We start from the raw sequence: 56,926 nt of genomic DNA on the forward strand, positions 1-56,926 counted from the left end.
GGTCAGCAAAGCGTCGATGCGGCGCTCGATGGCGCACAGAAGCAGGCCGAACAGATCATGACGCAGGCCGGTTACATCAAGTAATCCGGTTACCATCAGTCTGCCGCCGTACGTTCGCTTCTAAGCATTTCCGGCAAAGTCGCTTCGCACTCTTGCTGGAAATGCTTGAAGGGACCGGGCGGCAGGCTCGATTTTCGCGCGATCCGCTGCACCCTTAAAAGGCGCAGCGGATGTCAAAGCGGGAAGGGGAGGAACGTCAGACATGCCAGCAAACCCGGCCTTGGCCACAGGCACCAAATCGCGCTTTGCCGCAAAATCGCGCCGCAGCGTCCGCACCGGACCTCTGCTTGCACCCGCCGTCATCCTGCTGTTGCTATGGATGATCGTCCCACTGGCGATGACGCTCTGGTTCTCGTTTCAGTATTACAATCTCATCAATCCCTTCGTGACCGGTTTTGCCGGTTTCTCGAACTACAAGTTCCTGCTGTCCGATCCGGGGCTCTGGTCGGCCATCATGAAGACGCTCATTCTGCTGGGCTCGGTTCTGGCCATTTCGGTGGTGTTCGGCGTTCTGTTCGCCGTGATTTTCGATCAGGATTTCTGGGGCAAGAACATTGCGCGGCTTCTGGTCATTGCGCCGTTCTTCGTCATGCCGACAGTGTCGGCGCTGATCTGGAAAAACCTTTTGATGCACCCGGTCAACGGGCTGTTCGCCTTTATCTCGCGCAGTCTCGGACTGCCGGTCATAGACTGGTTCGGACAGTTTCCGATGGCGTCGATCATCATGATCGTGTCCTGGCAGTGGGTGCCTTTCGCGACGCTGATCCTGATGACCGCTATGCAGTCGCTCGACCGCGAGCAGATGGAAGCAGCGCGGCTTGACGGTGCCAAAGGGCCGGTGATGTTCTTTTATATCGTCCTGCCGCATCTGTTGCGCCCGATCTCGGTCGTCATCATGATCGAGACGATTTTCCTTCTGTCGGTCTTCGCGGAAATTCTCGTCACCACGTCCGGTGGGCCGGGTATCGCCACCACGACGCTGACCTATTTCATCTATCTGAAGGCGCTCCTTCAGTGGGATATCGGCGGCGCTTCGGCCGCCGGTGTCATCGCCATCATCCTCGCCAATATCGTTGCCGCGTTCCTCATCCGAACCGTGGCGCGCAATCTGGATAATTAGGGGAGACGAACGATGGCTGCAAAACGCAAGTTCGACAAAGCTGCATTCTCCGCCGGAATTATCGGCTGGATCGTGGCGCTCTTGATGTTCTTCCCGATCCTCTGGATGCTGCTTGCGGCATTCAAGACGGAGATCGACGCGGTCGCTCCGCCCAAGCTGTTCTTTCAGCCGACGCTGGAAAACTTCGCGGCGGTCAATCAGCGCGCCGACTATTTCCGCTACGCCATGAACAGCGTGATCGAGAGCCTTGGCGCTACGATTCTGTCTCTGCTGATCGCCGTTCCGGCGGCTTATGCGGCGGCATTCTTTCCGGGCAAGCGCACCAAGGATCTGCTGTTGTGGATGCTCTCCACCAAGATGCTGCCTGCGGTGGGTGTTCTGGTGCCGATCTATCTTCTGGCGCGCGACAGCGGGCTTCTCGATACGCGCACCGGGCTGATTATCATCTTCACCCTCTCCAATCTGCCGATTGTGGTCTGGATGCTCTATTCCTTTTTCAAGGAAGTGCCGCATGAAATCCTTGAGGCGAGCCGTATGGATGGGGCGAAGGTCGGCCAGCAGATACGCTATCTGCTCTTGCCGCTAAGCCTGCCCGGCATTGCATCGACGGCGCTTCTTTCCATCATCCTGTGCTGGAACGAAGCTTTCTGGAGTCTCAATCTCACGGCCTCGCAGGCCGGGCCACTCACCGCATTCATCGCGTCCTTCTCGTCACCGGAAGGGCTTTTCTGGGCAAAACTCTCGGCAGCGTCCACGCTTGCCATCGCGCCGATCCTCGTCTTCGGTTGGGTTACGCAGCGCCAGCTGGTGCGCGGTCTCACCTTCGGCGCCGTGAAATAAAGGGAACCCCATGGCTACGCTTTCTTTTCATAACGCCACCAAGTCCTTCGGCAATATCGACGTCATCAAGGGTGTGGACCTTAATATCGAAGACCGCGAATTCGTGGTCTTCGTCGGGCCGTCCGGTTCGGGCAAATCCACGCTTCTGCGAATGATTGCCGGGCTGGAGGAAATCACCAGCGGTGATCTGCTGATTGACGGGCAGCAATGCAATGATACGCCGCCGGATGAGCGCGGGCTTGCGATGGTGTTCCAGACCTATGCGCTCTATCCGCATATGAATGTGCGCGACAATATGGGTTTCGCGCTCAAGCTCGCAGGGATTGCCAAAGCTGAGCGCGACCGCAAGGTGGAAGATGTCGCGAAGACATTGCAGCTCGACAAATTGCTGGATCGCAAGCCGAAACAGCTTTCGGGCGGTCAGCGCCAGCGTGTCGCCATCGGGCGCGCCATGGTTCGCGAGCCGAAGATTTTCCTGTTCGACGAGCCGCTTTCCAATCTCGATGCGGCGCTGCGCGTGCAGATGCGTATCGAGTTGGCGCGCCTGCATGACCGGCTCAATGCGACGATGATCTATGTCACGCATGATCAGGTTGAAGCCATGACGCTGGCCGACAAGATTGTCGTGCTGCGCGATGGCAAGCTGGAACAGGTCGGTTCGCCGCTTGAGCTTTATCACCACCCGGTCAATCGGTTCGTGGCGGGTTTCATCGGATCGCCGACCATGAATTTCATCGAGGTCAAGGCGAGCGCAGTCGATAGTGACGGCGTGACGGTGCAGCTTGCTAATGGGCGTTCGGTCAAGGTGCCGGTCGCAGTAGACGGTGTCAGTGCCGGTGCGCCGCTGGTTCTCGGTGTTCGCCCGGAGCATTTGCATCCGGCGGATGACGGCCTTCTCGAAGGCGAGATCATGGTGGTCGAGCGTCTTGGCGGCGAGACTTATCTTTATGTGCAAAACGATGCTGCTTCCGGTCTGATCGTGGCGGAAGCTGGCGGCAACAGCACGGCGCGCGTGCATGAGGCGGCCAGGCTTGGTTTCGATGCCGCTGACGCTCATCTCTTCACGCCCGATGGCCTGGCGCTTCAGCGTCGTGACCGCCACCCGATGATCCTGTCTGAAAAGAAAACGCACCTTTAGGGAAGCATTTCCAGCAAAAGTGCGAAGCGGTTTTGCGTCGGATAATGCGTAAAGAAATTACATCACTGGAGAAAGTCCATGAGACTGAAAGACAAGGTTGCCCTCATCACCGGCGCTGCGCGCGGCATCGGGCTTGGCTTTGCGGCTGCCTATGCGCAAGAGGGTGCAAAGGTCATCATCGCCGATATCAATATCGAGCGGGCGGAAGAAGCAGCACGCGGTATCGGCCCGTCTGTGAAGGCGGTGAAGCTGGATGTGACGGATCTGGGCGCAATCGACAAGGTGGTGGCCGCCATCGATGCCGAATATGGCGGCATCGATATTCTGGTCAATAATGCCGCGATCTTCGACATGGCGCCGATCAACGAGCTGACCGAAGAGAGCTATGAGCGCGTGCTCGGCATCAATCTCAAGGGCCCACTCTTCATGATGAAGGCGGTGTCGAATGTGATGATCAAGCGCGGGCGCGGCGGCAAGATCATCAATATGGCGAGCCAGGCTGGTCGTCGCGGCGAGGCGCTGGTAACACTCTATTGCGCATCCAAGGCGGCGATCATTTCCGCTACACAGTCGGCGGCTCTGGCTCTGGTCAAGCATGGCATCAACGTGAACGCGATTGCGCCGGGCGTGGTCGATGGCGAACATTGGGACGTGGTGGATGCGAATTTCGCCAAATGGGAAGGCTTGAAGCCGGGCGAGAAAAAAGCCGCCGTGGCAAAGTCCGTGCCGATCGGTCGCTTCGCGACGCCGGAAGATATTACCGGCATGGCGGTGTTCCTCGCTTCGTCGGACAGCGACTATATCCTCGCCCAGACCTTCGGTGTCGACGGCGGCAACTGGATGGCGTGAGACGAGGCCGGGACAGACAATGAAAGCGATTTATTTTACCGGCCATGGCGAAGCAGGCATGGCCGATCTGCCGGAACCGGCATTGCAACCGGGACACGCGCTGATCGACGTCAAGGCGTCGGGTCTTTGTCACACCGATATCGATGTGCTGCATGGCCGCTATGGGTCCAGTGCTTTTCCGCTGGTGCCGGGGCATGAATATGCGGGCACTGTCGTGGCGGTGGCCGAAGACGTGACCAATGTGAAGGTCGGCGACCGCGTTGCAGTCGACCCCAATATTCCCTGCGGTCATTGCCGCGCCTGCCTCAAGGGGTTGACCAATCTCTGCTCCGATCTGAAAGCCTATGGCGTGACCCATAATGGCGGCTTTGCGGGCATGAGCCTCGTCAATGCCAGCCACCTCCATTCCATTGGCGATTTGCCTTATGATGTTGCCGCCCTTGCCGAACCGTTGGCCTGCGTCCTGAACGGGCTTGGCGCGGCGGAATTGAAGACCGGCCCGCATGGTACGGAAAACGCGCTGGTTTTCGGGGCAGGCCCCATCGGTCTGTTGCTGGCTTTGTCATTGAAGGCGCAGGGCGTGCCGCAGGTCGCCGTCGCCGATATCAACGAGCACCGACTGGCCTTTGTTGAAAGCCTCGGGCTTGAGCCGGTCGTGTCCGGCTCGCAAGCGCTGGACAAGCGCCAGCGCAGCTTCGATTTCGTCGCCGACGCCACCGGCATAGCCAAGGTGGCGGAAAGCATGGTCGGTTTCACCGCCGATGGCGGAACCGTTCTTGTGTTCGGCGTCTGCGCACCCGACGCACGGATTGCGGTCGCGCCGTTCGAGATTTTCCGCCGCCAGATCAGGATTGCCGGTTCGCATTCGCTGAACCGTAATATTCCGCAGGCATTGGATATATTGAAACAGGACTTTTCCGGCGCAAATGGCGGCTCAATGGCGCGGCTCGTTTCCCATCGGCTGCCGCTGGAGGAAATGCTGCCATTCTTCACCAAGCATGGTGGCGACCCCGCGACCATGAAAGTCCAGTTTGTACCCGCTTGAATAAAGGATACCGTCATGACCAAGCTATCGCGCGCAACGCTTCAAAGCTTCGATAAGGTGCATAAGCCCGGCTACGATCCAGCCGGGCTGAAGCCGGGTATCGTGCATTTTGGCGTCGGCAATTTTCACCGCGCGCATCAGGCTGTCTATCTGGACGATCTGTTTGCGACCGGCGAGGGGCATGACTGGGCGCTGGTGGGTGCAGGCGTGCGCGCGAGCGACGATGCCATGCGCGATACGCTCAAGGCACAGAACTGGCTGACGACCGTTGTCGAACAGGAAGCCGATCATGCGGGCGCGCGCATCACCGCATCGATGGTCGATTATGTCACCATTTCGACCGAGGAAGGGCGCAAGGCCCTGATGGCCTATCTGACGTCAGCAGACACACGTATCGTCGCGATGACCATCACCGAGGGCGGCTATTATATCGATCCGGCCAGCCAGACTTTCGATCCCGCCCATCCGGATATCGTGGCGGATGCGGCGCATCCTGATCACCCGAAAACCGTGTTCGGCCTGATCGTTCAGGCGCTGAAACTGCGAAAGGCGGCGGGTGTCCAGCCTTTCACGGTCATGTCCTGTGATAACATTCCGGGCAACGGCCATGTGACGGAAGATGCAGTCACGGGGCTCGCCAAGCTGAGCGACCCGACCTTCGCCGACTGGATTTCCGCCAATGTCGCTTTCCCGAATTCGATGGTGGATCGCATCACGCCAGCCACCGGCGCGCGCGAACGCGAGATTGCCGCGAAGGATTTCGGCGTCGATGACGGCTGGCCAGTGTTCTGCGAAGTTTTCAAGCAATGGGTGATGGAGGATAATTTCCCGACTGGACGCCCGGCTCTGGAAAAAGTCGGTGTTACCTTCACCGATCAGGTCGCCGCTTATGAATTGATGAAAATCCGCATTCTGAATGGCGGCCACGCGGCCATCGCCTATCCGGGCGGCTTGCTCGACATTCATTTCGTGCATGAGGCCATGGAGCATCCGCTGATCCGGCGCTATCTGGAAAAGCTGACGAAGGATGAGATCATCCCGGAAATACCACCGGTACCGGACACCGATCTGGAAGCCTATCGCGTTCTGATCGACAAGCGCTTCGCCAATCCAAGCATTGGCGACACCATCCGTCGCCTGTGTCTGGATGGCTCCAACCGCCAGCCGAAATTCATCTTGCCTACAGCTGCCGACCGCGTGGCGAAGGGACATTCGGTGACCGGGCTTGCGCTGGTCTCGGCTTTCTGGTGCCGCTATTGCTATGGCACAACGGACAGCGGTGCAGTGATCGAGCCGAATGATCCGTCATGGGATCGCCTGACCAAGCAGGCAGCGCTCGCCAAGGCTGACCCGGCCGCGTGGCTTTCCATGGATGATATTTTCGGGGCGCTTGCCGCCAATCCCGCCTATGTCGCTGCGTTCACTTCAGCGCTGAAAGCAATCTGGCAGGATGGCACGGTCAAGACACTGGAACGCTACCTTGCTGGTCAGCCGCTCTGACTAGAGAGGAGCGGCAATCAGATGCCCGGTTGCGGCGTGGCGCATGACTTCCATCGGCACGCCGTAAATCTCTTGCAGCCGCTTGGGCTCCATCACGCCTTCAGGTGTCGACTGCGCGATCAGGCGGCCGCTGTGCAGTGCGAAAATGGAATCGCAAAAGCGCGCGGCCATGTTCACATCGTGCAGCACGATGAAAACGCTCAATTCCTTTTCCTGTGACAGCTTGCGCACCAGCGACAGCACTTCCAGTTGATGGGCAATATCGAGCGCCGATGTCGGCTCATCGAGAAGCAGGCACTGCGCATCCTGTGCCACGAGCATGGCCAGCCAGACGCGCTGGCGTTCGCCACCGGAAAGCGTATCGACAAGCCGGTCGGCAAAAGGTGCTATGCCGGTCAACTCGATGGCTTCTTCCACCTTGGCCCGGTCGGTCTCGCCAAAGCGGCCCAATGCGCCGTGCCACGGATAGCGACCCAGCGCGACCAGTTCCTTGACCAGCATTCCCGAAGCGGATGCCGTCTGTTGCGGCAGATAGGCAAGCTTGCGCGCAAACTCGCGATCGCCCCATTGGTCGAGGCGCTTGCCGGCAAAATGGATTGTGCCGCCCGAAGCGGGTTGCTGCCGGGCCAGGATTTTGAGCAGCGTCGACTTGCCGGAACCGTTATGTCCGATCAAAGCTGTCACGCTTCCTGCCGGTATCGACATGGTCAAAGGCTGCAACAAGGTGCGCCCGGCAACCGAAAAGCTGACATTCTCAAGTTCGAACAAGTTGGAAGTCATCAATCTCTGTCCTTTTGGCAGATGGAAGCCATGCAATAACGCGGCTTTTCGAAAGTTGCCACAAAAACATGAGTGCGTTATACATATTTTGAGCATGCCAGAACGCAAAGCCCTCTCGCATTTGCAGGAAATGCTCGCAATCGTGGCCTTGGGAAAGATCAGTTGGGTTTCCATCCGCATATGAAAAGCCGGATCGAAGACGTCACTTTACTTGACGATCTTCATTATCGCGTCTGGAACGGCGCGATTGCCGACGTGTGGTCTGTCGAATGCGGTCCCGGCGCGCGCGGCGAATATGTTTCGCAAGCGCCGCGCCTGTTTCTCGTCTGCGAAAGTCAGGGCGCACTGGATATCCGTCCCGGCAGCAAAGGGCGTGTGGTCGCGCAAGGCGCGAACCCGTCGCGCCTCTGTTATATTCCGGCGGGCATGACGATCTGGAGCGAGAGTGCGAGACCGGGCAAGCTCAAGCATCTCGATCTGCATCTGGACACCAACACGCTTCAGCAGCGCTTTGGCGGCGCGCTCGACAGAGCTGCGATTGAGCGTCCGCGCCTGTTGTTTTCCAATACCAAAATCGAACAGATCGGCGGGCTTCTGGCGGAAGAGTGCCTGTCCAATGCGCCGTTGCACGATCTCTATGGCGAAGGCCTGATCAACGCGCTGGTCGCGGAACTGTTCGGGGCGGAAGCGCAGCCACGAGCGGGCGCCAGCAAGCTTTCGCCATGGCGTCTGCGGCGCGTGACCGATTTCATTGAGGATAATTACGCGCGCATCATCCGCTTGCAGGAACTGGCCGATCTGGCGGGCCTGTCGGAAACCTATTTCTGTAGCGCCTTCAAGGCATCGACGGGCGTGTCGCCGCATAGCTGGCAGATGGAGCGGCGCATTGCGCGGGCGCAAGTGTTGCTGCTTCAGGCACACACGCCACTGCCGCATATTGCGGCGCTGGTCGGGTTCTCCGATCAGGCCCATTTCACTCGTGTTTTCAAAAAGCAGACTGGCACCACACCGGCAGCATGGCTGAAGCAGCAATTGTAATATCGCAACAGTCCGGATGGCTTTTTTAACGCGCGCTGAGATGAACTGAAAATCGTTCAATTTGGCGGAAGATTGAACAATCCTGCCGTATAATCTTGATATAAGCACTCATATTAACGAGCCCGTCTGCGGGGTCGCGGGAGCCTGTGAAGGTTCGCGTTTTTATCCTTTGAGGGGTCACATCATATGCCGTCGATGAAGCACAATCTTCTCGTCCTGCTGGCAAGCGGTACCGCGCTTGCCGCCATTCCTGCATTTGCGCAGGAAGCCGCCAAACCCCTCGAGCTGAACACGGTTGTCATCCAGTCGGATGGCAATGGCGGCACCACGCGCGCCGAAGGTCTTGGACCGGTCAAGGGCTTTGTCCCGCGCGCCACGACCACTGGTTCGAAAGACAGTGTTGCAATCGACAAGATCCCGCAATCCGTATCGGTTGTCGGACGCGATCAGATGGATGCGCTCGGCGCGCAGAAGATCGACGAAGCCTTGCGCTATACGCCCGGTGTACTGGCCCAGCCTTTCGGCGTCGATAATGATACGAACTGGCTCTATATTCGCGGCTTCGACGCGACGGCCAACGGCACCTATCTCGATGGGTTGCAGAATTTCAGCTACGGCTTCGGCGGTTACTTCATTGACAGTTTCGGGATCGAGCGTATCGACGTTCTGCGCGGCCCGGCATCCGCCCTTTATGGTGGCGCCAATCCCGGCGGTATCGTGAACTATATCAGCAAGCGCCCGACGGGTGAGCGGCTGCGTTATCTCGAAGCGGGTATCAACAGCTATGGCAATGGCTATCTGGGCTTCGACATTGGCGACAAGGCAACGGAGACGGTCAATTACCGCGTCAACGGCAAGATTCAGGGCGGCAATAACTACACGGATTTCTCCAAGGAGTTTCGTGGCGTCATCTCGCCGAGCATCGAATACAAGCCGGATGAATCGACAAGCCTGACCATTCTGGCCAATTATACCCATCTCGACCTGACGCATGATGGCGGCTTTCTGCCTTACTATGGCACGGTGGTGCCGACCGAGTTTGGCAAGATTTCGCGCAAGGCCAATTTCACCGATCCGGATGTCGATTCCTATGATCGCGAACAGGTTTCGCTCGGCTATGAGTTCGAACACACATTCGACAATGACTGGACAATCCGTCAGAACGTCCGCTACGGCTTTGCGCACGTGAAGGAGCATAGCCTCTATCCCTATGGCTATGACGGGTATCTGGCTCAGCCGACGGCGGGCAATCCTTATCTGTCTCGCATCAACTTCAAACACGATACGACGGTGAACACCTTCCAGGCCGATAATCAGCTTGAAGGCAAGGTGACGACCGGTGCCATCGACCACAATCTGCTATTTGGCGCGGAGTACCGCTATTTCCGCATCGACCAGATGCAGCAGACCGGCGGCGCGACGATCATTGACGCCTATAACCCGGTTTATGGTGAGGCTCAGGGCCCGATGTGGGATCCCTATATCGATCAGGATCTGCGTCGCAATCAGCTCGGCGTTTATGCGCAGGACCGCATGGAGTTCGGCGATGGATGGATACTGACGCTGAATGGTCGCTATGATCACGTCTGGACCGAAGCTTCGGGCCTGCCGAGCTTCGAATATGACACGGGCCGCTTTTCGGGTCGTGCGGGTCTTGGCTACGAATTTGAAAACGGCATTACGCCTTATGTCAGCGCCGCGACCTTTTTCAATCCGATCATCGAGACCCTGTATGACGGCAGCTATGCCAAGCCGGAAACCGGCGTTCAGTACGAAGCGGGCGTCAAATATCGTCCGGAATTCTTTGATGGTCTGATCACCGCATCCTTCTTCGATCTGACCAAGGAAAACCCGCTGACCGGCTCGAGCTTCGCCCGCGAACAGCTTGGCAAGGTTAATTCGCGCGGCTTCGAACTCGAAATGCAAGCCAATATTGCCGACGACTGGAAGGTCACGGCGAGCGTGACCGCCTATGATCTGAAGGTCAAGGAAAACGCCTCGGACGAGTCGCTGGTCGGCAAGCGTCCTTATCTTCTGCCGGAACAGCAGGCTTCGCTTTTCGTCGAATACAAGGTGCCGGAAGGCGCGCTCAAGGGCGTGATGCTCGGCGGCGGCGTGCGTTATGTCGGTTCGTCCTATGCCGACGAGCAGAACACGCTCAAGGTGCCTGCCGTTGCGCTTGCCGATTTGAAACTCGGCTACGAAAAGGATAATTGGGGCATTGATCTCAACGTGACCAATCTGTTCGACAAGAATTATGTCGCTGGATGTCAGGGCGTCTATGTCTGCGGTTATGGCGAAGGCAGGAAGGCTTTGCTCAAGGTGCACACCAAGTGGTGATGCGCCGGTTCTGGCCGCGCGTTCCGTCATGACAGTTACCCGTCGCACGGTTCTCGGATTTGCAGGCGCCCTTTTCGTGGCGCCTGCACTGCGTTCGGCCCATGCCGCATCGACGCGTTTTGCCGTGATCGACTGGGCCATGCTGGAGACCGCACTGGCCATCGGCGCTGTGCCAGCGGCAGCGTCAGAACTGCGACAGTATCGGCAGATGCAGCTTGAACCGGCGGTGCCGGAGAGCGTCGCCGATCTCGGTCTGCGCGGTGCGCCCAATCTTGAGCTGCTGCGCATGATCGAGCCGGATTTGATCGTCGCCTCCAACTTCTATGAATATCAGCGTGCAGCCCTGGAACGCATTGCACCGGTCTTTGCGCCGACTGTCTACAGTGCCGGTCAGCCGCCCTACGCGATGCTGGAAGAGGCGACCTTCAGCCTTGGCGAAAAGCTCGGTCTGGCTGCGGAAGCCCGCGCCTATGTTGCGACGGTCGCGCGCGAGATTGCCGAGGCGCGCCAGCATTTCGCAGCGGCTTCCGGGCATAAGGTCTTCATTATCAGTCTGGGCGATGCCCGCCATTTTCGCGCATTCGGTCGCGATAGTCTGTTTGGCGATGTGCTGGTTCGGCTTGGTTTCGAGAATGCATGGACGCAGGACACAAGCTATTCAGCCACAGCGCCGGTGGGACTGGAACAGTTGGCTGAAGCGCCGGACGCATCCATCGTGGTCATCGGCCCGACCGATCCGGAAACCCTTTATCGCCTGCCGCAGAATTCCCTGTGGAATGCGCTGCCTGCCAACCGTGAAAAACGCGTTCTGTTCTTGCCGCCGCTTGACCATTTCGGCGGATTGCCAGCGGCGCGCCGCTTTGCCTGGCTTCTTCTCCAGACTTGGGGAGAGAACGGGGAGGCTCGCCTTTGACACAAGCAATCGAGGCACGATTTGCGGGTATAAGGCCGCTCCTGTTCTGGGGCCTGCTCGCACTTGTCGCGGCTCTTATGGCCGCCTTCGAGTTCACGCGTGCGTTGAATGCCCCTGCCAGTTCGCCTGAATTGCTGGCACTGCATCGCGTGATTGCATTCGATACCGTTCTGCCGCGCAATGCCATGGCGCTGATCTGCGGGGCAGGTCTTGGGCTTTCGGGTTTGCTGTTGCAGCAGGTCTTGCGCAATCCTCTTGCCGAACCCTCGACGTTGGGCATTGCCGCCGGGGCGCAGCTCGCTATGACAGCGGGCATGCTCTATCTGCCCGCAGCGCTCATCTTCCGCGAATGGCTGGCTCTGGCGGGCGGTCTCGCGGCGGTCAGTCTCGTGCTGGCGCTCAACTGGAAACGCTCGCTGGAACCGGCTTCTGTCATTCTCTGCGGCATGATCGTGTCGCTAACCGCAACGGCGGCAAGCACGGCGCTCATTCTGGCGAATGGCGAATATGTCTTCTCGCTGTTCGTCTGGGGTGGCGGCTCGCTGGAACAGCAGAGCTGGGGCCCGGGCATTTCTCTTGGCTTCCGGGTTTTGATCGGCGGCGGGATTGCCTTCTTCCTGCTACGACCGCTGACCCTGCTGGCGCTCGACAATGCCAATGCGCGCAGTCTTGGCCTGTCGCTGGCGGCAAGCCGTCTTCTGGTGATTGCCATTGCCGTCTGGCTGGCGGCCAGCATTACCGCCGAAGTCGGCATATTGGGCTTTGTCGGTCTGGTCGCCCCCACGCTGGCGCAGCTGTCCGGCGCGCGGCGTCTCAAGACGAAATTGATCGTTGCGCCCGCTATTGGGGCGGTTTTGCTCTGGTTGACTGATGGCTGCGTCAGCCTGTTGCAGACTGTCACTGGCGACCGCCTGCCGGTGGGCGCTGCGACCGCACTTCTCGGTGGTCCCTTGCTGCTGCGGATGCTGCCGCGTCTGCGCATGTTTGAATGGCCGTCGGGCAAGAGCGAGGAAAGCGCGGTTCGCTTGAAGCGCACGGGGCTTTTCTTCGCCGTTCTGCTTTTGCTTGTTCTGCTTGCTGCTGCCATCACGCTCAGTCTTGGCCGGGGGCAGGATGGTTTTGTTCTCGCTCGTGGTGAACTGTTCGACGCACTTCTTGACTGGCGCTTGCAAAGGCTTGCTCTCGCGGGGTTGTCGGGCGGCATGCTCGCTCTGGCCGGGGCCATTCTCCAGCGCATGACCGGTAATCCGCTCGCCAGTCCCGAAATTCTGGGCGTCGGCCTTGGTGCGGGTGGCGGTCTGGCGGTGGTTCTGCTGCTGCCGGTTGCGGGCCTGTCCATGCAATGGCTCGGCGCTACCATCGGCTCGGTTCTGGCACTGATCTTCATTCTGGCCGTTGCGGCACGCAGCGGCTTCGGTGCGGAAAAGCTGCTTCTGGCCGGTGTCGGCCTTGGTGCGATGGTCAGCTCCATTCTGACTGCCATCATCGCAACCGGTTCCCCGCAGGCCTTTGTTCTACTTGGCTGGTTGAGCGGCACTGGCGCACAGGCAACGCCGATGCAACTTTGGCTGGCGGCAATCGCATTGGCGGCGGGATTTACCCTTCTGCTCGCCCTGTCGCGCTGGCTCGATATTCTGCCGCTCGGTTCGGTGACAATGCGGAGTCTTGGTCTTTCGCTGATCCTGCCGCGTCTTGTGATCGTGCTGATTGCAGCGCTTCTGACGGCCATCGCTTCCATGATGGTTGGGCCGCTCTCGTTTGTCGGACTGATTGCTCCTCATCTGGCGCGCAATTTCGGCCTGCATACACCGAAGCGTTTCCTGGCGGCCTCCATGCTGATCGGTGCTTTGATGATGGTCAGCGCAGACTGGCTCGCGCGGATGGTGGCCTTCCCCTATAACCTGCCGCTCGGTCTGTTCGCCTCGCTTTTGGGTGGAGCCTGCTTTATCGCGCTTCTGTCGCGCCGTAGCTCCCTATAAAATGTGATATTTTTGATACATGCGCTTTGGAAAGCTTGGCTGTTCAGCCCCTGTTCGCCGCCTGATGGAGCGCTGGCTTATCAGTGGAAGCCTATGTTTTGTTTGTAAAAACATGACTATTTAACACATGATTTTGTCACGCCGACTGGAATTCTTCTAAATCACTGTGATTGCATGAGATTTTCCGAAACGCTATTGCCGATGCAGAGCAATATGTCTGCGGGGATCGCGGTAGAATGACCTCACGGCTGTGGGATCTGACTGAACTTTACGAGAGCGAGCAGGTTGGTCTGCGCGCTTTCGTGCGGCGTATCGTCGGCAATACGGCGACCGCAGAAGATGTCGTTCAGCAGGCCTTTCTCAACATGCTGTCGCGGCCAGACAATGGCTCTCCCGATGCCGTGCCGGGCGCGGCCTATGTCAAACGCGCCGCGCGCAATCTGGCGCTCAATCACCTGCGCGATGCGCGCCGCCGCTCAGATGTGGAGATTGAGGACGACGCGCCGGAGCGTTATGCCGACAGCATGCCTTCGCCGGAAATGACAGCGCTTTATCGCAGCGAGCTGCGCCGTCTTTTGCAGGCCATCGCAGACTTGCCGCCACGCCGTCGTGAGGCATTTGTCCTCAACAGGATCGAAGGCCTGACTTACGATGAAGTGGCCGAGCGTATGGGAATTTCGCGCAATACGGTTATAACCCAGATTTTGGCGGCTCTGGCCGAACTCGACAAAAGGCTCTCCGCATAGGAAGAGCCAAGGCAGTTGTGGGCAGGCATGAAGGATTTCGAGACCGACCCGGTTTTCATGAAGGCGCTGGAATGGTTCGTGCTTTTGCAGGATACCGCCGTCAGCGCCGATGACCGGCGTGCGTTTTCGGCCTGGATGGCATCCGATCCGGCGCACCGTGTTGCTTATGAGCGTGCGCAAGCCCTGTGGCAGCGCTTCGATGCCGTGAAACCCGAATATGACAGGTACAAGGGCTCGAACCGCGTCAGCAGGCGTGGGGTCGTTCTGGGCGGGCTTGCGGCGCTGGTGCTGGCGCCGGGCGCCTATATGTTGTTGCGCCCAGGCCTGTTTGCAACCTACAAGACTGATGTTGGCGAGCGCCGCAGCTTTACCCTTGCCGATGGCAGCACGGTGGAGCTTGGCAGCTATTCCGCCTTGTCGGTTGATTTTTCGGACAAGCGCCGTGATCTGGTGCTGCATCAGGGGCAGGGCTTTTTTCAGGTTGCTGCCGATGCGGCGCGTCCTTTTGTGGTTTCCGCCAAAGGCGGCACCATCACCGCGCTGGGCACAGCCTTCGATGTCAAGCTGGATGAGGATGCGGTTACGGTTTCCGTGGTTGAACATGCCGTGTCGGTGGCCTTTGGCGATGCCACGCCGGTGCGGCTCGACGAAGGCTGGCAACTGACTTTCGGTGGTGATGCGATTGCCGCACCGCATCGCTCCGACAGTCAGATCGTCGAAGCATGGCGCAATGACCGCGTGATCTTCGAAGATGTGCCGCTGCGCCGTGTGCTGACGGAACTCGAGCGTTATCGTCGGGGCAGGATTTTCCTGACCGACGCTGAAATAGGCAATATGCCGGTGACGGCAATCTTCGACACGCGCGATGCAGAAGCGGCGCTAGCCACCATTGCGGAAACTCTTCCCGTTAAGGTTATGAACGCTTCCGGCTGGGTAACAGTCGTCACGCGACGGTAACTTGACAAAAATTATCAAAAATATTTTCCAGACCGATCATTAGTTCGCGCTTCCGAGGTGTCTAACCATCTGAGGGGCTGCTTGGCGGCCGCCATGAAACAGAGTTTCCCGCCCGTCGGCGGGGGTGTCAGACATTGGGGATTGCAGCATGCGCGTGGATAAGACGAGCGGAATTCAGACAGGGATTGGCCAGGGACGCGCAGCTCTTCTTCTCAAATCGAAGCTCTCCTTGCATCTTCTGGCAGCAAGCGCGCTGGTTGCCGTCGCTTCGTTTGCGACAAGCCCGGTCTGGGCGCAGGCGGCAGGTGCCGGGCAGCAGGTGCAGCGCATTTCCTTCAATATTGCCGCACAGCCTTTGTCCAAGGCTCTGGTGCAATATTCCAACAATACCGGCGTCCAGCTTTTCTATGATGCCAACATCGTGCGCGGCAAGAATTCCTCTGGTGCGAAAGGCTCGCTCACCCGTTCGGAAGCGTTGAACAGTATTCTGTCCGGCTCGGGCCTCTCCTACCGCATTCGCGGTAACACCGTGACCATTTCCGCCCAGCAGGCAGGCGACGCGGGAGCTGTGGCTGCGGACGGTTCGCTGCTTCTCGACACGATCACCCTGCAAGGCGCAGTCGCGGGCGACACGTCTGGCAGCGTTGTGGTCGAAAATTCCAGAGGCGCAACCAAGACCGATACGCCGTTGATTGAAGTGCCACAGTCGGTTTCGGTGGTCAGCCGCAAGCAGATCGAAACCCAGAATGCGCAGAGCGTGACGGAAATCCTGCGCTATGTGCCGGGTGTGACGATTGAAACCTATGGACCGGACCCGAAAGGGTATGACTGGATCCTGATGCGCGGTTTCAACGCTCAGTCCACCAGTTCCTATCAGGATGGTCTGCGCCAGCTTTCCAACAGCTACACCTTTTTCCGCACCGACCCCTATGAGCTAGATTCGTTGGAAGTGTTGCGCGGGCCGGTATCGTCGCTCTATGGTCAGAGCGATGCGGGTGGCCTGGTCAATCGCGTCACCAAGAAGCCGCAGGCCGAAGCCTTTCACGAAGCTTCGGTGGAATATGGCAGCTATAACCGCAAGCAGTTCGGCGTCGATCTGACGGGTCCGGTCAATGAAGACAAGACGCTGCTTTATCGCATGATCGGCGTGGTGCGCAAAAGCGATACGCAGTTCGAATATTCCAATGGCGACGAGGTCAAGGACGACCGCTACATGTTCGCGCCGTCGCTCACCTGGGCGCCGGATGCCGACACGTCGCTGACTGTTTCCGGCCAGCTGTTGCGTGATGACAGCGGCGGCAGTGTTCTGCCTGCCACGATCAGCAATCTTTATCCGAACTCCCCGAATATTTTGGTCGGCGATCCCGACTTCAACAGAAGCGTGCAGAAGCAGGGCAGCATCGGCTATGAGTTCGAACATCATCTGAACGATACCTGGACCCTAAAGCAGAACCTGCGTTACGGTCAGGTCAGCTTCCTTCTCGACAATGTACTGGCGCTTGGTCTTGGACCGACGGGGATTACCCGTCAGGCGCGTCGTTTTGACGAGAATATGAGCGGCTTTGTCGTAGACAATCAGGCAGTTGCCGAATTTGAAACCGGCAATATCGCGCATGAAGCGCTGCTCGGTCTCGACTATTCCTATTCCGACTCCGACGTCTCGCAATATCGCGATCCGGCGCCAAGCCTCAATCCGTTCAACCCGTCTTACGGTATTCCCATCGCCGTGCCGACGACACTGACGCAGAGCTATCGCCAGAAATATAACCAGACCGGCATTTATGCGCAGGATCAGATCAAGTTCAACGATAGCTGGATCGTGACACTCGGTGGTCGCTATGACTGGCTGAATCTCGACAACCATAACCGTCTCGATGACAGCGATACGGATCAGAATATCGGCAAGTTCAGCGGTCGCGCCGGCGTCACCTATGTCACGCCTTGGGGCATTGCGCCCTATGTCAGCTATTCGGAATCCTTCGTTCCCAATCTCGGTATGGACAATAGCGGCAACACCTTCGATCCGTCGGAAGGGCGTCAGTGGGAAGCTGGTGTGAAATACCAGCCGAAGGAATTCGATGGTCTGTTCACGATGGCATGGTTCGACATCGTGAAGTCCAATGTGGTTTCCTACAGCTATCTTGATGGTCCGCAGGCAACCGGCGAAGTCCATTCGCGCGGTCTGGAGCTGGAAGGCAAGGTCAACCTTTCCTATGGTTGGGACTTCATTGGCTCCTATACCTACACCCATACTGAAATCACTGAAGACGCTGCCGCCTATATCGGCAAGCAGTCCACAATGGTGCCTGAACATCAGGCCTCGGCATGGCTCAACTACACATTCAACAGCGGCGTTTTGGAAGGGCTGAGCCTTGGTAGCGGCGTACGTTATGTCGGCTCCAGCTATGGTGACAAGGCCAATACCGTCAAGGTTGATGGCCGCACATTGGTCGATGCGGGTGTGAGCTACAAATACAAGGACATGACCTTCCAGCTCAATGCGACGAACCTCTTCGACAAGAAGTATTTCACGACCTGCGAAGATACCGTGAGCTGCTATGAAGGTGATCGTCGCTCGGTCATTGGCCGGGTGAAGGTCAGTTTCTAAGGCGAGTGCTTTGCTGACCCGTCGCCAGATATTACTCGGCTTGTTGTCGGGATCGGGCCTCGCGCTTTGCGCGGGGCCTTCCGGCTTTCTGCATCAGGCACGGGCAGCGGATGCGCCGCGCATTGTGTCGATAGACTGGGCGGCGGCAGAAGCTATGCTTTCTTTGGGCATCGTGCCGGTGGGGCTTTCCGATACGAGTTTCTACCGTCAGCGCATGGCGTTGCCGGTTCTGCCTGACACCGTTGCCGATGTCGGGCCGTTCTGGGAAATCAATCTTGAAGCGCTGGCGGAATTGCGGCCCGATTTTATCATCGCCACCGACTATAATATGGTCATGACGCCGCGCATTGCAGATGTGGCACGGGTGGAGCTGGTGCCAAGTATCACCACACCCAATGTTGAGCGCTATCAGCTTGCCGTCGATATTCTCAACCGCGTGGCCGAACTGTGCGGCGTGCCGCGTTCCGCCACAGATGCGATTGCGCAAATGGCCGAGGACCGCTTTGCCGAGGCGCGGGCCAAGCTTGCCGGGCATCACCATCCTGTCGGGATCATGCTGCCCGATATTGGCGGGCGTGAGATGACCATGTATGGCGCGGGTACGCTGCCGGATGCCGTGCTGCGCAAGCTCGGCCTTGCCAATATCTGGACGGGGCCGGTCAACGGAACCGGCATGGCGCGCGCCGGTCTCGACCGGCTGAAGGACAACCCCGATGCCGCATTTCTGGTGGTTGATATTCCATCGCAACGGCTTCAGACGGAGCGTTCGCTGCAACAAAACGCCATGTGGAAATTGCTCGCCCCTGTGCGCAACAAACGCGTTGCCTGGCTGAACCAGTTTCACCCCTTTGGCGGCATGGCGTCTGCGGTGCATCTGTCGGGGCTGATCGCATCTGCCCTGACGCAGATGCCGGAAAAGGCGTGAGGTTGCGGTGATGAGTATCGGTTCTGTTTCGTCCGGTCAGGAACATGCGCAACGGCATTTTTCGCTTCGCTGGCCCGTGCTGATCATTGCCTTCGTTCTGGTTCTGCTGCTTGTCGTTCAGGGCTTTCTCAGCATTGCAAAGCCTGCTGAATGGTTGCGCATTATCATGGCCCCCGATCTTGACGATCCGCGCCATGTAATCGGCTTTTACAGTTTTCTGCCACGCCTTGCCGTGGGGCTTCTGGTGGGTGGGGTGTTGGGGTTGGGCGGTGCCGTCTTCCAGACCGTGCTGCGCAATCCACTGGCAGAGCCGGGCTTGCTTGGCGTTGCATCTGGCGCGCAGATCGCCCTTGCTCTCGCGCTTGTTTTTGCACCCGGCCTGTGGACCTTCGGCAGCGAACCCATCGCGCTTGCAGGCGCTGCCGTGGCGCTCGGCATTTCCCTGCTGGTCGCTTCGGCAGGGCGGTTCTCATCCACGACCGTCGTGCTGGCTGGGTTGATGGTGGGGCTTTACTGCAACGCTGTTTTCAGCCTGCTTGTCCTGTTCAACCATGATTATCTGATCAATCTTCTGACCTGGCAGGCAGGTTCCCTGCAACAGGGCGGATGGGAGGTCTTCCTCTATCTTCTGCCGCGTCTGCTGCCATTGACTGTGCTGATTTTGCTGTTGCAGCGACCGCTTAACCTTCTATCGCTGGGCGATGGTCAGGCCAAGGGGCTCGGTGTCTCTCCGGCCTTCATGCGGCTGGTACTGTTGGCAGCGGCTGCGGCGATGGCTGCGATCGTCACCAGCAGCCTCGGGCTAATCGGGATGGTGGGGCTTGCTGCTCCCAATCTGGCACGCTCCTTTGCGCCGGGCTATGACGGGCGGCGTCTGGCATGGTCGGCCATTCTGGGGGCGCTTTTGCTCGTGGGCGTTGATCAGCTTTTGCGGGCAATTACGCCCTTTGTCGGCAATATTCCGGCTGGCGCTGCAGCGGGTCTCTTCACCGGACCCGTCTTGGTGATCCTCGCAACGCGCGTGCGGCTTGGCAGTGCGCCGCAAATAGGGGAAGCGGCATCGGAAACCAACGCTCTCAAGCATCCGGGGAGAGCGCTGCTCTTGCTTTGTGGCCTATGTGTCTTGAGCGCGGCTTTGTCATTTCTGGTGGCGAAGAACGCGCAAGGTTGGGCTTTCAGCCTGCCAGATGTGACGGATATGGCGGCGAGTTTCTGGCGCGTCCCGCGCATCTTTGCGGCGGCTGGCGCTGGCGTGTGTCTGGCCATTGCAGGCGTGATCTTGCAGGGCACATTGAGAAACCCGATGGCGAGCCCCGATCTGTTGGGGATCGGTTATGGTGCTGGGGTCGGTCTGGCTGTCGCGGTGCTGTTTCTGCCCAATGCCGGTGGTATGTCCAAACTGGCGGTTGCCACCATTGGCGCTTTTGTCGTTCTGGCAGCGATTGCGCTGATCGGTAAACGCATGGCGTTTCAGCCGGAGCGGGTTCTGCTGGTGGGCGTCGGTCTTGGCAGTGCCTTTCACGCCCTGATGATCCTGCTTCTCGCCAGCGGCAACCCGCGTGTGGCAGGGCTTTTGAACTGGTATTCCGGGTCCATGGGCAATGTCGGCAGCAGCGATGCCGTTCTGGTTTGTGTCTGTGCGCTGGTCGTTTTCCTCGCGGCGATGCTTTTGAAACGCCCGCTTGAAATATTCCCGCTTGGCGATACCACCACCCGCGCTATCGGATTGAAGGTGCCGCAAAGCCGTGGGGTTTTGCTGCTGATCGCAGGCGTGGCGACAACTGCTGCAACACTGACTGTCGGCCCCATCAGCTTCATAGGGCTGATGGTTCCGCATTTCGTGTCGCTGCTTGGCTTTCGCACCATAGGGGTTCGTTTATCGGCAGCGGCGCTGGTCGGTGCGTTGATGTTGATCTTCGCCGACTGGTTGGGGCGCAATATCGCCTATCCATGGCCAATGTCGCCGGGTCTCATCGCTTCGCTGGTGGGCGGTATCTGGTTCCTTTGGCTGCTCTATCGCAGGAAAGGGATCGTCAGCTAGACGCCCGTCTTGGGGGTGACTCGAAGCACGCGCCAACCGAGCAGCGTGAAGCCGATAGATAGCAGCAGGTTGATGATGTTGAAGAAGCAAAAGGCGGCATAGGCAGTGGTGCTGACCCCAAGTGCCGCCGCCATGTAAGCACCACAGCTGTTCCATGGTATCAGAGGCGAGGTCACGGTTGCGCTGTCGCCGATCACGCGGGACAGGAGGGCTGGCGCGAGGCCCCGGCTGGCAAAGGCCTGTTTGAACATGCGTCCCGGCAGGGCAATTGAAATATACTGATCGGACGTGACCACATTTGTCAGCACGGCGGTCCCGGCAACGGTGGTGACCAGACCGGCATCGGATTTGGTACGGCGGATCATCGGGCCGATCAGGCGATTGAGAATGCCTGCATGTTCGATCACCGCGCCAAAGGCGAGCGCGGTGATGATAAGCCAGATGGTCGTCATCATGCTGGCCATACCGCCACGGCTGAGAATGATATCGATGTCGTGGTCACCAACGGAACTCGTATAGCCGGTGGCCAGCGCCAGCCATGCGCCTTTCAAAAGCGCAAGCGCGCTGGGCAGCGCGGCATCATTGGCAAAAGTGATCACGCGCTGCGGGTCCATAATGACGCCCTGGATCGCTCCGGCCAGAGCGCCGCTGAATATCGCCACGACGGGTGAAACCCGTGCGACCGACAGCATGAAGACCAGCAGCAACGGCAGGAAAGCCCAGAGCGAAACCTGAATCTGGCTGTCGATCTTCGTCAGAAGAGAACTGGCGTCAAAATCGTTCTGCTCACCCAGAAGGCCAAAAAGTACAATCGCCAGAAGCAAAGCCGGGATCGATACCCAGAGAGATTCTCTGATGTGGTCGAATATTTCCGAACCGGCGGACGCTGCCGCCAGATTGACCGTATCGGATAGCGGCGATGCCTTGTCGCCGAAATAGGCGCCGGAAATGACGGCCCCCGCCGTAATGGCGGGCGACAGATTCATATGGGCTGCCACGCCCATCAGCCCGATGCCGATGGTGCCCGCGACAGTCCAGGAACTGCCGATGCTGAATGCGACAGCAGCGCAAACAATGGCAGTCGTGGCATAGAAATAATCGGGGTTAAGCAGTTTCAGCCCATAATAGACCATGGATATGATCGTGCCGCTGAGCGCCCATGTGCCGATCAGTGCGCCCACCGCCATCAGGATGAGAATGGCGGGCAAGCCAGCGGCGATACCGTCGACGACGGATGCGCGGACAGCGGACCATGTCGATCCGTTCTTGTAGGCCACACCTGCGGCGATCATACCGCAGACTGCAAGGGCGATCTGATTGGGGCCGGACGAAGCCTCGTCACCGAACAGATAATAGGAAAGGGCAAGAAAGACGATCAGTGCGATACAAGGCACCAGGGCATCCAGCATGGATGGAGGGCGGACGCCGCTTGTTGAACCCTGTTCGCTTTCGCTCACTCTATGGTCTCCCCGGTAGTGAATTGAGTGTAGGCGTAAGTTTAAACAAAGAAAACTCCGATCTTTCACCAAAGACCGGAGTTTTAATACTTAATTCAGTGCCAGGTTAGTTTCGGAAAGCCCGTGCTGACGATCGTGCCCTTCTTGCCATCGACAATAGCGGGAATGTCAGCCAGTGCGCCGATGGCGGCGGAGTTTCCCGTCGCCTTGGCGAAGTTACAGGCGGCATCCACCTTTGGTCCCATGGAGCCTGCCGGAAACTGGTATTGAGAGAGTGCTTCCGGCGTCGCTTCGTGGATGCCCTTTTGCGTCGGCTTGCCCCAGTCGGTGAAGACCGCCTCGGCATCCGTCGCCATGATGAAGAGGTCGGCATTGAGTTCACGCGCCAGAAGTTCGCTGGCCAGATCCTTGTCGATGACAGCCTCGACACCGCCAAGCGACCGCTCCTTGCCCTTTTCATACATGGTGGGAATGCCGCCGCCGCCCGCGCAGATGAGAATGGTGTCCTTTTCAAGCAGCCATTTCAGCGGGCGTATTTCGAATATCCGCTTTGGCAACGGCGATGGCACAACCCTTCGCCACTTGTCGCCATCCTGCTTGAAGACCCAACCTTTTTCGCCACGGATGCGGTCGGCATCGTCTTTCGAATAGACCGGGCCGACGAACTTGGTCGGGTTCTGGAAACCGGGATCGTCACCATCCACCTCAACCATGGTGAGGACGGTGGCGATGGGAATATCGAACGGCAGAACATTGCCAAGTTCCTGTTCGAGCATATAGCCGATCATGCCTTCCGTCTGTGCGCCAAGCACGTCCAGCGGATAGGCTTCGTCGGGCTTGTAAGCTGCGCCCTGCAAGGCAAGCAGCCCCACCTGCGGGCCGTTGCCATGGGTGATGATGACCTGATGGTCCTTGGTGATCGGCGCGATGGCCTCGACAGCAGTGCGGATATTCTTGCGTTGCACCTCGGCTGTCATTGGCTCGCCGCGCCGCAAAAGGGCGTTGCCGCCCAATGCGATGACGATGCGCATCCTCAATCTCCAATCGTTGCCACAAGCAGAGCCTTGATGGTGTGCAGGCGGTTTTCCGCCTGTTCGAAAGCGATATTGGCGTGGGATTCGAACACTTCGTCCGTCACTTCGAGACCATCCGAAATGCCGAACTGATCGGCGATCTGCTTGCCCACCACGGTTTCCGTGTCATGGAAGGCAGGCAAGCAGTGCATGAACTTCACCTGCGCGTTGCCCGCGGCTTTCATCAGCGCTGCGTTGACCTGATAGGGCTTCAGGAGCTTGATGCGTTCGGCCCAGACTTCCTTCGGCTCGCCCATCGACACCCAGACGTCGGTATGGATGAAATCCACATCCTTGACCGCAGCCTTGACATCATCGGTGATGGTCAGCTTTGCGCCCGATGCTGCTGCGAGTTCCTCGGCGATCTTCCGATACTCTTCGGCAGGCCACAGGTCCTTCGGTCCACAGATGCGCACATCCATGCCCATCAGGCAGCCGACGATCATCAGCGAATGGCCCATATTGGACCGCGTGTCGCCGACATAGGCATATTTGATTTGGGGGATCGGCTTGTCGCTGTGTTCCCACATTGTCAGCACGTCGGCCAGCATCTGGGTCGGATGGTATTCATCGGTCAGGCCGTTATAGACCGGTACGCCCGCATATTTGGCCAGCGTTTCCACGCCGGTCTGGGATGAGCCGCGATATTCGATGGCGTCATACATGCGGCCCAGAACACGCGCGGTATCCTTGAAGGATTCCTTGTGGCCGATCTGCGAACCGGCCGGATCGAGATAGGTGACATTGGCGCCCTGATCGGAACAGGCGACTTCGAAGGCGCAGCGCGTGCGTGTGGAGGTTTTTTCGAAAATGAGGCAGATTTCCTTGCCCGACAGGTGCTTTTGTTCAGTGCGGGCATATTTGGCGCGCTTCAGATCGCGTGCCAGATCCAGCAGGAAGCGAAACTCGCGCGGCGTGTAATCCTGCACCGTGAGAAGCGAACGATTGCGCAGATTAAAGCTCATGATACGTCTCCAAAACTAAATAACGTTGCGATGAGTGTCCGGTGATCAAACCGGATCGCGCCAGATGGGGCAGGTCATGCAATGCCCGCCGCCTCGACCACGGCCAAGCTCCGAGCCGCGAATGGTGATGACTTCAACGCCGGCCTTGCGCAGCAGCGTGTTGGTGTAGGTGTTGCGGTCGTAGGAGACCACCACGCCGGGTTCCAGCGCTACGACATTGTTGCCGTCGTCCCACTGCTCGCGCTCGGCTTCATAGGCGTTGCCGCCTGTTGCGACCGAGCGCAATTTCTTCAGCTCAAGCGCTTCGGCGACCACTTCCAGAAGATGCTTGGTTTCCGGTCGGACGGTGATTTTGCCATCGTCGCCGGGGTAGATGCTGAAACAGCGGATCTGGTCCACCACTTCGCCAAAAATGGTCACGAGGTCGCGGTCGCAAAAGCTGAATACTGTATCGAGATGCATGGCCGCGCGACTCTTCGGCATCACGCAGGCGATGACGCGGGTCGCGGCGTTTGCGGCAAACAGCGCTTCGGCTACCTGGCCGACGGCTTGATAGGTCGTGCGTTCGCCCATGCCGATCAGCACGGTGCCATTGCCGATCGGCATGACGTCGCCGCCTTCCATCGTGGCATTGCCGTGATCGGCGTCGAAGTCACCCCACCAGATCTTGAAATCACCATCCTTGAATTCCGGGTGGTATTTATAGATGGCGCGCTGGATCAGCGTTTCCGGCTGACGTGCTGGCCAGAACATCGGGTTGACCGTCACACCGCCATAAATCCAGCAGGACGAGTCGCGTTGGAAAAGCGTGTTGGGGATTGGCGGAATGATGAATTCCGTACCGCCCAGCACGTCGAGCATCAGTTCCTTGCCCCATATATCGGGAAGGTCGGAAACGGCCACGCCGCCAATGAGAAACTCGGCAAGGTTTTTCGACGGCAGTTCGTCCAGCCATGGGCGCATGGAGTCGGCAACATTGCGTCCCACCTGATTGGCGAGAATGCGCCGGTCGAGCACGAACTGCCGCGCTTCCTTGTCGTTCAGCGTTTCAGCGAGCAGGTCCTGCATTTCCAGAACTTCCACGCCGCGTTCGCGCATTTTGAGCACGAAGTCGAAATGGTCCTTCTGGGCTTCGTGGACCCAGATAACGTCATCGAACAGAAGGTCATGGCAATTGGCTGGGGTCAGTCGTTGATGGGCCAGCGAAGGGCTGCAAACCATCACCGTGCGCAGCTTGCCGACTTCCGAATGCACTCCAAATTGTCTCATCTCGATGCTCCTGTTTGAAACCAGTGGTCTGGGTGGGATGGCTGTGCCGGTCCGGTTGCGTCATCTTGAAAGCCGGCAAAGGACCGTTCCCACGGATGAACATGTCAGAATGGTGTGATGACCCCCGTCCACATCAGATAGATGGCGACCAGAGCCAGCAGGGTAATGCCTGCTGCGATCCACACCTCGTATCCTTCGAAGATTGGCTCGCCATGTTCCTTGCGGGCCTTCGCGTAAACCAGAATGCCGGGTGCAAAGAGCACCGTGCACATCAGCAGGAAGCTTAATCCCGCTGCATAGACGAGCCAGACGCCATAGAGGGTTGCGATCAGGCTCACCCACAGGTCGCGATGCCGCGCCTTGCTGTTGGCGCTGTAGGTTTCGCCGCTGAGCACAAGTTTCAGAGCGAAAGCGCCTGAGAACACATAGGGCGGCAGAATGGCGACCGACGCGATGAAGTAGAAGAACTGGTAGGCGCTTTCGGAAAAATAGGTGAGCAGCATGAAGAACTGGATCGCGAGGTTCGTCGCCCATAATGCGTGGGCGGGCGAGCCGTTCTTGTTCTCGACCGCAAACCATTTCGGGAATGTGCCGTCGCGACCGCAGGAAAACGGGATTTCCGCGCAAAGCAGGGTCCACGACAAAAAGGCACCGCCAACCGAAATCAGAAGGCCGACATTGATGAGCAGTGCGCCCCAATGGCCGACAAGCGGTTCGAAGACACCAGCCATGGACGGCACCTTCAGTCCGGCCAGTTCCGGCTGGCTCATCAGGCCGGTCGACAGCAGCGACACCAGCACATAGATGCCGAGCGCGCCAAGGAAACCGATGACGGTTGCGCGCCCCACATCCTTGCGGTTGGCCGCGCGGGCTGAATAAACACTGGCACCTTCGATGCCGATGAACACCCACAAGGTCACCAGCATGGTGCTCTTGATCTGATGCGTGATGCTGCCAAGGGTCGCTTCTTCACCTCGACCCCAGAAATTGAAGGTGAACTTGTCCCAGTGGAAGGCAATGATGGCGATCAGGATGAACAGCATCAGCGGCACAAGTTTCGCAATCGTGGTGACGATATTGACGAATGACGCCTGTTTGATGCCGTAAAGGACGAGCGTGTGGATCAGCCAAAGGCAGATGGATGCGCCGATGATCGACGGCAGGTTGGAGCCGTCGCCAAAGACCGGGAAGAAGAAGGAGAGCGCCGAGAAAATCGCCACTGCATAGGCCACATTGCCGAGAAAGGCACTGAGCCAATATCCCCAGGCGCTGTTGAATCCAATGAACGACCCGAAACCGGCCTTGGCATAGGCATAAGGTCCGGCATCGAGATCGGGGCGGCGATTGGCCAGCGATTGATAGACCTTCGCCAGCATCAACATGCCGATGCCGGTGATGATCCAGCCGATAATCACCGCGCCAGGCGATGCTGCCCGGGACATGTCCGATGGTAGATTGAAGACGCCCCCGCCAATCATCGACCCAAGAACGAGCGCAATCAAAGGAAACAATGTTAGTTTGTGCGGTTCTTTTTCCACCGCAACCTGTCCGCTGTGCGTATCGGCCATGCAATTCTCCAATCGTGCGCGATTATGAGCATGAAACGAAATTTCACAGACAATGATATGAGAGCTAATCTCGCGTCATTGATCTCGATCAACGGTATAATTATTATTTATCAACGGCACTTTTGCTGGATTTCGTAAGTGAAATTAGTGCAAATTAAATAAAGTCAAGAAATTTTAACAACTTAATTCCGACAAGATATTCCTATGTCAAATTTATTTCTGTTATTTGACTTTTAACCAGCTAAATAATGCAAAAAATAATTTTGATTTTATGTATATCTGTCAAACAATATTTATTTTAGTCGAAAATACTCTGAACGTCAGTGGCGGTCACGCCACGTACGCTGGTTTTTCCGTTTCATCCTCAATGCCATTCATTTTTTCACGCGATACGCAATTAAAACTGCCTGCGACCAAACCCGTGGTTAGCTACAGGCAGGGCAATAAATCAGTAAATTCTAATTGAGAGCTATGGCAGCGATGGAGTTTATCAATATGGTTTTCTTAAAAAAATTCGTGTGGTCCGGTTTTTCCAGATCGCGCGCGTTTAACCTGCGCAAGTGCGCTAAACTGAATTAGCGCCCTTGCCGCAGGTTATGATGTTGCGAAGAGTTTTCCGGTGACCCGACTTCGTAATGCGCGCTTTCGATCTCAGCGGTTACGAAACTGCGGCGGGCGCTTTTCGGCGAAAGCGTTCATGCCCTCACGGCGGTCATCCAGCGCAAAGGTTGAGTAGAGCAGGCGACGTTCGACATAAATGCCTTCCTGCAGGAGGGTCTCATAAGCTTTGTTGACCGCTTCCTTGGCCAATTGAACAACGTGTTGGGAATAGGCTGCAACCTTGGCGGCAAGCTTCACCGCCTCCACCACTTGTGTGCCTGCTGGTACGACGCGGCTCACCAATCCCATGCTTTGTGCTTCCGCGGCCGAAAGCGCGCGGCCGCTCAGAATCATGTCCATCGCCACGGCTTTGCCGACGATCCGGGTCAGGCGCTGTGTGCCGCCAGCGCCGGGAATAATGCCGATGGAGGTTTCCGGCAGCGCAAAGCGCGCGGTTTCGGACGCGATGATCATGTCGCACATCATGGCGATCTCGCAGCCGCCGCCAATTGCATGGCCGGAAACGGCGGCAATCGTCGGCTTTCGTACCCGCGCCAGCCCTTCCCAAGTCGAGGTGATAAGCTGCTCCTCATAGACTTCGGCGAATGTCTTGTCCTTGATTTCCTTGATGTCTGCTCCGGCGGCAAAGGCCCTGTCCGAGCCGGTGATGACGATGGCACCGATGGCCGGATCGGCATCGAAGGCGGCTGCGGCTTCTGAAAGCTCGGCGGTCAGTTGCCGGTTCAGCGCATTCAGCGCTTCCGGGCGGTTCAATGTGATGATGCCGACCTGTCCTTCGACGGTGACAAGGATATTTTCATAAGACATGAGAACCTCTCGGCAAGTTCAGGCGATGCGAACCAGAATTTTGCCCATGCGGGCCGGATCTTCGAGTTGGGCAAAGGCAGCAGGTACATTCTCCAGCGTGACGGCGCTGTGGATCAGCGGTTTAAAGCCGCCCGTCTCCCAGGCGCGGATCAGGCGGATAAACTCCTCCATGCTGCCCATGGTTGAGCCGTGAATGGAAATCTGGCGCACGAACAGGCGTTGAATGTCGGCGGAAGGGTGAGCGCCTGTCGTCGCGCCACAGGTGACGAGGTGGCCGCCGCGCGCAGCACTGCGCAGGCTTGCGCCCCATGTCCGTTCGCCGACATTGTCAATGACGAGATCGGCGCCTTCGCCGCCGGTCAGGCGCAGAACAGTCTTCGGTACATCCTCGTTACGATAGTCGATGACCTCGACGCCGAGATTGCGGAAATGATTGAGCTTGTCATCGCCGGATGTGGTGACGATAACGCGCGCGCCAGCCATGCGGGCAAGCTGCATGGCCGCATAGGCAACGCCGCCGCCCGCACCCTGGATCAACACCACGCTGCCGGGGCCGGTTGGTGCTTTGCCGAACACCATGCGCCATGCTGTCAGATAGGCGACGCCGAGGACGGCGGCCTGATTGTTATCCGCCTTGTTGCTGATCTTGACCAGAGATCGCGCCGGCAGAACCACTTCTTCAGCAAAAGTTCCATGGCGATGCTCGCCGAGAATGCGCGCCGAATGGCAAAGCGGCTGGTCTCCGGCAAGGCAGGGACGGCAGGTGGCACAAAATTCGTAAGGATAGAGTATGACGCGGTCGCCTGCGGTCAAGCTGCTGTCCTGCGGGGCTTCAAGCACTTCGCCCGCACCATCGACGCCCATGATCAGTGGGAGGTCATGGGTAATGCCCGCGCCATTGTCCCGCATATAAAGATCAACGCGATTGATCGAGGCGGCAAGCATCCGCACCCGCGCAAAGCCCGGCGGGCAAGCTGGGCCCGGCATATCCATATAGGCAACGCCAGCTGCGCCGCGCTCTTTCAAAACAATGGCTTTCATGATCGATCTTCCCGCCAAAGAAGGTAAATATATTTACTCAATTTATCAAGCTTCTTTCACCGCATCGTCTAAATATCGGCTTTAAAAGCCTGTTGCCTCAAATGGCATATGGGTATAAATGACAATATATTGCCATACATGGGAGGATATCATGGCTATGGATTCCGATACGCTGGCGCAATTTCTGGATACGCTGCGCCGTTTCGTTGATGACAGGCTGATCCCGGCGGAGGCTGAAGTAGCCGAAACCGACGCCATCCCGGCGGATGTTCTAAGCGAGATGCGGGAGATGGGCCTGTTTGGCCTGACCGCGCCGGAGGAGTTCGGCGGCCTGGGGCTGACGATGGAGGAGGAGGTCCTGGTTATGTTCGAGCTGGGGCGTGCTGCGCCTGCGTTCCGCTCGATCTTCGCCACTAATGTCGGCATCGGAATGCAGGGCATCGCCATTGATGGTACCGATGAGCAGAAGGCAAAATACCTGCCGCTTCTCGCCTCCGGCGAGTTGACCGGTTCCTTTGCGCTGACCGAGCCGGATGTCGGTTCGGACGCGGCTGCGGTCAAGACGACTGCGCGCAGGGATGGGGATTTCTATGTGCTGAACGGCACCAAGCGCTTCATTACCAATGCGCCGCATGCGGGTCTGTTCACGGTGATGGCGCGGACCGATCCGACCCAGAAAGGTGCGGCGGGCGTGTCGGCCTTTGCTGTTGAGCGCGGTACGCCCGGCCTCTCTACTGGCAAGCCGGAAAAGAAAATGGGCCAGCAAGGCGCGCATGTCTGTGATGTGATTTTCGAGGATTGCCGGGTTCCCGCTTCTACTCTGATCGGAGGCATCGAGGGGCAGGGCTTCAAAACGGCCATGAAGGTGCTCGACAAAGGGCGTCTGCATATCGCTGCTGCCTGCGTTGGTCTGTCGGACCGGATCATCGACGACATGCTGGATTATGCGGTTAACCGCCGCCAGTTTGGCAAGCCTCTGTCGGACTTCCAGCTTTTGCAGGCGATGTTCGCGGATTCAAAGGCGGATGCCTATGCGGCGCGCTGCATGGTGCTGGATGCAGCGCGCAAGCGCGACGCCAGGCAGAATGTCAGTGTCGAGGCGTCCTGCGCAAAGATGTTTGCCTCGGAAGCTGTGGGGCGCATTGCTGACCGCAATGTGCAGGTGCATGGCGGCAACGGCTATATTCGTGAATATCGCGCCGAGCAGCTTTATCGCGATGCGCGTCTGTTCCGCATCTATGAAGGCACGACGCAAATCCAGCAGATCGTCATTGCCAAGGCGCTTGTTGCAGACGCGAAAGAGCGGGCCGGTCTGTAACCCCGATGCAGAAGGCGGCGGATTGATCTGCCGCCTTTATTCTATTCGGCAGCGTCTTCGGTTGAGGTCGCTTCGGGGTCAATGGCTTTGAAATTGTGCAGCATCTTGTCGAGGTAATGCAGCATGTGGATCTTGTCCTCGGTCGAGAATCCGTCCAGCGCTTCCTCGTAATAGCCGGTGATGACGGGGCGCATATTTTCGTCCCAGAGGCTAAGGCCCTTTTCAGTCAGCCGGATGAGGCGGGAGCGATTATCGGTTTCCGATACGGCGCGCTCGATATAGCCGAGACTTTCCAGTCGTGACAGGACGCCCGCCAGATTTTGACGGCTGACTAGCAGGAAGGTGGCGAGATCGCCCACCGCGACGCCATTTTCAAAATTCGTACGCGTCAGCGCTCCGAGCACGGCCCATTGCTGGGTGGTGATTCCATATTCTTCGAGCGCGCGCGTGCCCGTTTTATGCAGCATGTTGGCGCATTGATACATCCGGAAGAACAGCCGGTTGCTGAGACCCAGGGACAGGTCGGTAAATTTTGCGCGCTCTTTTGTGGTCTTTGTCATGTTTTCCGCTTCGGTTGTCGGCGACAGAGTGTACGTCCTTCGACTTTAGGTCAAGAGAGTGTGGCATATAAAATAACGTAAATATATTGACATAAATTTCTGCTGGCTGTAACCATTTCAAATGGGAGTTTGATCCGAGGTTCGGAGCTGGCTAAGGCGATAAATGCACTTATAATCGTGGTTATAAGGCGTTGCACCTTTAGTCTGCCATTGGGAAGGAGGGCACCATGCGCGGCCTAAAAGGTAAAGTAGTTGTCGTAACTGGCGGCGGCGGCGGGATTGGCTCAGCCACTTGCCTACGTTTCGCCGAAGAAGGTGCACGTGTTGTCGTTGCCGACATCAGCGCGGATGCCGCCGCAAAGGTCGTGGATGTGATCAAGGCCAAGGGCGGCGACGCCACGGCGATGATCGTGGACCTGACGAATTTCGATGCGACGGGTGCGGCAGTAGCCAAGCTTGAGGCCGAATATGGCCCGGTCGATGTGCTGGTCAACAATGCCGGTTGGGATCTGTTTGTGCCTTTTCTCAAGTCCGAGCCGGACTATTGGGCGAAGATCATCGACATCAATCTGCGTGCCGTCCTGAACATCACCAAGCCGGTTCTGGCCTCGATGGTGGCGCGTGGCAATGGCGGTCGTGTCGTGTCGATCGGCTCAGATGCGGGTCGCGGCGGCTCGTCGGGTGAGTCAGTTTATTCGGCCTGCAAAGCCGGTGTGATCGCCTTCATGAAAACGCTGGCGCGCGAACATTCGCGCAACAACATCACCTTCAACACGGTCTGCCCCGGTGTGACCGAAACGGCCATGCTGGAAAACTTCATGGAAGCGGCGGGCGACAAGGAAAAGCTACGCACTGCCTTTGCCAAGGCTGTTCCGCTCGGTCGTCTTGGCCGTCCGGACGATCTGCCCGGCGCGATTGTATTCCTGTCGAGTGACGATGCGGCCTTCATCACCGGACAGACGATCAGCGTCTCCGGCGGTCTGACGATGCACGGCTAAGCATTTGCAGCCGGGCGGTAGCGCCCGGCGTCGCAAAATGCCTCAGAACAAGAAGTTTGAGCAGGTTTCCCGATTTGATCGGGATGCTGTTTGCAGGAGGAAGCCATGACTGAATATACCGATATTCTCTATGAGGTTCGCGGTGGTGCGGCATGGATCACCATCAACCGTCCCGACAAGTACAATGCCTTTCGCGGTCATACGATTGACGAGCTGATCCATGCTTTCCAGAAGGCAGGCTGGGACAAGTCCATTGGCGCCATTGTGCTGACGGGCGCTGGCGACAAGGCGTTTTGCACCGGCGGCGATCAGTCGGCCCATGACGGGCAATATGACGGTCGCGGCGTGATCGGCCTGCCGGTCGACGAGCTGCAATGCCTGATCCGCGATGTGCCGAAGCCGGTGATCGCCCGCGTGAACGGTTTTGCCATTGGCGGCGGCAATGTTCTCGCCACGGTTTGTGATCTGACCATCGCGTCCGACAAGGCGCAGTTCGGACAGGTTGGTCCCAAGGTAGGTTCCGTCGATCCGGGGTTCGGGACCGCTTATCTCGCCCGCGTCATCGGTGAAAAGCGCGCCCGCGAAATCTGGTATCTGAACAAACGCTATACCGCGCAGCAGGCACTGGAATGGGGCCTTGCCAATGCGGTTGTCCCGCATGAGGAGCTGGATGCGGAAGTGGATCGCTGGGTGGCCGAGCTGATGGAACGCTCGCCGACCGCTCTGGCGCTCGCCAAGCTTTCGTTCAATGCCGACAGCGAAAACATCCGGGGCATCGGTGCTCTCGGTATGCGCGCTCTGTCGCTCTACTACGATACCGAAGAAAGCAAGGAAGGCGGCGTCGCCTTCCGCGAAAAGCGCAAGCCTGATTTCCGCAAATTTGCGAAATAAGTCCGCCCAGCTAGGACCGGTCGGCGCGCCTGTTGCAAGGCGCGCCGCATATCCGGCCAAGACAACAAACATATGCAGACGTCTATCTGGGAGGAGGGCCAATGCTGTGCATTTCAATGCCCCATAAGCGCCTTTGCGCCTCCTCGTTGACGTCCGGGTCAGTGAGGTAGCCATGTATCCGACCATTTTCGATACCGATGAGATCAACGCACTGCGCGACCTCGCCCGCAAGTTCGCAAGGGACCGTCTCACGCCGGGTTATCAGGCCCGGGAAAAGTCGGGCAACTTCGGCCCTGAGCTGGTGCGCGAAATGGGTAGCCTCGGCCTCATCGCCCCTGAACTGCCGGAAGAATTCGGCGGGCTCGGTTCCGGCGCGCTCTATTCAGGCGTCATTATCGAGGAAATCGCCCGTGGCGATTTCAACATGGGCTATATCAATGTGCTCGCCTCGCTGAACGGGCAGATATTGGCGAAATTCGCCAATCCCGAGATCAAGCGCGAATGGCTGCCGAAGCTCATCGCAGGCGAATTGATGCTTGCCATCGCACTGACCGAACCGCGTGGCGGATCGGATGCCGCCAATCTTGGCCTCAAGATGGAGCGCGACGGCGACCACTACGTCATCAACGGTGAAAAGACGTCGATCTCCGCGGCAGATCAGGCCAAGGGCGCGGTGGTGTTTGCCCGCACCGGCAAGCCGGAAGACAAGGCGCGGGGCATCTCGGCCATTTTCGTGCCGATGGACCTGCCCGGCATTTCCACCACACGTTTTGTCGATGTCGGTCAGCATGCGATCGGGCGCGGCTCGATCTTCTTCGACAATGTGCGGGTGCCGGTGGATCATCTGCTCGGCGAAGAGGGCAAGGGCTTCGTGCAGGTCATGCAGGGCTTCGATTTCTCGCGCTCGCTGATTGGCCTGCAATGTCTTGGCGCTGCCCGCCAGTCGCTGGATGAAGCGTGGGATTACATCAAGGAACGCAAGGCCTTCGACAAGCCGTTGGCGGCATTTCAGGGCATCACGCATCAGCTTGCCGATTTCGATACCAAGGTGGAGGCAGCGCGGCTTCTGTCGCTCAATGCGCTGTGGCTCAAGGATCAGGGTATGCCGCATGTGGCCGAGGCTGCCATGGCCAAGTGGTGGCCGCCGCTTCTGGCCTATGAGGCGATCCATGCCTGCCTGCTGATCCACGGCCATGCAGCCTATTCCAACGAACTGCCGTTCGAGCAGCGCCTGCGCGATGTGCTCGGCCTGCAGATCGGCGACGGCACCGCACATATTATGAAAAACATCATCGCACGCGAACGTGCGGGAAGGGCCGCGGTCAGCGGCTGACAATGCGCCGACAATGATTGGGAGGAAGAAACCATGAAATTCGACGCTGTGCTGATCGAGCCCCGCCGTGCGAAGATGGAGGCCGAAGGCTTCTGGCCAGGCAAGACATTGCTGGACTATTTCGAAGAGTGCCTTGAAGCCAAGCCCGATGCGCTGGCGATGACCAGCATTGCCGTATCTTCGGGCGCACGACGCGACCTGACCTGGAAACAGATGGAGGATCTGTCCTGGCGCGCAGCGGAGGGGCTGCGGCGTCTTGGATTGGGCAAGGACGATGTTCTGGCCTGCCAGTTGCCCAATTCATGGGAGTTTGTCGTTCTCTATATCGCCTGCCGACGCCTCGGCATCGTCTTCAATCCGGTCATGCCGATCTTCCGCGAGCACGAGCTGCGGTTCATGCTGAAGCATGGCGAGGTGAAGGCCTTTGTCGTGCCGAAGGTGTTCCGCGATTTCGACCATGAAGCCATGGCCGCAGGTTTGCGCCCCGATCTGCCGGATTTGCAGCATGTGATCGTGGCGGGCGGAGCAGGCGACAATAGTTTCGATGCGCTACTGATGGACCCTGCATTCGATAATGCGCCGGGTCTGCGTGATTACTCCCTGACGGTGCGTGGCGACGCCAATGATGTCTGCCAGCTGATCTACACATCCGGCACGACCGGCGAGCCGAAAGGCGTGATGCACACCGCCAATACGATGTATTCCAATCTGGTTGCCTATGCCGCCCGTCTTGGGCTTGGCACGGACGATATCGTCCTGATGGCTTCGCCGATGGCGCACCAGACCGGCTTCATGTACGGTTTCCTGATGCCGTTCATGCTGCAAGCGCGCATGGTCCTGCTCGATCTCTGGGACAAGGCGCTGGCCGCAAGGGTGATTGCGGAAGAGCGCGTGACCTTCACCATGGCCTCCACACCGTTCCTGATGGATTTGTCCACGGCGGTTGAGGACGGAGGCACGGATGCGTCTTCCCTGCGTATTTTCCTCTGCGCAGGAACAGCCATTCCGGGTCCGCTTGTCGAACGTGGCAATCGCATTCTGGGCGCGAAGGTGATTTCCGCCTGGGGCATGACGGAAAACGGCGCAGTGTCCGTCGTGCCGCCGGAAGACCCGGATGACCGTTCAGTGAACACCGACGGTCCAGCCTTGCCCGGCATGGAATTGCAAGTGCGCGGGTCCGATGGCAAGCCTGCTCCGGCGGGACATGAGGGCGAGCTTTTCGTGCGCGGCTGCTCGAATTTCGTCGGCTATCTGAAGCGCCCGCAATGGAACAATACCGATGCCGATGGCTGGTTTGATACGGGCGACATCGCGCGCATGGATGCGCAAGGCTATATCCGTATCTGCGGTCGTTCGAAGGATGTGATCATTCGCGGCGCGGAAAACATCCCCGTCGTTGAGGTGGAAGCGCTTCTCTACAAGCACCCCGCCGTGCAGCAGGTGGCCATTGTCGCCTATCCCGACGAGCGTCTGGGTGAACGCGCCTGCGCTTTCATCGTCGCGCGGTCTGGCCAGACGGTTGATTTCGACAGTATGATTTCGTTCCTTGGTGCGCAGCATTTGGCGCGCCAGTATTTCCCCGAGCGTCTGGAACTGCGTGACCGTCTGCCTGCGACGGCATCCGGCAAGATCCAGAAATTCGCGCTGCGCAACGAGTTGCGTGAAGAATATGAGAGGAACCGCAAGTGACTATCAACAGTGCCAACCGCATCGCCGGACCGCGTGTCGTCGTAACAGGTGCTGGAGGCCCGATGGGCCGCGCCATCATTCGACGGCTCGTTGCGGACGGCGCACGGCAACTGGCACTGACCGATATTTCCGGCACAAGGCTTGGTGAAACAGCCGCCCTGTTGTCGGAGGGATTTCCGGAACTGAATATCGTTACCCTGCGCGGCGACGTGACCGTGACGGCGGAAGCGGAGGCTTTCGCCGCGGAGACGCTCAAAGCCTTTGGCGGTATCGATGTGCTGGTGAACACAGTTGGCGGCATTCGCTCTTCCCAGCTTTACACGCCCTTTCTGGAAATGGACGAGGCGCGGTTTCGCGCCACGCTCGACCTCAATCTGATGGGCAGTTTCCACCTGATCCGCGCCTTTGCGCCGGGCATGCTGGAGCGCGGGGTTGGACGGATCGTCAACTTCGCATCGGTGGTGTTCGGCGGTGAGGGTGGGCAGGCGGATTATGCGGCGGGCAAGGCGGCGATCGCCTCGCTCACACGCAGTCTGGCGGAAGAATTTGCGCCCGCGATTACCGTCAATGCCGTCGCGCCGGGGCTGACACGCACATCTGTCACCCAGACCATGCCCGCCGAAAACGCCGCGCGGCTGGTGTCGAGAGCCTATAACCGGCGCATGGCCGAGCCGGAGGAAATTGCCGAGGCGGTCGCTTATTTCGCTTCGGAACCGGCCCGTTTTGTTACGGGCGAGATCATGGCCGTTTCCGGCGGCTTCCACCCTCATTTGTAAAGAGCGTGTCCCATGTCCGTGTCTATGTCCGATCCGGTCCACCTGTCTATCGATGACGGCATTGCGCTGATCACCATCGATAATCCGCCCGTCAACGTCACATCGCGTGCGGTGCGTGAAGGGCTGATGGCGGCGCTGAACGGGGCACAGGCGGCAGGTGTCGGACGGGTCGTTCTGACTGGGGCGGGCAGGACTTTTGTGGCCGGGGTCGATGCGAAGGAATTTTCTGCGCCGCCGCAACCGCCGCATCTGCCGGATATTGTCAGCCGTATCGAGACCTTTCCGGTGCCGGTTGTTGCCGCCATCAACGGTGCGGCGCTCGGTGGCGGGTTGGAGCTGGCGCTGGCTTGCGCTGTGCGTATTGCAGCGCTGAACGCAACGGTTGGCTTGCCGGAAGTGACGCTCGGCGTGGTGCCGGGCGCTGGCGGCACACAACGTCTGCCGCGACTGGTCGGGCTGGAGAATGCGCTGTCGCTGATCTCCGAAGGAAAGGTGATCGGTGCCGCCGAGGCGGAAAAGATCGGCCTTCTCGATGCTCTGGCCGACAATCCGGTGGAAGCCGCGCGGCGCTATTCCTGGCTGGAGCGCCCGGCGACCGGCGCATTGCGCGGCCCCGTGCTCGACAACACGGCGGTTGAGGCGGCCCGCAAGCAGGTGGCAAAACGCAGCCCGAACCAGATTGCGCCGCAAAAGGCCATCGATCTGATCGAGGCGTCATGCACGCTGCCTTTGAATGACGGGTTGGCACAAGAGCGCGCCGTCTTTCTGGAGCTGAAGTCTAGTGATCAGGCGGCCGCTTTGCGCCATGTCTTTTTCGCCGAGCGCGCGGTAATGGGACAGGGCAAGACTGGTGGCGCGGATATCGCCTCCGCAGTAGTGGTTGGCGGCGGCACGATGGGCGCAGGCATAGCCTATGCGCTGGCCGGGCTTGGCATCGATGTAGCGTTGGTCGAGACCGATGAAGCAGGCGCGACGCGTGCTCGCACCAATATCGCCAAGCTCTACGGCGAGGCGGTCGTGCGCGGAAAATCCACACCGGAAAAAGCCGAAGCGGATCAGGCGGCGCGGTTCAGTTTCCATGTCGGCTATGATGCATTGCCCGCAGCCGATATTGCGATTGAGGCGGTGTTTGAGGATATCGATGTCAAACGCGCAGTCTTTACGGCGCTCGATGCCGCATTGCCGGAAACGACCATTCTCGCGACCAACACATCTTATCTCGACGTCAATCACATTGCCGAAGTGGTGCGCAATCCCGCCCGCTTTCTGGGGCTGCATTTCTTCAGCCCCGCCCATGTGATGAAGCTACTCGAAGTGATCCGCGCCCACGACACCAGCCCTGAAACACTCGCGACGGCCTTGCGCCTTGCCGGGCGGATGAAGAAAATCCCCGTATTGGCCGGTGTTTGCGACGGTTTCATCGGCAATCGCATTCTGACCCGCTATCGCCAGACCTGCGATATCATGCTGATTGAAGGCGCGTTGCCCGCTCAGATTGATGCCGCCATGCGTGGCTTTGGTATGGCGATGGGTCCATACGAGGTGCAGGACCTCTCTGGTCTCGACATTGCCTATGCCAACCGCAAACGTCTGGGCTGGAAGACCAAGGCAGGTTTTCGCTACATTCCCGTTGCTGACCGCATCGTGAATTAAACGGGTCGCCTCGGTCGCAAGACCAATGCGGGCTGGTACGATTACGAGGGCGGCACGGCGACGCCTTCGGCGCTGATCGACGCCATCGTCATCGAAGAATCAAAGCGCGCTGGTATCGAGCGTCGAGCCTTCAGCGACGAGGAAATCGTTGCCCGCGCGACCGCCGCGATGGTCGAGGAAGGCTTTCGTATTCTGGAAGAAGGCATTGCCGCACGTTCCGCCGATATCGATCTGGTGATGATCTACGGCTATGCATTCCCGCGCTGGCGCGGCGGGCCAATGCATTGGGCGGGGCGTGTCGACTTGCCGGAAATAGAGCGGCGCATCGCGGAATATGCGACCAAGGACCCGGCCTCCTGGGGTGTGCCGAACCTGCTTGCGCAAGCTGTTGCCGAGGGCAAGCGGCCAGACGAGCTTTGAGGGCAAAATGTGCCCCCAAAGCATAAGCGGAATGCTTAGCGTGCCAAACCTGCGTCCTGCAGGAACTTGACCGACGGCATGATCTTGTTCTTGTCGCGCAGTTCGAGGATCAGGCGCGGATTGCTTTCCAGCTGGGCCAAAGCTGCGAAAACGCCATGCCAGCGGATGGTGCCTTCACCGATGCCCCAATGGCGATCGGCATAGCCATCCGCATCCTGCAGATGGACGTGCTGCAGGCGGTTGCCTGCACGGCGGATGAAATAATCGACCGGATGCGCGCCAAGCGAGCCATAGGTGAAATGGGCATGGCCGGTATCGACTGAAACCGCGACCGATGGTGACTGGAAGCTGTCTGCGAGCAGGCAGCGCGCGTCGGTGTCGATATCCTCGATATTCTCGATCACCAGCGTGCAGCCGATTTCCTCGGCACGCTTGACGACCGGTGCCAGCGTTTCATGGGCATAGTCCACGATCTGCGGGCCGCTTTCCGGGAAGTTGTCGATATTGTTATAGGTCCAGAAATTATACGGGCTGTGGATCACCATCTGCGTTGCGCCGATGAATTCACAGACCTCCAGTCCCTGAAGATAACGCTCAGTGACGATCTTGCGAATGTCTTCGTCCTGATTGGAGAAGTTGAGACCCCAGAATGGACCGTGGATGCCAAGGCGGCCCTTGTAGCCCTCAAGCAAGGTCTTGATGCGGCTTGCTGGTGTCTTCCAGTCGGCTTTCAGGAGAGCAACATGTACAAAATCCTGTATCTCCAGATCGCGGTTTTCCGACAGGATGAAATCGAGGTTTTCTTCGAGATAGGACAGCGGCACGGCTGCGCCGAGAAGCGGCAGGTCGGACATTATCAATTTCCTGGATTGACCGGAAGCCATAAGGATAGAGCAGTTCTGCCTCGCCTCCGGATTGATGTGCAGGCAGAACCCTCGTTCAGGTGATATGTGTCAGACTGCGGCTTCAGCCAGTGCCAGTCGCGATGCGATCACCAGATCAGGATTGTCAGAGGTGATGTAAGCAACGTCACGCTCCATCCAGCGGTCGATCAGTGCGCGATCATTGAGCGTCCAGACGCCAAGGCGATCCTTGGGGAACAGCGACGTGATGCGGTCGAATTCGGATTCGAACAATTCGTGGTGCACGCCCACATAACGGACCAGAGGTTCGACGCTGCGGAAGAAGGTTTCCAGTCCGCCATTGCGCTCCACCCATTGTGCGTTGAGCGAAATCAGACGGTCAATTTCCGGCGCGATTTTCGCGCAATGTTCAACCACGCTGCGGTCGAAGGAATGCAGCACAACATGATCACCAATATTGCGGGCGCGGATGATTTCCACGGCCTTTTCCACGAGGCCATCATAGGGCTTGCCGTCGGCGCCGGACTTGAGTTCGACATAGAGAAGCACGTCCGGCCGCTCGGCGAAGACATCGAGCACTTCCTCGAAGGTGGGGATGTGATCGGCGGTAACTGTGCCCTGTTCGTCTTTCAGCCGTATCGCAAGGCGACCGGCATCATCGAGCGCGCGCACGTCACCGGAGCCGGTGGTGGTACGGTCAAGCGATGCGTCGTGGATGACGAGAATTTGCCCGGCATCGGTCAGGTGAAGATCGAACTCCACGCTATCGATGTCGAGGTTCAGAACATTGCGAAAGCCGGTGAGCGAGTTTTCAGCCCAAAGGTTGCGAGCGCCGCGATGGGCCATGATCTTTTTCATGTCTTATGTCCTTACTGTACGGTTGGGTCGAGCTTGTCGCGAAGCCAGTCACCCAGAAGCGAAATGGAGAGGGTGGTCAGAACGATCACCAGTGCCGGAGCCAGCATTATCCACGGCGCACGTGTCAGATATTCGCGCGCGAACCCAACCATATTGCCAAGCGACGATTCTGGCGGCTGAACGCCGAGACCAAGGAAGGAAAGACCGGATTCCATCAGGATGATTTCCGGGAATGTCAGCGTCATCGAGACGATCAGCGTCGAGGCGACATTGGGCAGGATATGACGGAAATAGACACGGAATGGCGTTGCACCGAGCTGTACCACTGCGCTGGCATAGCCTTGCGCCCCGGCGGAAATGGCAAGACCGCGTGCGATGCGGGCATAACGCTCCCAGCCGTAGAATCCCATCAGCCCGATCAGCAGTGGCATGGAATTGCCGAAGAATGCGAGCACGGCAAGCGCCAGCACCATAAAGGGCAGGGCGGCCTGAAAATCGGCCAGCATCAATACAATGTGCTCGACCCAGCCGCGAAAGCGGGCTGCGAGAAATCCCAGCAAGGTGCCGAAGACGGCAGACAGGATCGTCGCGCCAAAGGCGATCACCAGCGAGACACGGATCGACTGGATCAGGCGTGAATAAACATCACGGCCCAACTCATCTGTGCCGAGCCAGTGTCCGGGTGATCCCACCGGAACAAGTCGCGCCATCAGGTCCATCTTGGTGATGGAATAGGGCCGCAGATAGTCGGCGAAGATCACGACGAACAGCATCAGCGCCAGCCAGAAACAGGCAAAGGCGACGCTCATCGGCATGGTGGTGCGCAGGCGCGTGATGAGCGCGGGCGCCTTGACGGTTGCGGCGGGGGAAAGAGCGGTATCGGTCATTGCGTCCACCTCAATGCGCGGCTTTGGTGCGCAGGCGCGGGTCGAGAACGCCGTAGAGCACATCGACCACGAGATTGGAGATCACCATGCAGCTTGCGATAATCAACAGCAGGCACTGCACCACGGCGAGGTCGCGATTGGCGACCGACACCACCAGAAGGCGGCCAATGCCGGGCCACGAGAAGATGGTTTCGACAACCACAGCCCCGGCGATCAGTGCGCCGACCATGAAGCCGACGATGGTGACAATCGGCACGGAGGCGTTGGGCAGAGCGTGTTTCCACACCACATCGTTCCAGCTGATGCCCTTGGCTGATGCCGTGCGGATATAAGGCTGCCCCAGCACTTCGATCATGGCCGAGCGAGAGAAGCGCGCCAGAACCGCCGTGCCGCCAATAGCAATGGTGAGGGTCGGCAGAATGCCGTGAATCCATGTATCGCTGCCGCCGGATGGCAAGACACCTAGTTGCACCGAGAAGATCAGCACCAGCACCAGACCGAGCACGAAAGACGGCACGGTGAAGCCGAGGATCGACAGAGTGATGACGCCACGGTCAGCGATGCCCTGACGGTGCAGCGCGGCGTAGACGCCTGCCGGAATGCCGAGGCAAAGTTTGATGATGAGCGCTGGAATGGTGATCTGGAGCGTGGCGGGCACACGTTGCAGCACCAGATCGATAGCTGGTGCCTTGTCGCGCATCGAGATGCCGAAATCGAAGCTCAATATGCCCTTGAGATAGGACAGATATTGCAGCCAGATCGGGTCGTCGAGGCCCCAGGCCTTGCGGAAGGCATCGATGGATTCCTGCGGTGCATCGGGGCCGAGCATGATCTGTGCCGGGTCACCGGACATGCGCAGCACCACGAAGGCAAAGGTCATCACCAGAAAGACGGTGATCAGTGCGCGGAAAAGACGGGACGCTATGAAGGTAAGCATGGGTGCCTCACGCAGCGCTTTTCGCCGGCTCAACGAAGTGACAAGCCGTGCGCCGGTCAAAGCCGGTTGAATCCAGATCGGGCATCGTCGTCGGGCATTGAAAACCCGCCACCGGACACCGGGGATGAAACACACAACCGCTTGGGCGGTTTGCGGGGTTTGGCGGTTCACCCTTGAGGATCATGCGCTGGTTGAATTTCTTGCCCGGTACGGGAACCGAAGACACCAATGCCTTGGTATAGGGGTGCTGGGGCGTTTCGAAGATCACGCCGGAGCTTGCCTCTTCGACGATCTTGCCGAGATACATGACGGCGACGCGGTCGCAGATGTTGCGCACGACTTTCAGATCGTGGCTGATAAACACCATGGCGATGCCATGTTTCTCCTGAAGATCGCGCAGGAGATTGACCACCTGCGCCTGAATCGAAACATCGAGCGCGGAAACCGGTTCGTCGCAGACCAGCAGCCTTGGGCTGGTTGCAAGGGCGCGGGCGATGATGACGCGCTGGCGCTGACCGCCAGACAGTTCATGCGGATAGCGTTCGCCCTGAACGCGGCGCAGCCCGACAGATTGCATCAGTTCGCTGACACGTTCCTTCAGTTCCGCGCCGGAAGCTAGCCCATGAATTTGCAGTGGCTCGCCGATCTGTGCCGCTATCGGCAGGCGGCGATCCAGCGCCGCCAGCGGGTCCTGAAAGACGAGTTGCATCTGGGCCCGCAGCTTGCGCCAGCCGGCTGTGTGGCGGCGCGGCAGTGGCTTACCGTCGAACAGAACCTCGCCTTCGGTGGCGTCATCAATGCCGAGCAGCATGCGCCCGAGCGTGGACTTGCCGCAGCCGGATTCACCGACGATGCCAAGCGTTTCGCCGGGCTGGACGCGCAGGCTGACGCCATCCACGGCCTTGACCGGATCGGCTTTCTTGAACAGGCCATCGCTGCGGTAAACCCGTACCAGATTGTTTGCTTCGAGCAGGAAACTCATGCCAGAGCGCCTTCTGTCGGGATTGTGCAGCTGTGATAGAGGTGTGATGCTGCGCTTTCCGCATGGGGGTGGAAACAGGCGACCTTCTGGCCGTTTCGCATCAGAAGATCGGGCATCGCCGTTGTGCATGTTTCGCTAACTTGCGCGCAGCGCGGTGCGAATGCGCAGCCTGTTGGCAGATTGCGTGGATCGGGCACAGTGCCGGGAATGGCGCGAAGGCGCTCACGCCCGCCGTCAAGGCGCGGGATGGCTTCGAACAATCCGCGCGTATAGGGATGCTGCGGTCGGTCGAACAGTTCGACCGTCGTTCCGCTTTCAACGATACGCCCGGCATACATGACGCAAACGCGTTCGCATATCTGGCTGACCGCGCCGAGATCGTGGCTGATGAACACCACTGCCAAACCGGTTTCACGGCGAATCTGATCCAGAAGATCGAGAATTTGCGCCTGAATGGTCACATCAAGGGCGGTGGTTGGCTCATCGGCGATGAGGACGTCCGGTTGACCGGCCAGCGCGATAGCTATCATCAGCCGCTGGCACTGGCCGCCGGAAAACTCATGCGGATAGAGATTGAACCGGCGCGCCGCATCGGGAATGCCGACGCGTTCCATCAACTGAATGGCTTCGCTGCGCGCGGCCTTGTCTTTCAGGCCGCGATGCAGTGCCAGGGATTCGACAATCTGATGGCCGACTTTCTTGACCGGATTGAGCGACGAACTCGGATCCTGAAAGATCATGGCGATACGCCCGCCGCGGACGCTTTCCTTGACGGAGCGAGTGGAGCCGACCAATTCTTGACTGTCAACCTTGACCGAGCCTGACACGGAAGCCTTGCCGGGGAGAAGCCCAAGGGCGGCAAGCCAGGTTACGGATTTTCCGCAGCCGGTTTCACCGACGAGGCCCAGCGTTTCACCGCGGCTCACGTCGAGATCGATTCCGTGCAGAACCTGTACGCCGCTGAAAGAGACCTTCAAGTCCCGGATGGAGACGAATGCCACGGTCGTCCCTTTCTGTCGGTCAATCGCGGTCTTTTGCGATTATCGATGCAATTTCATGGAGAATGAGAAGGCTGGCATTGTGAAATGCCAGCCTTGGTCTGTGGATCAGACGTTCCAGTTGCTGGAACGGAAATCCATGGCGAATGCCGGTGCGGCCTTCCAGTTCAGTTCCTTCTTCATGCCGGTGAAGACGGCATTCTGATGCAGGATGTTGTAGACCGGATCTTCGCGCTCGCAGATTTCCAGCATGCGCTTGATGGCCTTCTTGCGCTGGTCGTGGTCGGTGGATGTTTCCATGATGACCGACAGCTTGTTGACCTCGTCGTTCGACCAGTCCTTCTTCTGCTGCGCTTCGCCATTCGGGCCGAACTGGACTACCAGCGGCGTGATCGGATCGTTGATGTTGTTGGATGCCGACCAGTCGCGAACGCCCTTGACGCCTTCAGGATCGTGGATCTGTGCCCAGTTTTCCTTCATCTCGATTTCGACATTCAGGCCGACCTGCTTCCACATTTCCACCAGAACCTGCGCCGTCGGCGTCTGGTTGGTGTAGTAGTTGTTCAGCAGGCGGTAAGGGATAGCATCGCCCTTGTAATTGGCCTGCTTGAGAAGATCACGGGCCAGTTCAGGATCGAATTTCGGCGGTTGCCAGTCGTCGATGAACATGTCGGAAGTGCGGAAGCTTTCAAACTGCATGCCAGCCGGTACAACCGTCTGACCGGCCCACAGCGCATCCACAATCGCCTGACGGTCGATCGAATGGGTCATGGCGCGGCGCACCAACGGATTGCGCAGGATTTCGTTCTGTGTGTTGAAAACGGTTGTGCGGTGGTTCCAGATGGTCGAGCTCTGGATTTCGAGACCCGGATTGGCAGTCACGGTGCCAATCTGGTCTGGCGGCAGATCGCAGGCAAAATCATACTGGCCGGAGATGAGGCCGTTCACACGGCTTGCAACTTCCGGCACTTCGACGAAGCGGATCTGCTGCAGCGGCGGCTGGCCGCCCCAATATTCGTCATGGGCTTCGAGAATGAGTTCTACGTCCGGCTTGTAGCTGGCAACCTTGTAAGGCCCGGTCGTGACCGGCTTGCGCGCCCATTCGGCATAGGACTTGGCTTCATCCCAGGCGCGCTTGTTGGCGATCTGCGAGCCAAAGGCATAGAGGCGGCCTTCAAGCGTGACGTCCGGCGTCGCATTGTGGAAGCGGACCGTATATTTGTCGACGGCCTCGACGCCGCGCAGCGCTGGCCAGAGACGGCGCGAAACGCCGGGAATGGCGGCAGGCAGTTCTTTTTCCGTCTGCGGCTTGAAATTCGCTTCATAAAGCGTCTTGCCGCCAGCAGGCTCGGTGCCGGCAAACAGGCGCTCGTCGGAGAAGGAGAAAACCACGTCGTCGGCGGTCAGTTCATCGCCATTGTGGAACTTCACGCCCTGACGCAGCTTCAGTTCGATGGTCTTGTCGTCGAGACGCTTCCATTCGGTGGCGAGGCCCGGAACAGGACCCTGATTGCCCATCCAGTCACGCAGAATCAGGCCTTCCCAAAGGTTCGGGAAGAAAACGCGCTCGCCGACATTCGACTGTTCGTTCCAGATGTCGAGCGTGTTGTTGTTGGTGATCTTCTGAACGGCGACGGTGACCGAGCGGCGCTGATTGGCGCGGACAATCCCCGGCATGATGAACGTGCCAGCGGCAGCGCCCATGAGACCCAAAGCGTGACGACGGTTGATAAGCATGTTTTCCCCGATCCGTAGCGGCCACGGAAATCCGCTGGCCAGACTAAAACTGAGGGCGGGGAATAGGCCTCAAATGTAACAGGCTTTTCTCAGTTGCTTGAAGCTTTCTTGACACTGTTGTGTATAAATCATCATCTGTTCATATATTTTAAGTTGAAATTCAAAATTGACATTTATTTTTACGTGTATCCATTATTCTAAACCGGCAATCTATCGTCGCTGCATATCGGCCCGTTAAATTTTTTTCGAGCCCGCTTTCCACCGAGAAAGACCTGCCGTAACTTTCGCCTGCAATCTGATTTGTTCTGCGGGGTTTGAAAGCAGCGTTTATGTCCATCGATAAGGGTAATCTGGAAAAACTTGCCTCGCAGCGCGTCAACGGCGTGGGCGGACTGACGGTCCATTTCAAGGATGGGCGCTCCCGCATTTCTCGGCTTTATCAGAAAGGCGCGGCCAAAATCCGTATGCCACAGGTGGCGCATGATCCTCTGGAAGCCATCCTGATCAACACATCCGGCGGGCTGACCGGTGGTGACCAGCTGCGCTGGGATGTGGCGTTGCAGGAAAACGCCTCCGCCGTCATCACCACGCAGGCCTGCGAGCGTATTTATCGCTCGGGTGGAGGCGAGGCGCGCATCGAAACACACATCAAGGTCGCAAAAGGCACGCGTCTTGCATGGCTCCCGCAGGAAACCATTTTGTTCAACCGCTCCGTGCTGTCCCGAGAGCTGGATGTCGAGATGGATGAAGGGGCGGAAGTGTTGATGGTCGAGGCAAGTGTGTTCGGACGTCTCGCCATGGGTGAAGAAGTCGAACAGGCATCGTTCAGCGACCGCTGGCGGGTGCGGCTTGGCGGGCGTCTGGTTCATGCGGAAGAGTTCCGCCTTGGGCCTGATGTTGCCGCTGAATTGCAGGCCAGAGCGGTCGCGGATGGCGGGCTTGCCGTTGCCACGGTGCTGTTGGTTTCGGCGCAGGCCGAAAGGCAGCTGGAGGCCGTGCGCGCCATTATCGGCGAGGAAGGCGGCGCCAGCGTCTGGCAGGTCGGCGGCGCCTCGAAACTTGGCGTGCGGCTCTATGCGCCGGACAGTTATGCCTTGCGCAAGCGCCTCGCTCCTTTGCTGGCGCTGCTCAATGGAAAGGCAGGGCTGCCTAAAGTTTGGTCAATTTGAACTTGCGGCCACCGGGCCGCGTCTAATGAGAAGGTTCGGTACGAAGTCATGAATTTGACGCCCAGAGAAAAAGACAAGCTGTTGATCGCCATGGCGGCGATGGTCGCCCGTCGCCGTCTGGAGCGCGGTGTGAAGCTCAATCATCCCGAAGCCATAGCGCTGATCAGCGATTTCGTCGTGGAAGGCGCGCGTGACGGGCGCACTGTGGCCGACCTGATGGAAGCGGGCGCGCATGTCATCACGCGGGAACAGGTGATGGCGGGCGTTGCCGAGATGATCCACGACATTCAGGTCGAAGCGACATTTCCGGATGGAACCAAGCTCGTCACGGTGCACGAGCCGATCCGCTGATTTTGAATTTTAATTTTTGAAAAGGTGCAAGATGAAGAAGATGACGGTTCTGACGGCAGCAGGTTTTGCGCTTATCGCAAGCCCGGCTTTTGCCCATCTCAATCCCGCCGAGCACGGCTCCTTTGCCGCCGGTTTCTCGCATCCGCTTTTCGGTGCGGATCATATTCTGGCGATGGTTGCCGTCGGTCTTTGGGCGACGATGCTGGGCGGGCGGGCGCTTTTCATCGTGCCTGCGGCTTTTGTCGGCGTCATGCTGCTGGGCTTTTTGGCGGCACTCATCGGAATGCCGCTGCCTTTCGTTGAGCCGGTGATTCTGGCTTCCGTGGTCGTGCTTGGCTTTCTCGTTGCGCTGGCCCTGCCGGTCTCGCCGGTTGTTGGCGCAGCGATTGCCGGTTTCTTCGCCTTCTTTCACGGCCATGCGCATGGCGGTGAAATCGGTGCTGCGGCCTTCTTTGATTATGCGGCAGGCTTTGCGCTGGCTACGGCTCTGCTCCACGCGGCGGGCATCGCCATCGGTCTTGGCGTCGGGCGTCTGGCTGCTGGTCCAAGCGGACGCCTCGCCCTGCGCGTCGCTGGCGGCGCTACGGCGCTTGGCGGTCTGATGCTGATGGCTGGTTGAGGTGCACCATGATACCCGGCGAAATCTTCACGCTTGACGGCGACATAGAACTGAATGAGGGGCAACCCACGGTCACGATCAAGGTCGCCAATACCGGCGACCGCCCGATCCAGGTTGGCAGCCATTATCATTTCTACGAGGCAAATGCGGCGCTGTCATTCGACCGGCAAAAAGCGCGCGGTTGCAGGCTGGATATTGCCGCTGGCACCGCTGTGCGCTTCGAACCGGGGCAGGAGCGCGATGTGACGCTGGTTCCCCTCGGCGGTAAGCGCGAGGTCTACGGGTTCCGCCAGAAAATCATGGGTAAGCTTTAATTCAGAGCCAGAGCATATCCCGAAAAGCGTGAAACGGTTTTCGGACGAGATGTGCGTTAAAACAAACGGTTAGAGCGCCGACGGAGAGTTTCATGCCAGCCAAGATCAGCCGCGCCACCTATGCGCAGATGTTCGGCCCCACCACCGGCGACAAGGTGCGCCTTGCCGATACGGAACTCGTCATCGAGGTCGAGCACGATCTCACCACCTATGGCGAGGAGGTTAAATTCGGGGGCGGCAAGGTTATCCGCGACGGCATGGGCCAAAGCCAGCTTTCGCGGGCGCAAGGTTCCGTCGATACGGTCATCACCAATGCGCTCATTCTGGATCACACCGGCATCTACAAGGCCGATATCGGTCTGCGCGACGGACGCATTGCGGGCATCGGCAAGGCGGGCAATCCCGATACGCAACCGGGCGTCACGATCATCATCGGCCCCGGCACGGAAATCATCGCGGGCGAGGGCAAGATCGTCACGGCGGGCGGTATCGACTCGCATATTCATTTCATTTCACCGCAACAGGTGGATGAGGCGCTGAATGCGGGCATTACTTGCATGGTGGGCGGCGGCACCGGCCCCGCACATGGCACGCTGGCCACCACCTGCACACCGGGGCCATGGCACATTGCGCGGCTGATTGAATCCTTCGACGGCATGGCGATGAATTTCGGTGTGTTCGGCAAGGGCAATGCCTCATTGCCGGGCGCACTGGAGGAAATGGTTCTGGCAGGGGCTTGTGGCCTCAAGCTGCATGAAGATTGGGGCACGACGCCAGCGGCTATCGACAATTGCCTGTCTGTTGCTGACCATTTCGACGTGCAGGTGGCGATCCACACCGATACGCTCAATGAAAGCGGCTTCGTGGAAGATACGCTCAATGCCTTCAAGGGGCGGACGATCCACTCCTTCCATACGGAAGGTGCGGGCGGGGGGCATGCGCCGGATATTATCCGCGTCTGCCAGTATCCGAATGTTCTGCCCGCGTCGACCAACCCGACGCGGCCCTATACGATCAATACGGTCGCGGAGCATCTCGACATGCTGATGGTCTGCCATCACCTGTCACCGGCCATTCCCGAAGATATTGCCTTTGCGGAAAGCCGTATTCGCAAGGAAACCATCGCTGCCGAAGACATTTTGCATGATATGGGCGCTTTCTCGATCATCTCGTCCGATAGTCAGGCCATGGGCCGCGTCGGTGAAATGATTATCCGCTGCTGGCAGACGGCGGACAAGATGAAGCGCCAGCGAGGCGGCCTGCCGGACGACAAGCCGGGCAATGACAATTACCGCGCCCGTCGCTATGTGGCGAAATATACCATCAACCCGGCCATTGCTCACGGCATGTCGCATGAGATCGGTTCGGTGGAAGTTGGCAAACGCGCCGATCTGGTCTTGTGGAATCCGGCTTTCTTTGGCGTCAAACCCGATATGGTTTTGCTCGGCGGCTGGATCGCGACGGCTCCGATGGGCGACCCGAACGGTTCTATCCCGACACCACAGCCGATGCATTACCGGCCCATGTTCGGCTCCTTTGGTAAAGCGCGCACCAATACCTCGATCACCTTCGTTTCGCAGGCGGCAATCGATGGCGGTCTGCGTGAGAGGCTCGGCGTGGACAAGCAGATGGCGGCGGTCGTCAACACGCGGGGTGGCATCGGCAAGCAGTCGATGATCCTCAACAATGCCATGCCGCAAATGGAAGTTGACCCGGAAACCTATGAAGTGCGCGCCGATGGCGAGCTTTTGACATGCGAACCGGTGGACGTAGTGCCGATGGCGCAGCGTTATTTCCTGTTCTGAGAATTGAGGTAGAGAATGTTTCGTGCAGTAGACATCATCCGCGCACATGAAGTGATCGACGCCGTTCCGGCTGCTCATGCCGTGCTGGAGCGCGACGAACGCCATCTGCGCCGCAAGGCAATTACGCTCGACACGGGCGAGAAGGTGCTTGCCGATTTCGCCGATCCGGTGGTGCTGGAACATGGCGACCGGCTTGTTCTGGACGACGGGCGCGAGATTGAAATTCGCGCTGCCAGCGAGGCACTTTACGAAATCCACGGGCGCGACCAGCTGCATATTGCCGAGCTTGCATGGCATATCGGCAATCGTCATCTGGCGGCGCAGATTGAATCAGATCGCATCTTCATTCTGCGTGATCATGTCATCAAGGCGATGCTGGAAGGGCTGGGCGCAACCGTGACCGACGTGGTCGCGATTTTCAGCCCGTTGCGCGGAGCCTATTCGGGCGGCCATGCACAACATGACCACGATCATGATCACGGGCACCATCACCACACGCACGACCATGACCATCACCACCACCATCACGACTGATCCCAACACCGCCCTTCTGCGGTTGATGGCGTGGCTGTCGCCGGTCTTTCCGGTCGGCTCCTTTAGCTATAGCCACGGGCTGGAGCGGGCGGTGCATGATGGCTTCGTCACCGATGCGAAAGAGTTGAAGGACTGGCTGCGCTGGCTCGTCACGCGCGGGTCCGGCTGGAACGATGCGGTCCTGTGCGCGGCAAGCTGGCGGCGTGCGATGGCCGGTGAGGATTTGCGCGAGATTGCCGATCTGGCGGAGGCGCTGGCAGGTTCGCGTGAGCGGCATATGGAAACCATGCTGCAAGGCGGGGCATTCCTGGCCGCAGCGCGCAGCTGGCCTTCGCCGGTGTTCGATCAGCTGCCGGGCGACTGTGCTTATCCGGTGGCGGTCGGCGCAGTTGCAGGGGCGCATGGCGTTCCGCTTGGCTCTACACTGGCTGCCTTTCTGCAGGCTTTCTGCATCAACCTGTTGCAGGCGTCGATTCGCCTGTCGGTAACGGGGCAAAGCGGCGTCACGACCACCATGGCCGCGCTGGAAAACACGCTGGCAGAAACCGCCATGCGCGCCGGACAATCCAGTCTGGATGACCTTGGTTCGGCGACTTTCATCGCCGACATCATGGCCATGAAACACGAAACACAGCATTCGAGGCTTTTTCGCTCATGACACAGAAGAATGGACCGCTCAGGATTGGTATCGGCGGGCCGGTCGGCTCCGGCAAGACGACACTGACCGAAAAGCTCTGCAAGGCGCTGCGCGACACATATTCGGTCGCTGTCATCACCAATGATATTTATACGCAGGAAGACGCCTATATTCTGGCGCGCCATCAGGCCTTGTCGGAAGACCGCATCATGGGCGTGGAAACCGGCGGCTGCCCGCATACGGCGATCCGCGAGGATGCATCGATCAATCTTCAGGCTATTGCCGAGATGAACCGGCGCTTTCCCGATCTGGATATCGTGTTTATCGAATCCGGCGGGGATAATCTCGCGGCCACCTTCTCGCCCGATCTCGCCGATCTGACGCTCTATGTCATCTCCGTCTGTCAGGGCGAAGAAATTCCCCGCAAGGGCGGGCCGGGCATCACGCGGTCGGACTTTCTGGTCATCAACAAGAGCGATCTTGCGCCCTATGTGCGGGTCGACCTTGAGGTGATGGAAAGCGATGCGGCGCGCATGCGTGGCAAGCGCCCGTTTGGTTTCACCGATCTGCATCGCGGTCAGGGCGTGCAGGAGGTGATCGACTTCATCGTCGAAAATGGTGGTCTGGATATCCGCGCCGCCTGATTGGCGCCGTTTCGTTATATCTGAACCAGCGGCGTATCTTCCTCGAAGAAGCCGGAGAGATTGTGCAGCGGATCGTTCAGCGACCGCTTGCGGATGGTCAACAGCGTGTTGAGACCGTTTGCGATGCGTTTGGCATAGCCAAGATCGTTGAGAAGCGAGCTGAGCTGCAAGCCGCTGACTTTCTCCTGCCGGTTGGCCTCGAACAGCTTTGCGCCGAAGTCTCGCTCGAAGTCTTTGACCTTCTCGATGAAAGCCTGCTGGTGGGCGTCCCATTTGTCGCTGGCGGCATCGGCGCGGCTCAGCACGCGGACCTCATGCAGCACATTGACCAGATGTTCGCGCAGCTCCACATAGGCGTCCCGTGCCGGTGAATTGGTCTGCCGGAGATAGAAGCCGAGATTCTTCTGGAGATGCTTGGCGTCCTTGACCATTTCCGCCATTTGCAGCGCGATGACCTGACCGGTCATCAAGAAATTCTGCTGGTCCGTGTTGTTCCCGGGATCGACCTTGCCGATGAAGCTCAATATGTCGCCATAGACGCCCTTGATATAGAGCCGATAGAGCAGATCGGCGTCGACATAATCGACGTCGGGGGCGGCGCGCATGATGGCTTCATCATGCCTGGCGCGGTTGATTTCGCTGACCGGCAGGTAAAGCGCGTGGCAGATCACTTCGACACTCAGACGCCCAAGATGCTGTAACTCATGCACAAGAGCCTGCGCAGCCGTTTCGGGTGAACTGAGCGCCGACTTGTCGAGATAACGGGCGCGCAGCGCGTTTTCAGGAAGATCCGGCGTGCCCGCCGGAATGAGAACACGCGGCTCCGGCCTGTCCGGCAGCACGCGTTCCAGAAAACGTGTGAACGGGACCAGAGCGGGCCAGAAGATCAGCACGCCCAGAATGTTGAACTCGCTGTTGAAGATCGCGAGCTGGATCAGCTGATTGTCACCGACCCCCATTGCCTGCGAAAGCCATACCGCAAGGCGAACCAGCATGCCCATCAGGATCAGCGATATACAGGCGGTGACGACATTGAAAATCACATGCGCCAGCGCAAGCCGCTGGCCGCTGCGGTTGCCGCCGAGCGCCCCGGCAACACCGGTGGTGACGCTGCTGCCGACATTGGCCCCGATGGCGATTGCCGCCGATTGCCAGAGATCGACCTGTCCGAGACCCAGCGCTGCAAGTGTCAGCATCAAGGTCGCATGGGTTGATTGCAGCAGCAGGGTCAGCACAAGGCCAATGCCCGCGAAGATGACCTGACCAAGCCAGCCGTCGATCCTGTATTGGGCGAGATCGAAATTCTCGGTGACGACGGAAAAGCCCTGCTTGATGCCGTCAATGCCGAGGAAAATGAAGGCGATGCCGAGCAGAATGCGCCCGATGGCCTTGATCTTCGGCCCGAAGAAACTTGCCAACACGCCGAACACCATCAGCGGCAGCGCCAGCGACGACAAGCTGAAATTTTGTCCGGCCAGCGACAGCAGCCATATGCCGGTTGCGGAGCCCAAATTTGCGCCGAAGATGATGGATATGCCTGCCGCCAGTGAAATGAGGCCGGTGGTGATGAAGGCGATGGTCATCAGCGAGACAAGCGTGCTTGATTGCATCACCGTTGCGCCGACCAGCCCGACCAGCAGACTTTTCCACGAGGTGGAGGTGCCGCGCGCCAGCATGCGTTTCAAGGCACTGCCCGCCAGATTGCGCAAGCCTTCTTCAAGGCACTGCATGCCGAACAGGAAAATCGCCAGTCCGGCGCAGAGCGTCAGCCAGCTTTCATTGAGCCAGAAACTATAGCCGAGGATGGCGATCAGTATCAGGCCAAGAAAGCGCGCTGCCTTCTGGCCCACTCCATTTTCCGACGACACGAGAGCTGCCATGGTTGCTGTCTTGTTTCCTTCGTGCGGGAGGATGTTTCCGTATTGCAGCCCGTCGGTCGGATTTTCGCGTCTGCGGGTGAAGTATTGGTTGATGATAAGCAGCTCGCTCCGAAAGCGCTATCTGGAAATTTCGGCCGGAAAGTTTCTACGGGAGAATTCCCAATGCGAAATTCGTTTCAACTGAATTAATTTGAATGCAAATCAAATTAATTCGTGCTTTATTGTGGTCATGCAATCCAATTCGTCTTCTCCTCGGTCCCAGTTCGGGATCCGTTTTTCGTTGCTTGCCCGGCGCTGGCGGCGTGCGCTTGACGCGCGCCTTGCCGAAGCAGGGCTGTCCGACGCCACCTGGGTGCCGCTGATCCATCTTCAGGCGACGGGCGGCGGCGTGACGCAGAAGGAACTCGCCGCGCTGGTCGGCATCGACGGGTCAAGCCTTGTGCGGCTTCTCGACATTTTGAGTCGTCAGGAGCTGGTCGAGCGTCGGGTCGATGAAAACGACAACCGCGCGCGGCTAATCTTCCTCACGCCGAAGGGCGAGCAGCGCGTGACCGAAATCCGGCGTGAGCTGGCCAAGGGCGAAGAAGACATGCTGGCGGATATTTCCGATGCGGATCTGGCCGCCATGCTTGACCATTTTGACTCTATCGAACAGCGCCTTGCGGCCAACCAGCTGAGACGCTCACAGGAAACCGGAGAATGAGCATCGAAACCTCCATGACGACGTCGGCCCGCAGGCTGGACGCCGCGCGCCAGCTTTTGAAGCCGCAGCAGTTTCAGGAGAGCGTCGCACTTTCACAGCAGCCTTCCATTCGCAATTCGTCGCTTGCGGGCTTTCAATCGGCGGCCACGGCGGTCATCGCCTTGCCGCTTATCTATCTTTCGCCCTGGTCGCATCTGATCGGCTTTGCCTCGCTTGGCACTCTGGTTGCTTTGTTTGGACGTTTCGCACCGCAGGCACGCCGCAACCGTGTCGTGCTTCTTTGCGCGATCTGTCAAACGCTGGCCGTGCTCAGCATGTCGCTTGTCGCCACAGCGGGTGCGCCGTTAGCGGTACAGCTCATGCTGCTGGCTGTCCTGTGCGGCGTGTTTTGCTTTGTGACAACCACCGGAAATTTCGGCCCTCCCGGAGCGTTGATCTTCATATTCGCCGCCGGCGCATCGATGAGCCAATCTGTTACCTTGCAGCAGACGATGGAACGCACAGCTGCTACTGCGATTGTCGCGCTGCTGGCCTGCGTGATCTGTATGCTGACCGAGTATTTCCGTCATAAGGCCAGCCCGGAAAAGCCTTTCCCCGCCGAACCGTTGAGGCCAGTCCGTCACCGGCTGATAGCCGCCGCGCGCGTTGCCTTCGGCGCGGGCGTGGCAGCGTTTCTCGTCTACGCCATGGGTGTCGCTCATCCTGCCTGGGCGGCGATGGGTGCTGTTGCCGTGATGCAGGGCGCGCATTTGCATATCAATATGAGCCGCGCCTTGCAGCGCATGGTCGGCACGCTTCTGGGCGCTGTCGTTGCCTGGATGATCCTGACGCATGCTCCGTCCATATGGACGCTGATTGCGATACTGGCGTTCCTGCAATTCGCAACAGAGGTGATCATCGGCTCCAATTATGCGCTGGGGCAAATTCTGGTCACGCCGATGGCGCTGCTGATGACCTATATCGCTGCGCCCGGCTTGAACGGGGGCGATATGGTGTCGGAACGGGTGCTGGACACATTGCTCGGTGCGGGTATCGGCATTGTCTTTGCCGTGCTGTTTTCAACGCAGGACGATCGGGCCTATCTCGCCGAACATCATATAAAAAGAACGCAGCGCTGATTGGGCTGCGTACATTCCCTTCAGATTATGCGCCTTGTCGGTTGAAGCGGATTAATTCCATTCATTTTATAGAAAATAGAAAATGCTTTCCCTATTGGGGGTGAGAAGGCAGTCGTCGGCTTTGAACGCCGCTGCATAGCGTGACACCATTTCGTTACGTCTGGTCCGGGCGACCGGAGGGACAAAGACCGTAATGAAATGATGGTGGCAAGCATGGGCGAAAAAGCGTTGAGACTGGTGGAAGATACAGCGGATATTGCTGTTTCACCCGATGAGCTGAAGGCTGCGATGCGGCAGTTGGCTGGCGGCGTCAGCGTTGTTACTGCCGGTTTTGGCGATGGACGCACCGGTGCGACCGTCACGTCGGCGACCGCGCTTTCGGTCGATCCGCCGACGATCATCGTCAACATCAATCGCGGTTCGTCGGTCTGGCCCGCCATCAGCCGCCATAACCATTTCTGCGTCAATGTGCTGTCGGCTGCACAGCAGCCGATTGCGGATCGCTTTGCGGGCAAGGACGGTATCAAGGGCGTTGCGCGTTATGCCGATGCGGAATGGTACACGCTGGAAAG

Annotated in this window: 52 protein-coding genes (2 of these 52 only partly in view); 35 read left to right on the forward strand and 17 right to left on the reverse strand. The window is 58.7% G+C overall.

From position 1 onward, the window contains the following. From ACTJKP_RS16670 to ACTJKP_RS16700, 7 genes are all read left to right on the forward strand, one after another. Window positions 1–84: the 3' end of an ABC transporter substrate-binding protein gene (locus ACTJKP_RS16670; RefSeq protein WP_440631457.1), read on the forward strand. Its footprint begins 1,236 nt before the window's first position; only the last 84 of its 1,320 coding nucleotides appear in the window; its start codon lies beyond the left edge, outside the window; it ends in the stop codon at window positions 82–84. A 178-nt stretch (window positions 85–262) separates the two neighbouring features. After that, entirely contained in the window at window positions 263–1,180 is a 918-nt protein-coding gene (locus ACTJKP_RS16675; RefSeq protein ID WP_078338353.1) for a carbohydrate ABC transporter permease, read from the forward strand. 12 nt (window positions 1,181–1,192) lie between these two features. Next, window positions 1,193–2,020, forward strand: a complete 828-nt coding sequence (locus ACTJKP_RS16680; RefSeq protein ID WP_440631458.1) for a carbohydrate ABC transporter permease — start codon at window positions 1,193–1,195, stop codon at window positions 2,018–2,020. 10 nt (window positions 2,021–2,030) lie between these two features. After that, a complete protein-coding gene (locus ACTJKP_RS16685) occupies window positions 2,031–3,158 on the forward strand; it encodes an ABC transporter ATP-binding protein (RefSeq protein ID WP_440631459.1) in 1,128 nt (375 codons plus the stop codon). Window positions 3,159–3,236: 78 nt separating this feature from the next. Beyond that, window positions 3,237–4,007 carry an L-iditol 2-dehydrogenase gene (locus tag ACTJKP_RS16690; protein WP_440631460.1) on the forward strand — a complete coding sequence of 257 codons (771 nt, stop codon included), beginning with the start codon at window positions 3,237–3,239 and terminating at the stop codon, window positions 4,005–4,007. 19 nt (window positions 4,008–4,026) lie between these two features. Then, window positions 4,027–5,052: a zinc-dependent alcohol dehydrogenase family protein gene (locus ACTJKP_RS16695; protein ID WP_440631461.1), complete on the forward strand. Its 1,026-nt coding sequence runs from the start codon at window positions 4,027–4,029 to the stop codon at window positions 5,050–5,052. A gap of 15 nt (window positions 5,053–5,067) precedes the next feature. Next, complete coding sequence (locus ACTJKP_RS16700; protein WP_440631462.1) at window positions 5,068–6,552, forward strand: mannitol dehydrogenase family protein; 1,485 nt, start codon at window positions 5,068–5,070, stop codon at window positions 6,550–6,552. Here ACTJKP_RS16700 and ACTJKP_RS16705 read toward each other — a convergent pair whose 3' ends face one another. Then, entirely contained in the window at window positions 6,553–7,332 is a 780-nt protein-coding gene (locus ACTJKP_RS16705; RefSeq protein WP_440631463.1) for an ATP-binding cassette domain-containing protein, read from the reverse strand. A gap of 162 nt (window positions 7,333–7,494) precedes the next feature. Here ACTJKP_RS16705 and ACTJKP_RS16710 point away from each other — a divergent pair, with 162 nt between their 5' ends. The 9 genes from ACTJKP_RS16710 to fhuB (ACTJKP_RS16750) all read left to right on the forward strand — a co-directional run bounded on the left by ACTJKP_RS16710 (window position 7,495) and on the right by fhuB (ACTJKP_RS16750) (window position 20,879). Next, entirely contained in the window at window positions 7,495–8,370 is an 876-nt protein-coding gene (locus tag ACTJKP_RS16710) for a helix-turn-helix transcriptional regulator (RefSeq protein WP_440631464.1), read from the forward strand. 186 nt (window positions 8,371–8,556) lie between these two features. Next, a complete protein-coding gene (locus ACTJKP_RS16715) occupies window positions 8,557–10,710 on the forward strand; it encodes a TonB-dependent siderophore receptor (protein ID WP_440631465.1) in 2,154 nt (717 codons plus the stop codon). Between the two features lie 28 nt (window positions 10,711–10,738). Continuing rightward, complete coding sequence (locus ACTJKP_RS16720; protein ID WP_440631466.1) at window positions 10,739–11,623, forward strand: ABC transporter substrate-binding protein; 885 nt, start codon at window positions 10,739–10,741, stop codon at window positions 11,621–11,623. Then, window positions 11,620–13,602 carry a Fe(3+)-hydroxamate ABC transporter permease FhuB gene (fhuB, locus tag ACTJKP_RS16725; RefSeq protein WP_440631467.1) on the forward strand — a complete coding sequence of 661 codons (1,983 nt, stop codon included), beginning with the start codon at window positions 11,620–11,622 and terminating at the stop codon, window positions 13,600–13,602. Before ACTJKP_RS16720 ends, fhuB (ACTJKP_RS16725) begins: the two co-directional genes overlap by 4 nt. 236 nt (window positions 13,603–13,838) lie before the next feature. Next, entirely contained in the window at window positions 13,839–14,348 is a 510-nt protein-coding gene (locus ACTJKP_RS16730; RefSeq protein ID WP_440631468.1) for an RNA polymerase sigma factor, read from the forward strand. A 27-nt stretch (window positions 14,349–14,375) separates the two neighbouring features. Then, the gene (locus tag ACTJKP_RS16735; RefSeq protein ID WP_440631469.1) at window positions 14,376–15,305 is read left to right on the forward strand and encodes a FecR family protein; all 930 of its coding nucleotides are present in this window, start codon (window positions 14,376–14,378) and stop codon (window positions 15,303–15,305) included. Between the two features lie 148 nt (window positions 15,306–15,453). Continuing rightward, a complete protein-coding gene (locus tag ACTJKP_RS16740; RefSeq protein ID WP_440631470.1) occupies window positions 15,454–17,913 on the forward strand; it encodes a TonB-dependent siderophore receptor in 2,460 nt (819 codons plus the stop codon). A 10-nt stretch (window positions 17,914–17,923) separates the two neighbouring features. Next, window positions 17,924–18,838, forward strand: coding sequence for an ABC transporter substrate-binding protein (locus ACTJKP_RS16745; RefSeq protein WP_440631471.1), 915 nt, complete (start codon window positions 17,924–17,926; stop codon window positions 18,836–18,838). Window positions 18,839–18,848: 10 nt separating this feature from the next. Then, window positions 18,849–20,879, forward strand: coding sequence for a Fe(3+)-hydroxamate ABC transporter permease FhuB (gene fhuB / locus ACTJKP_RS16750; RefSeq protein WP_440631472.1), 2,031 nt, complete (start codon window positions 18,849–18,851; stop codon window positions 20,877–20,879). On the opposite strand, the gene ACTJKP_RS16755 is transcribed toward fhuB (ACTJKP_RS16750), so the two are convergent. The 7 genes from ACTJKP_RS16755 to ACTJKP_RS16785 all read right to left on the reverse strand — a co-directional run bounded on the left by ACTJKP_RS16755 (window position 20,876) and on the right by ACTJKP_RS16785 (window position 29,680). Then, window positions 20,876–22,336 (reverse strand): Na+/H+ antiporter NhaC family protein, encoded by a 1,461-nt coding sequence (locus ACTJKP_RS16755; protein ID WP_440631473.1) that lies wholly within the window; start codon window positions 22,334–22,336, stop codon window positions 20,876–20,878. The two genes, fhuB (ACTJKP_RS16750) and ACTJKP_RS16755, sit on opposite strands and share 4 nt — an antisense overlap. A gap of 95 nt (window positions 22,337–22,431) precedes the next feature. Next, on the reverse strand, window positions 22,432–23,367 hold the full coding sequence (gene arcC, locus ACTJKP_RS16760; RefSeq protein WP_440631474.1) for a carbamate kinase: 936 nt from the start codon (window positions 23,365–23,367) through the stop codon (window positions 22,432–22,434). Between the two features lie 2 nt (window positions 23,368–23,369). Further along, window positions 23,370–24,374 (reverse strand): ornithine carbamoyltransferase, encoded by a 1,005-nt coding sequence (locus tag ACTJKP_RS16765; protein WP_440631475.1) that lies wholly within the window; start codon window positions 24,372–24,374, stop codon window positions 23,370–23,372. A 45-nt stretch (window positions 24,375–24,419) separates the two neighbouring features. Continuing rightward, the gene (gene arcA, locus ACTJKP_RS16770; RefSeq protein WP_440631476.1) at window positions 24,420–25,643 is read right to left on the reverse strand and encodes an arginine deiminase; all 1,224 of its coding nucleotides are present in this window, start codon (window positions 25,641–25,643) and stop codon (window positions 24,420–24,422) included. 104 nt (window positions 25,644–25,747) lie between these two features. Then, on the reverse strand, window positions 25,748–27,211 hold the full coding sequence (gene arcD / locus ACTJKP_RS16775; RefSeq protein WP_440631477.1) for an arginine-ornithine antiporter: 1,464 nt from the start codon (window positions 27,209–27,211) through the stop codon (window positions 25,748–25,750). A gap of 651 nt (window positions 27,212–27,862) precedes the next feature. Continuing rightward, on the reverse strand, window positions 27,863–28,639 hold the full coding sequence (locus ACTJKP_RS16780; protein ID WP_440631478.1) for an enoyl-CoA hydratase-related protein: 777 nt from the start codon (window positions 28,637–28,639) through the stop codon (window positions 27,863–27,865). A gap of 18 nt (window positions 28,640–28,657) precedes the next feature. Next, window positions 28,658–29,680 carry a zinc-binding dehydrogenase gene (locus ACTJKP_RS16785; protein WP_440631479.1) on the reverse strand — a complete coding sequence of 341 codons (1,023 nt, stop codon included), beginning with the start codon at window positions 29,678–29,680 and terminating at the stop codon, window positions 28,658–28,660. 151 nt (window positions 29,681–29,831) lie between these two features. On the opposite strand from ACTJKP_RS16785, the gene ACTJKP_RS16790 reads away from it, so the two are divergent. Beyond that, window positions 29,832–30,998 carry an acyl-CoA dehydrogenase family protein gene (locus ACTJKP_RS16790; protein ID WP_440631480.1) on the forward strand — a complete coding sequence of 389 codons (1,167 nt, stop codon included), beginning with the start codon at window positions 29,832–29,834 and terminating at the stop codon, window positions 30,996–30,998. Window positions 30,999–31,039: 41 nt separating this feature from the next. Here ACTJKP_RS16790 and ACTJKP_RS16795 read toward each other — a convergent pair whose 3' ends face one another. Further along, a complete protein-coding gene (locus tag ACTJKP_RS16795) occupies window positions 31,040–31,558 on the reverse strand; it encodes a MarR family winged helix-turn-helix transcriptional regulator (RefSeq protein WP_280993522.1) in 519 nt (172 codons plus the stop codon). Between the two features lie 227 nt (window positions 31,559–31,785). On the opposite strand from ACTJKP_RS16795, the gene ACTJKP_RS16800 reads away from it, so the two are divergent. The 7 genes from ACTJKP_RS16800 (at window position 31,786) to ACTJKP_RS16830 (ending at window position 39,318) form a co-directional block, all read left to right on the forward strand. Continuing rightward, window positions 31,786–32,556, forward strand: coding sequence for an SDR family NAD(P)-dependent oxidoreductase (locus ACTJKP_RS16800; RefSeq protein WP_078338375.1), 771 nt, complete (start codon window positions 31,786–31,788; stop codon window positions 32,554–32,556). A gap of 105 nt (window positions 32,557–32,661) precedes the next feature. After that, the gene (gene badI / locus ACTJKP_RS16805; RefSeq protein WP_078338376.1) at window positions 32,662–33,447 is read left to right on the forward strand and encodes a 2-ketocyclohexanecarboxyl-CoA hydrolase; all 786 of its coding nucleotides are present in this window, start codon (window positions 32,662–32,664) and stop codon (window positions 33,445–33,447) included. A gap of 172 nt (window positions 33,448–33,619) precedes the next feature. Continuing rightward, complete coding sequence (aliB, locus tag ACTJKP_RS16810) at window positions 33,620–34,780, forward strand: cyclohexanecarboxyl-CoA dehydrogenase (RefSeq protein WP_440631481.1); 1,161 nt, start codon at window positions 33,620–33,622, stop codon at window positions 34,778–34,780. 33 nt (window positions 34,781–34,813) lie between these two features. Next, the gene (gene aliA, locus ACTJKP_RS16815; RefSeq protein ID WP_440631482.1) at window positions 34,814–36,469 is read left to right on the forward strand and encodes a cyclohexanecarboxylate-CoA ligase; all 1,656 of its coding nucleotides are present in this window, start codon (window positions 34,814–34,816) and stop codon (window positions 36,467–36,469) included. Continuing rightward, entirely contained in the window at window positions 36,466–37,245 is a 780-nt protein-coding gene (locus ACTJKP_RS16820) for an SDR family NAD(P)-dependent oxidoreductase (RefSeq protein ID WP_440631483.1), read from the forward strand. The genes aliA and ACTJKP_RS16820 overlap by 4 nt, the downstream gene beginning before the upstream one ends. A 12-nt stretch (window positions 37,246–37,257) precedes the next feature. Further along, on the forward strand, window positions 37,258–38,898 hold the full coding sequence (locus ACTJKP_RS16825) for an FAD-dependent oxidoreductase (protein ID WP_440631484.1): 1,641 nt from the start codon (window positions 37,258–37,260) through the stop codon (window positions 38,896–38,898). Between the two features lie 168 nt (window positions 38,899–39,066). Next, complete coding sequence (locus ACTJKP_RS16830; RefSeq protein ID WP_440631485.1) at window positions 39,067–39,318, forward strand: hypothetical protein; 252 nt, start codon at window positions 39,067–39,069, stop codon at window positions 39,316–39,318. A 35-nt stretch (window positions 39,319–39,353) separates the two neighbouring features. Here ACTJKP_RS16830 and ACTJKP_RS16835 read toward each other — a convergent pair whose 3' ends face one another. The 7 genes from ACTJKP_RS16835 to ACTJKP_RS16865 all read right to left on the reverse strand — a co-directional run bounded on the left by ACTJKP_RS16835 (window position 39,354) and on the right by ACTJKP_RS16865 (window position 46,580). Beyond that, window positions 39,354–40,172 (reverse strand): sugar phosphate isomerase/epimerase family protein, encoded by an 819-nt coding sequence (locus tag ACTJKP_RS16835; protein WP_440631486.1) that lies wholly within the window; start codon window positions 40,170–40,172, stop codon window positions 39,354–39,356. 99 nt (window positions 40,173–40,271) lie between these two features. Continuing rightward, window positions 40,272–41,039, reverse strand: a complete 768-nt coding sequence (locus ACTJKP_RS16840; protein ID WP_440631487.1) for a glycerophosphodiester phosphodiesterase family protein — start codon at window positions 41,037–41,039, stop codon at window positions 40,272–40,274. A gap of 11 nt (window positions 41,040–41,050) precedes the next feature. Further along, window positions 41,051–41,926, reverse strand: a complete 876-nt coding sequence (locus ACTJKP_RS16845) for an ABC transporter permease (RefSeq protein WP_280993536.1) — start codon at window positions 41,924–41,926, stop codon at window positions 41,051–41,053. A 10-nt stretch (window positions 41,927–41,936) separates the two neighbouring features. Continuing rightward, window positions 41,937–42,863, reverse strand: a complete 927-nt coding sequence (locus tag ACTJKP_RS16850; RefSeq protein WP_078338382.1) for an ABC transporter permease — start codon at window positions 42,861–42,863, stop codon at window positions 41,937–41,939. A gap of 7 nt (window positions 42,864–42,870) precedes the next feature. Beyond that, window positions 42,871–43,845 (reverse strand): ABC transporter ATP-binding protein, encoded by a 975-nt coding sequence (locus ACTJKP_RS16855; protein ID WP_440631488.1) that lies wholly within the window; start codon window positions 43,843–43,845, stop codon window positions 42,871–42,873. Continuing rightward, complete coding sequence (locus tag ACTJKP_RS16860; protein WP_440631489.1) at window positions 43,842–44,846, reverse strand: ABC transporter ATP-binding protein; 1,005 nt, start codon at window positions 44,844–44,846, stop codon at window positions 43,842–43,844. Before ACTJKP_RS16860 ends, ACTJKP_RS16855 begins: the two co-directional genes overlap by 4 nt. A 105-nt stretch (window positions 44,847–44,951) precedes the next feature. Further along, a complete protein-coding gene (locus ACTJKP_RS16865; protein ID WP_440631490.1) occupies window positions 44,952–46,580 on the reverse strand; it encodes an ABC transporter substrate-binding protein in 1,629 nt (542 codons plus the stop codon). A gap of 329 nt (window positions 46,581–46,909) precedes the next feature. On the opposite strand from ACTJKP_RS16865, the gene ACTJKP_RS16870 reads away from it, so the two are divergent. The 8 genes from ACTJKP_RS16870 (at window position 46,910) to ureG (ending at window position 52,653) form a co-directional block, all read left to right on the forward strand. Continuing rightward, on the forward strand, window positions 46,910–47,749 hold the full coding sequence (locus tag ACTJKP_RS16870; RefSeq protein ID WP_440631491.1) for an urease accessory protein UreD: 840 nt from the start codon (window positions 46,910–46,912) through the stop codon (window positions 47,747–47,749). Between the two features lie 48 nt (window positions 47,750–47,797). Next, complete coding sequence (locus ACTJKP_RS16875) at window positions 47,798–48,100, forward strand: urease subunit gamma (RefSeq protein WP_078338387.1); 303 nt, start codon at window positions 47,798–47,800, stop codon at window positions 48,098–48,100. A 31-nt stretch (window positions 48,101–48,131) separates the two neighbouring features. Then, window positions 48,132–48,719, forward strand: a complete 588-nt coding sequence (locus tag ACTJKP_RS16880; RefSeq protein WP_182522919.1) for a HupE/UreJ family protein — start codon at window positions 48,132–48,134, stop codon at window positions 48,717–48,719. Window positions 48,720–48,727: 8 nt separating this feature from the next. Next, the gene (locus ACTJKP_RS16885; RefSeq protein ID WP_078338389.1) at window positions 48,728–49,033 is read left to right on the forward strand and encodes an urease subunit beta; all 306 of its coding nucleotides are present in this window, start codon (window positions 48,728–48,730) and stop codon (window positions 49,031–49,033) included. Between the two features lie 92 nt (window positions 49,034–49,125). Then, window positions 49,126–50,838, forward strand: a complete 1,713-nt coding sequence (ureC, locus tag ACTJKP_RS16890; protein ID WP_440631492.1) for an urease subunit alpha — start codon at window positions 49,126–49,128, stop codon at window positions 50,836–50,838. Window positions 50,839–50,853: 15 nt separating this feature from the next. Next, on the forward strand, window positions 50,854–51,372 hold the full coding sequence (ureE, locus tag ACTJKP_RS16895) for an urease accessory protein UreE (protein WP_440631493.1): 519 nt from the start codon (window positions 50,854–50,856) through the stop codon (window positions 51,370–51,372). Continuing rightward, complete coding sequence (locus ACTJKP_RS16900) at window positions 51,344–52,030, forward strand: urease accessory protein UreF (RefSeq protein WP_440631501.1); 687 nt, start codon at window positions 51,344–51,346, stop codon at window positions 52,028–52,030. Before ureE ends, ACTJKP_RS16900 begins: the two co-directional genes overlap by 29 nt. Beyond that, window positions 52,027–52,653, forward strand: coding sequence for an urease accessory protein UreG (gene ureG / locus ACTJKP_RS16905; RefSeq protein ID WP_078338393.1), 627 nt, complete (start codon window positions 52,027–52,029; stop codon window positions 52,651–52,653). Before ACTJKP_RS16900 ends, ureG begins: the two co-directional genes overlap by 4 nt. A gap of 14 nt (window positions 52,654–52,667) precedes the next feature. Here the strand turns inward: ureG and ACTJKP_RS16910 are convergent, their stop codons facing one another. Continuing rightward, window positions 52,668–54,533, reverse strand: a complete 1,866-nt coding sequence (locus tag ACTJKP_RS16910; protein ID WP_440631494.1) for a Na/Pi cotransporter family protein — start codon at window positions 54,531–54,533, stop codon at window positions 52,668–52,670. A gap of 280 nt (window positions 54,534–54,813) precedes the next feature. Between ACTJKP_RS16910 and ACTJKP_RS16915 the strand changes: the two genes are divergently transcribed. The 3 genes from ACTJKP_RS16915 to ACTJKP_RS16925 form a co-directional block, all read left to right on the forward strand. Then, window positions 54,814–55,236: a MarR family winged helix-turn-helix transcriptional regulator gene (locus ACTJKP_RS16915; RefSeq protein WP_440631495.1), complete on the forward strand. Its 423-nt coding sequence runs from the start codon at window positions 54,814–54,816 to the stop codon at window positions 55,234–55,236. Further along, window positions 55,233–56,354, forward strand: a complete 1,122-nt coding sequence (locus ACTJKP_RS16920) for an FUSC family protein (protein WP_440631496.1) — start codon at window positions 55,233–55,235, stop codon at window positions 56,352–56,354. Before ACTJKP_RS16915 ends, ACTJKP_RS16920 begins: the two co-directional genes overlap by 4 nt. Before the next feature lie 213 nt (window positions 56,355–56,567). Further along, window positions 56,568–56,926: the 5' portion of a flavin reductase family protein gene (locus tag ACTJKP_RS16925; protein WP_440631497.1), read on the forward strand. The gene runs 181 nt beyond the window's last position; 359 of the gene's 540 nt are visible here — the first part of the coding sequence; its start codon is at window positions 56,568–56,570; the stop codon falls past the right edge of the window.

The organism is Brucella sp. 22210, assembly GCF_052045675.1.
Taxonomy (GTDB): domain Bacteria; phylum Pseudomonadota; class Alphaproteobacteria; order Rhizobiales; family Rhizobiaceae; genus Brucella.

Bases quoted from the DNA above. Each gene is read 5' to 3' on its own strand.
- ACTJKP_RS16675 (WP_078338353.1), top strand. From the start codon at position 263: ATGCCAGCAAACCCGGCCTTGGCCACAGGCACCAAATCGCGCTTTGCC.
- ACTJKP_RS16680 (WP_440631458.1), top strand. From the start codon at position 1,193: ATGGCTGCAAAACGCAAGTTCGACAAAGCTGCATTCTCCGCCGGAATT.
- ACTJKP_RS16685 (WP_440631459.1), top strand. From the start codon at position 2,031: ATGGCTACGCTTTCTTTTCATAACGCCACCAAGTCCTTCGGCAATATC.
- ACTJKP_RS16690 (WP_440631460.1), top strand. From the start codon at position 3,237: ATGAGACTGAAAGACAAGGTTGCCCTCATCACCGGCGCTGCGCGCGGC.
- ACTJKP_RS16695 (WP_440631461.1), top strand. From the start codon at position 4,027: ATGAAAGCGATTTATTTTACCGGCCATGGCGAAGCAGGCATGGCCGAT.
- ACTJKP_RS16700 (WP_440631462.1), top strand. From the start codon at position 5,068: ATGACCAAGCTATCGCGCGCAACGCTTCAAAGCTTCGATAAGGTGCAT.
- ACTJKP_RS16705 (WP_440631463.1), bottom strand. From the start codon at position 7,332: ATGACTTCCAACTTGTTCGAACTTGAGAATGTCAGCTTTTCGGTTGCC.
- ACTJKP_RS16715 (WP_440631465.1), top strand. From the start codon at position 8,557: ATGCCGTCGATGAAGCACAATCTTCTCGTCCTGCTGGCAAGCGGTACC.
- ACTJKP_RS16720 (WP_440631466.1), top strand. From the start codon at position 10,739: ATGACAGTTACCCGTCGCACGGTTCTCGGATTTGCAGGCGCCCTTTTC.
- ACTJKP_RS16730 (WP_440631468.1), top strand. From the start codon at position 13,839: ATGACCTCACGGCTGTGGGATCTGACTGAACTTTACGAGAGCGAGCAG.
- ACTJKP_RS16735 (WP_440631469.1), top strand. From the start codon at position 14,376: ATGAAGGATTTCGAGACCGACCCGGTTTTCATGAAGGCGCTGGAATGG.
- ACTJKP_RS16740 (WP_440631470.1), top strand. From the start codon at position 15,454: ATGCGCGTGGATAAGACGAGCGGAATTCAGACAGGGATTGGCCAGGGA.
- fhuB (WP_440631472.1), top strand. From the start codon at position 18,849: ATGAGTATCGGTTCTGTTTCGTCCGGTCAGGAACATGCGCAACGGCAT.
- arcC (WP_440631474.1), bottom strand. From the start codon at position 23,367: ATGCGCATCGTCATCGCATTGGGCGGCAACGCCCTTTTGCGGCGCGGC.
- ACTJKP_RS16765 (WP_440631475.1), bottom strand. From the start codon at position 24,374: ATGAGCTTTAATCTGCGCAATCGTTCGCTTCTCACGGTGCAGGATTAC.
- arcA (WP_440631476.1), bottom strand. From the start codon at position 25,643: ATGAGACAATTTGGAGTGCATTCGGAAGTCGGCAAGCTGCGCACGGTG.
- arcD (WP_440631477.1), bottom strand. From the start codon at position 27,211: ATGGCCGATACGCACAGCGGACAGGTTGCGGTGGAAAAAGAACCGCAC.
- ACTJKP_RS16780 (WP_440631478.1), bottom strand. From the start codon at position 28,639: ATGTCTTATGAAAATATCCTTGTCACCGTCGAAGGACAGGTCGGCATC.
- ACTJKP_RS16785 (WP_440631479.1), bottom strand. From the start codon at position 29,680: ATGAAAGCCATTGTTTTGAAAGAGCGCGGCGCAGCTGGCGTTGCCTAT.
- ACTJKP_RS16790 (WP_440631480.1), top strand. From the start codon at position 29,832: ATGGCTATGGATTCCGATACGCTGGCGCAATTTCTGGATACGCTGCGC.
- ACTJKP_RS16795 (WP_280993522.1), bottom strand. From the start codon at position 31,558: ATGACAAAGACCACAAAAGAGCGCGCAAAATTTACCGACCTGTCCCTG.
- ACTJKP_RS16800 (WP_078338375.1), top strand. From the start codon at position 31,786: ATGCGCGGCCTAAAAGGTAAAGTAGTTGTCGTAACTGGCGGCGGCGGC.
- badI (WP_078338376.1), top strand. From the start codon at position 32,662: ATGACTGAATATACCGATATTCTCTATGAGGTTCGCGGTGGTGCGGCA.
- aliB (WP_440631481.1), top strand. From the start codon at position 33,620: ATGTATCCGACCATTTTCGATACCGATGAGATCAACGCACTGCGCGAC.
- aliA (WP_440631482.1), top strand. From the start codon at position 34,814: ATGAAATTCGACGCTGTGCTGATCGAGCCCCGCCGTGCGAAGATGGAG.
- ACTJKP_RS16825 (WP_440631484.1), top strand. From the start codon at position 37,258: ATGTCCGTGTCTATGTCCGATCCGGTCCACCTGTCTATCGATGACGGC.
- ACTJKP_RS16830 (WP_440631485.1), top strand. From the start codon at position 39,067: ATGGTCGAGGAAGGCTTTCGTATTCTGGAAGAAGGCATTGCCGCACGT.
- ACTJKP_RS16835 (WP_440631486.1), bottom strand. From the start codon at position 40,172: ATGTCCGACCTGCCGCTTCTCGGCGCAGCCGTGCCGCTGTCCTATCTC.
- ACTJKP_RS16840 (WP_440631487.1), bottom strand. From the start codon at position 41,039: ATGAAAAAGATCATGGCCCATCGCGGCGCTCGCAACCTTTGGGCTGAA.
- ACTJKP_RS16845 (WP_280993536.1), bottom strand. From the start codon at position 41,926: ATGACCGATACCGCTCTTTCCCCCGCCGCAACCGTCAAGGCGCCCGCG.
- ACTJKP_RS16850 (WP_078338382.1), bottom strand. From the start codon at position 42,863: ATGCTTACCTTCATAGCGTCCCGTCTTTTCCGCGCACTGATCACCGTC.
- ACTJKP_RS16855 (WP_440631488.1), bottom strand. From the start codon at position 43,845: ATGAGTTTCCTGCTCGAAGCAAACAATCTGGTACGGGTTTACCGCAGC.
- ACTJKP_RS16865 (WP_440631490.1), bottom strand. From the start codon at position 46,580: ATGCTTATCAACCGTCGTCACGCTTTGGGTCTCATGGGCGCTGCCGCT.
- ACTJKP_RS16870 (WP_440631491.1), top strand. From the start codon at position 46,910: ATGTCCATCGATAAGGGTAATCTGGAAAAACTTGCCTCGCAGCGCGTC.
- ACTJKP_RS16875 (WP_078338387.1), top strand. From the start codon at position 47,798: ATGAATTTGACGCCCAGAGAAAAAGACAAGCTGTTGATCGCCATGGCG.
- ACTJKP_RS16880 (WP_182522919.1), top strand. From the start codon at position 48,132: ATGAAGAAGATGACGGTTCTGACGGCAGCAGGTTTTGCGCTTATCGCA.
- ACTJKP_RS16885 (WP_078338389.1), top strand. From the start codon at position 48,728: ATGATACCCGGCGAAATCTTCACGCTTGACGGCGACATAGAACTGAAT.
- ureC (WP_440631492.1), top strand. From the start codon at position 49,126: ATGCCAGCCAAGATCAGCCGCGCCACCTATGCGCAGATGTTCGGCCCC.
- ureE (WP_440631493.1), top strand. From the start codon at position 50,854: ATGTTTCGTGCAGTAGACATCATCCGCGCACATGAAGTGATCGACGCC.
- ACTJKP_RS16900 (WP_440631501.1), top strand. From the start codon at position 51,344: ATGACCATCACCACCACCATCACGACTGATCCCAACACCGCCCTTCTG.
- ureG (WP_078338393.1), top strand. From the start codon at position 52,027: ATGACACAGAAGAATGGACCGCTCAGGATTGGTATCGGCGGGCCGGTC.
- ACTJKP_RS16910 (WP_440631494.1), bottom strand. From the start codon at position 54,533: ATGGCAGCTCTCGTGTCGTCGGAAAATGGAGTGGGCCAGAAGGCAGCG.
- ACTJKP_RS16920 (WP_440631496.1), top strand. From the start codon at position 55,233: ATGAGCATCGAAACCTCCATGACGACGTCGGCCCGCAGGCTGGACGCC.